The sequence below is a fragment of the Acinetobacter sp. SwsAc6 genome (assembly GCF_013391565.1).
GTDB lineage: Bacteria > Pseudomonadota > Gammaproteobacteria > Pseudomonadales > Moraxellaceae > Acinetobacter > Acinetobacter cumulans.
Window position 1 is genome coordinate 1 of sequence record NZ_JACAXE010000013.1, and the last position, 57671, is coordinate 57671.

The following is a 57671-nucleotide window of genomic DNA, read 5'->3' on the forward strand; positions in this document are numbered from 1 at the left end:
AGGCTGTTTTGGAAGCAGGAATATCAACACAAAAGCATTGAATAATTTTTTTAATCTTGTAGTGACTTAATTTACTGTTTTCTATCATGATTCTAGACTAACATAATCATTTTGCTAGTCTAGAGCCTTGATGTTTATAACATCATTTGAGGAGCAGAATATCACTTATAGGAGTTGTTCAAATTTACGGATCCATCTCTCTCTCGTACACTTAGAAGATAAGCATCTGGATTCGTTTTTAATTCTTTATCTAACATTATTAGCTTATTCAACATATCTTGGTTTGTCGTCTTGGGAATGATCCAACCGCCAAAACTAATATTGTTTAATTTGATGTTAGGTAGTGGATCTTGTCTATTTTGTTCCAGTAACCAAAGATAGTTTTCACTACAAACAAATAAGACTTTTAATTCCTGATCAATGCGCCGTAAATCACAATATCTGAATAGGTTTACGTTACCTGGTGCTTCAGCATTGATAATTGGTTTTTTTCTTGTTTTTTCACCATGTAACTTAAAGTATTTAACACAACTTTCAATGTCACTTTTTAAATTGATTGGTGCAGTTTCTATTGGTGCCTCTGATAATTGTTCTTCAGCATATTCAAAATAGATCCAACATACATCTTGGTCTTTTAGCTTTTCAAAAAGCCAATCTGGAACGTCATGCAATTTTTGTTTTAGTACAAATGGTTTTCCTACATTCGTAATCTTGACGCTTCTTTTCTTGTACGTGTCCAGCTCCCCTATCTTCTTCACGCCACTTTTATATAAATAACGGTTTTTGAGAACTACTTTACTCTTTTTTACCTCTTTTTCAGGTTTAGGATCAGTACTGGATTTTTCAGGCTCAACATTCAAACAAAAGTAATCTATTCCTTTGGTAAACAATTGAAACTTCCCCTCCTTTTCAATTAAGGCAAAATTCCCTCTGATTTCAGCACCTACTATATCTTTAGATATTAGAAATCGATCATCAACGGTTTGTTCATTTAAGAGCAGTAAAGCCGATTTAAAATCTACTTTGTGTTCTGGTATTACAACATAACCGTGGTCAAACAACTTTTTGCTCACTCGGATAACTGTGTAAATATCCATAACCAGCTCCTTATATTATTTCCTGTAATTTTGGTTGATGTATTCTTGGATCGCTACAATTCTTTTTTCTGAAGTAGGATGCGTTGATAAGAAATCAATTTTAGTGCCCTGTTTTTCTTGGGCTACTACTTTATTCCAAAAGCTGACTGCGCCCTGTGGGTTGTAACCAGCACGAACCATAATATCAACACCTAGAAGATCCGCTTCACTTTCAAGTTTGCGCGAACCAGGTAAGTTAACCCCATAATCGCCTAGTAAACTTGTGCCAGATACAACCATGTCACCAAGACCAGCCGAACTAGCTGCAAGCACACCTAAACCAGTTAAAAGCTTTTTACTTACCTTTTCACGCCCATGATCACGTAAAGCATGTGCAATTTCGTGGCCGATCAGTGCAGCCAATTCATCATCAGTTGCATTAATTTTTGTGATAGAACCAGTCAACACACCGATCTTGCCTCCAGATAGACAAAACGCGTTGATTTCATTATCTCGGATTGTATTAACTTCCCAATTCCAATTTGCTGCGTCAGCTCGATAATGTGGAACTTGTGCGATAAGACGTTTTGCTACTCTATTTACTTGAGCGTTATTCACAATCAATCCACGCTGTTTAGCAGTCGTGATGATGTTGTTGTAAGACTGAGTACTTTGCTGAAGATATTCTTTTTCAGAATACAACATGATTTGTTTGCGTTTAGAACCCATTCCATCAATAGTACTAGATACGCAACCAGTTAAAAGAGATCCGGCAACAGCCAAAACACACAAAGATTTCATCTTAAAATCAAACATTTTGTTTTCCTTTATGTTTAAAAACATTTAACAAGTTAAAACTGCGCTTATTAAGCTTGTTTTTATCTTCCAAATCAGTAATACATTTAAACTCTTTTAAGATGTTTTTGTAATGCTCTTTTTGTTCATTTTCTGACTTATTAAAACCTTTCAAAGCTAACTGTTCAATAGTTTTAGGGCTGAATAATTTCAGAAGAACTATATTTAATATTAAAGTACCAGCCAGTAAGCCCAACGCATAAAGCTGAACAACTGAAGTACTGTATTTAGGTTCCATCGGACCAAGTGAACCAAAGCATATAAAGCTAAATACAGATAAAGTAACTGCAGCTATAAAACTAGATACCGTAACTCTAATCTTGAACTTATATCGTGCAATTAAAGCGACAATTAAAAAACCAAAAAGTATGGTACCAATTGCCGTAGCCATTATGACTAAAAAGAGCCCAGGGTTTGTGTTTGATGGATCTAACATTTCCATAGAATATCCTTAAATAAAACCCTTGCTTTCTAATAGGGTGAAACGATCTTTAAACAGTACAAAGAATGTTTTTTTAACGCTTTCGTACTGGTGTTTGATAATGTCTAAAGCACTATCATATGCACCTAGTTTCACGTAATTAACAAAATTGGCATGATCAAAACCTTTAAGTTTGTGACGTTTAATAAAGCCCTTAAAGTCTTGCTCTTTTTCTTTAAATTGATTCTCAAATTCAAAGAAAAGTTTGCCTAATTTCATGCTGTATAGTTTTAAATTGACAATAAATTCGACTAAAGGTGTTTCATTTCCTCTAATCGTAACCAGCATGTCTTTATCTTTTGTGATTTCGAGCGATGGTAAAAAATTAGAAAAATTAACCAGTAGATCACTTAATAAAACTTGTTTATTAAAGTATGTGACCAAAACAGGTGCGCTATCTGGCACATACGCTTTGATACGTTCAAATTTACTTAAAGCTTCTGGAGAAGCATGACCACTAAGGGCTAATTTCACTAACATATAATTCACTCGACATCTAATTCATTTTTTAAAACCAATTTGTATTTTGGATGAACCCCAAGTCTAAGTTGAAGTAATGTCCACGCTTGCTTTGTTATTAACTTTTCGCCACTTTCAAACTTTGACCACTGTATATTGTTGTACAATCCTGTGTGACTAGACATTTTGGTTTTACTTAAACCACTCCAGACTCTTAGTTGTTTTCCTAAGACTGGTATTGGAACCAGCATTAAACCATTGTCCTCTTGTTCCTTTAAAATCTTTAAAGCTGCCTTTTTACCTACTAATTGACCGCCATCTTCACAAATATAAGTAATACGAGCTGTATATTGTTCAGAGTTTAAGCACTCTTCTAACAATGCTAGAACTTCATCCTGAGGATTCGTTAAACCCCCTCCAACCGTATCGCCTGTATCAGTTTTAATCACGAGTTATACCTTTTAAGATAGATATTCTTATAGTATATACGAAAAACATTTAAAAGATTTTTTTAAAAAAACAAAATGTTCATTTTTTGTATTTTAGCTAAAACCACTTATAATATGATTATTGGTATTAACCAAAGTTTAAAACATATTGAAAGGTGTTTAAAATGACTAACTCTAAAACTAACGCTAAAACCAAAGAGAACCGCTTAAACCAAAATGGCAGTTTAAGCAAAACCGACCAACGCAAGCTTAAACCTATTTCTTTTTGCTTATTAGATACAGAACAAGTGACAATGCTGGAGAAAATTGAAAAGTTTCAATATGGCAATTTCTTTAAAAACATTATAGCTTCTATGACTGATGAAGAAGTTGAACAGATCGCGAATAGCAACAAGAAAAGCGATCCAATCATTCCTCAAAAATTACTAGATCTAAACATCACAAAAGGTTTCTTATCTTGTCGTTCAATTGCAAAGGTGCTTTTTAAACACAATAAAGTTGAATCTATGCTGCATGAGCTACGTAACTTTATCTCTGACGAATTCATTTTAAAGTTAGCTGAAGACCGCAACTTAACACTATCTATAAGCGACTCAGAAGTCGATTCTAATACCTCTTCAGGTATGTTTGATGATCGCTATGCGATGGCTGATACTGGCTATAAGAGCCGTACAACACCTGTTTTCAATCAGCAAAATATTGAATCTATAAAATCCATTGTTCGTGAACATGAGAAGCTTCCAAAACATGTCGAATTAGACAATGATTTCATTGAACAGTTTATGAATGACAATCCTGAAGTATTCGCAAAATTATAAAAACACAAACAAAAAAAACCATCTAATTTTTAGATGGTTTTTTTATGTCTTAATTATTTCTAGAATCAGCTATAAAGCTTCGCTGGCTCGTCTGCAACTGGTATCACTGGCTGTACTTCTTGCATAAGAATTTTAGTCACTTCATCCAGTGGTGCAATGTTGGAAGGTAAAAAATCTATTGCTTCAGGAAATTGTGATTTAAGGTAAGCATCTATGGCTTTGTGAATAGCTCGGTACCATTCTCGCGATTCGCTCTCTAAATTAAACATGCTTGAAATTGAAGCTTCTAGATCCGCAATATATTTACTTGGTAGTAAAGCTTTACGCTCCATATAAGCTTGATGTGCCATAGCAAGCCAGATAAAGCGATTTAATTCCTTACTACTTCCCTCTACGCTATTATCTTTAAAGTTCAACGTTCTAAATTTGCAAATGTGAAAATGTTGCTCACTAAAATATTTAAAGAAATCTTCATACTCAATTACAGAAATGGATTTTTGTAGCACCAATGGTATATCTAATGCGAGATCCACTTCGACTTTACGTGTACCAATGCCATTTTTAATAACAAATTTCATATTCACCTCAAAATAAATTAAATTGTTTAAAGGTGTCTTTATCATTAAAAGTAACCAGGTGATGCGATTCAATTAACGATTTAAGGTCCTTAGCCTGAGCAACTGGCTGTATTTCAATGCTGGCGATTTGTGCAGCTTCATGAATTAACCCTATGATTTGAGCACGGCTTTCTAAATATGCAGATAGATCGCGAGTTTCTTTGAATGAAGAAATGACAAAGTTAATATTCTTTTCTAAATTCTCACTCAAACTGCTTAGTGTTTGGTTAATTGGTGCATACTTTTCTATATGCTCTAAGACTGTTGCATGATCTAGAAAAAAACTAACTTCCAGCAATAATGAATTGTAAAAATCAATAAAGTTCGTTTCTTTTTCAAAGATGAAAATTTCTTGGCCATCTTCGTCATTAGGTATCTCAATTGAACCTTTTGAGATCTCAAAACTTTCATCCCCCAACAATGTATGCAGAATTCGGCCTAAGTGTTCTGCATGTGGTTTGCTGTTAGTAAAGTTGATTTTCAAGTTTTCATTTGAATCAGCAATACGGACTAAAATATAGTTTGTTGTGTGAAATAATTCATCTGCATTGTCAGTAAAATTTAACATTGAAATCTGATTATCTGTTCCAGCATCAGAATCAAGTTGCTTATCCAAAAATTCATGGTTATCAATAAAAAGCTTAGCTACACCGTTTGTAATAATGCTTTCGTATTCACCAAAGTTTTGTGCAAGGTATTCGCTCATTAAATTTGGCAGAACTTCTAATAAACTTTTTTTAAGATCCGATAATTCAATAGCAGAATTGAATAACGAATCTGGCACAAGGTTCTCTACCTCTTCATCAAGTGCTTCATCGTTTGGTGACAACCCTTTTTGCTGTGCAATTGCATTACGGAAGGAAGCCATAATTGAGATTGTCAAAATTGAAAGTGTTACCGTTTTAACCCATTCACTTTTCACATCGTTAGGCACGTAAAAAGCGCAATTACTAACCCACTGGTGGTTATGATTAAGAATCCGCTTTAAAGGGGTTTTAGTGGCTGGAAAAATTTCAAAGACAGTATTTAAGATTGGGTTTTTACCCAATTTGATGCTTTTATTATTACCGTAAAAATAGATGCTGCGAATATCAGACATAATATACTTTCTTAAACTTAACGTTGGTTACATATTATCACTGATTTAGTTTTAAAAAATATTTTTTAAAACTATTAATTTTATTTTTTTGTGTTTTAATTCTGCCCTTGTTCACTGCTTTTAAAACCCAAAAAAACAGGTAACTTTTGCTTAGGCTACGGTGGGAACTTGGTATTACAGTGTTATTTGGTAGCTAAAAAATTAAACATTGATAAACTATTGATAGTAAAAGAGATAAGGAATAGATAGATTTCTTTGCGTGTAGGGATATACTTTTCATCAAACATTTTGTTTATCGCATACAGAAGTGAAGAAAAACATAAAATGAATATGATGATTTGCAATATATATGATGGAGTATTGAGGGTTTCTGGTAGATATTTAATCTTGTATATCGTTGTATTTAAAAACATTTCAAACACAAAGAATACAACTACAAAGATGTAGCAAATATTGAAAATGGCAACTAAGTTGTATGCCGATTTGAGTACCAGGCCTGTCATCGATTGTTCACTTGAATCAATCTCACCCGTTTTTGGAATTTTAAAAAGCACAACGCATTCCAGTTTTAAGAGTGTATCTATTATACTTTTAGAATACCTTTTATCAACTATAAAACTTTGTTATTAAAATAAAAAAATGGCCTTTTAAGACCATTTTAAAACACCCTACCCTCCTTTTAAGACTAGCCGTTGTGCTTATCTTTAGAATCACGGTAAGTAGAGATATGGTAGAAGAAAAAGCACGATAAAAGTGAGAAAAGCACCACCCCGAACGTGTTCCAAAATCTGCTATTTGATAGTTCAGAAATACGTTTATTGATTTCTGAGATAACACATGGATTCGCTTTTGCAACTTCAACATTTACATTGCAGACTTCAGCATATTGGAATAGGAATGTTTTATGGCCAATATCATACATTTCTTGGATCTGGTTAATATTGGTCGTATTCAGAAGAACCATAACAAGAGAGATCAGTGCTACAAATATAGAGATAACAAGAAAGCACTTCACAATGATTTCACGAGCCACATCATCAACACCACTTAAATATCTTTCGAGCAATATATTTAGCTTAGTTCGACCATCAAGGATAATGTTATAGTCATGTTTTACTTCATTATTTCCTGTATGGTTTTGATTTGTTGGTTCAACAGGAATGTCAGATAATTCGGCTGGTAAAGTGACTGCAATTACATCTTTTTGTTCTTCAGGTGCTAAACTTTTATTGCTGCTGTTTGATACAAAATCTTTTAATAAGGGTACTGGCTCACTTTTAAGGTGTTCTGTTTTTACAACCTCGTGAGCCGACTCATTTGCATCGAATAAGATCTTGTCTGTTCTTTCTGGATGCTTGAGATGTATATATTGATAAATAAAATAATTGATCTTTTGCTGTAAGACCGGGCTTTTATCAACTTCACTTTCCACATCTGCACCAAAAGTCTCAGTTATAGATGATTTTAATTCTTGTACTTCGGATTGATTCAGCAATTGATATAGTTCATATATTGTTTTAGAACTGATCATGATAAAACCCACATTAATATTCATTAAACTGTTAGTAGTATATAGAATGTGGTTTTAAAATAAATAGGTATGTTTTAAGAATAAAAAAAACCGCCTTTTAAGGACGGTTTTAAAAGGGGGTTTAATTAGTATAAACAGTTGCCGTTTGCACCAATAGAGCGTCCATTCTGGCTTAAATACCGTTGTACGGTGTTAGCAACATCTCTTGGGAGTTGATTATTCACTTTTTGTATAACATCGACTTTGTATTTATTCTGACAACTCACAATACCAGCCAACATGTTATTGATCAGTGATGTATTGTCTTTACCATCCAATTTACGTGTTTCTTCGTTTATCACTATGAATTGAACAATATTTAGATAGTTATTCGTGAGGTTGTCACCACTTTTTGATGACTTGTTTAGATTCTCAATGGTCGAATTCAAGTTATTCATTCGTGCTTCAAGGCCAGAATCACCAGTGACATTTGCATTATTGTTTTGGTAACGCGTAGCTGTGGTGTTCCGATTAGAATTATATTGTCTTTGCTGTATCGGCTGTTGCTGAACCTGAACTGGTGCTTGCTGTTGAATTTGACCAGGTGCTTGCTGTTGTTGAGCTGGCACTTGCTGAGTTGAATCTTCATTTGAAGTTGCTTTTTTATACCAATCACTAAAATCGGCATTTGCACTACTACTCAATATAGTAGCCGTAAAAATTGCACATAAATAAAGTTTATTATTCATTGTCTGAACTCTCTTTACCGTTGTAGTTCGCTGGACTAATAGCTTTTAAACTGAACTCATTTGCAAGTTTCCACAACCGCATAAATGTCTTTTGCTTTTCTTGTACCCAATAGTCCTTATCTTTTTTTAGAAGATTCTTTAATACATCTGAGTTCAAGTGGAAATTATCATCAAAAAAATGTTCAAACAGGAGTTCTGTTAAATAGTTTTGAGTTAACGTTTTTTTATTTTCATTACCCGTACCAAAGAATATTTGGCAAAGCTTTGTGCTTTCACACACGAGATCTATGTATTTTTTCTCGTCTGCATTTCGCTGGTGGCGCAAATGAGGATGTGTAATAAAAATAGAATTACGTATGAAAGCATAATCAATAATTACAGTAGCTTCCGTTTTCTTTGAAATGTACTCAGCGTTTGTAAGAATTTCACAAGTGGTAACATCAACTTTGTCGCGAATATTAATGAATTCGCTTGAGAAAGTAGATGCACTTTTGTTTTCGATCTCAACTTTCTTATCACGATTTCTCAGATAAAGTAAATTATCTGCTTGCTTCATATCGTTTAGGAATCTTTCAAAGAAGTGATTACTTTTATATAGATCTTCTAGAGCTCGCGTAACATAAGACGCAACCAAATTAAGATTTTTAGCTAAATATGATGGTCCATTCTTAGTTGTATAAGCAGCTAAACGATCCTTAACAAGTTCTATTACTTTTTCAGGTTCACCATTATTCAATCGAATTGCTGAAGTGAAGAGCGCATTACTGATTTTAAGCTCATTGCCCTGTTCATCCTGAACCTTTGCACACATTTCATTTAATGTATTAAGCGCTTTACGATAGTTGGACTTCAACTGAATCTGAAAACGATAATTGCAAAAATTGTCACGATCTGGTGTACGCTTATTGCATGGTTCATACTTAACAGAAATAAATAATTCAATAGATGGATTGTTATTCAGTCTTTCTAATGAAACAAGAAGTCGTTTACGGTAAAAATCACTTGCTTTGTATTTAAATTCTACTGAAAACTCGGTTAATGCTTTGAAGTCAATGTAAGGAATAACCACTTCGCCACGAAACTCATTGATCTTCATCAAGTTATACATATAAAGATCAAAACGGTCCTTAAATCCAAGAACCGTTAAAGTGTCGAGAACTGTGTAGCGCCCCTTTTTATCAAAATCTAATTCAGATAGATTGGCAATCAACGTTTCTTCAAGCTGATAGCAAATAAACGCATTGTTATCTAATTCAAAATAGCCCGTACTGGCAAACATTCTTTTATGAGTTACGCTGTCTACGTCATTTCTTGAAAATGGTTCGCTGTCCATTTGGCGTAAAGAGCTCATTGGTAGCATCACTTTACCAACACTATTTAGCGTATTCCATGCCAAAGATTTGATACGGCCATTGCTAAGGTAATTAGCTTTATTTTTGAATAAAAGAATTTGACGGATGTATTCAAAATTCAGAACAAAGTTGTTCGCTAGTTGTAATGCTTCAATTTGGGATAATTCAGGTTTTTCAGCGATAACGCGCTGCAGCTGATGTGCATACTTATTTTTGGCATTCACCAACATTAAGTAAAAAATGAATTGATCAACAACTGGAATATCTAGATAACATTCGACTATGAAATTACTGATTTTGTTGCCGTAACCCAAGAGATCCATGGTTTTTGTTTCGGCATTAATAATTGAGTCTTTGATTGACTGCGATAGTCCAAAAATTTCATCTTCTGAAATTCCTTTACTTATGCAGACTTGTGAAGAATCTTGCATAACTGCTCCACTTTAGACAACGTACAACGTACATTGCCTGAGATTGAATTAAAAAATAAAAATAAAAATATATTTGCAACCCAACTAACGTTGTAGTCTTTTCGCTTTAAAGCTGTGTATATACTAACTAAATTTTAGACAATAAAAAAGCCTCGTCAGAGGCTTAATTACGCAATTAACATTATTTGTTGACCGATCTGCGGTAACTCTAGTTTAGAAGTAGTGAACCTGTATGGTAGCTTCTCATATATGCTTTTAAAACTAAGAGAATTTCTAAAAAAATCAAAGCTTTTAGTGAGTTTAAAAGTAATATCGCCACTTGATAAGATTTGAATTTCGTCAATCATAGGTGCTGCAGCTTGCTTCGCATCTGTATCAATCATAAATGATAAATCACAAGCTTCACGCATGATCTGGTTGATAGTTTTCTTATTAAAATCTAGACCTGTAACGTGGTTAACTTTTTCAGCTGATACAACGTATCTACCGTCTTCTGCAGAATAAAATGCATTTAAATTATCAACTAGAATAAGCAATTCGGCAGATAAAACACCTTTTAGCAAAATATCAGACGAGCCAGAGCTAAACACATTGAAGTCAATGAGTATTTTTTGATGTCTAAGACTAAATGATTGATATTGCATATCTCGAATTCCCATAGGCATTCTGAGTAGACATTATAGCATCAATTCGTTAATTAGACTACGATTAAAAGCATTTTTAACAGTAATTTCTTAATAAATAAGACTATGAAAAACAGTGCCTTATATGAGTAATATTCACAATTACAATGTAAGTTAACCAATGTAATACTTGATCAAATAAATATGTGCTCAAGATAGGCACCCAGCGAAACTTTTTTATAAATGGTTTGTAAACTTTCTTCCGTCCTAATGACGTAAGTTATTGTTTTATAGTGGTGCCAAAATACGAGCGAAACTTTTTTATAAATGGGTTGTAAACTTTCTTCCGTCCTAATGATGTAAGTTGTTGATTTATAGTGCTGGCAAATTTCGAGCGAAACTTTTTTATAAATGGGTTGTAAACTTTCTTCCGTCCTAATGATGTAAGTTGTTGATTTATAGTGCTGGCAAATTTCGAGCGAAAGTTTTTTATAAATGGGTTGTAAACTTTCTTCCGTCCTAATGATGTAAGTTGTTGATTTATATTGCTGGCAAATTTCGAGCGAAAGTTTTTTATAAGTGGGTGTAAACTTTCTTCCGTCCTAATGATGTAAGTTGTTGATTTATAGTGGTGCCAAAATACGAGCGAAAGTTTTTTATAAATGGGTTGTAAACTTTCTTCCGTCCTAATAGCGTAAGTTATTGATTTTACTTTTTTGTCCAGATCCAATAGCTCAACTATCATAGATAGTATGTTTAGTATGTTTTAAGGTTAGGTTATAACTTTTTGGCTGTACCTAACTTCCAGCGAAAGTTTTTTATAAATGGGTTGTAAACTTTCTTCCGTCCTAATGACGTAAGTTATTGATTTATAGTTGTGTCAAAATACGAGCGAAAGTTTTTTATAAGTGGATGTAAACTTTCTTCCGTCCTAATGGCGTAACTCATTGATTTTCTGTTATAGTCTGAACTCAGCGAAAGTTTTTTATAAATGGGTTGTAAACTTTCTTCCGTCCTAATGGCGTAAGTTATTGATTTGTCGTAAAACAAGCTAAATAGCGATCGTTGGGTCATATATAAGGGCTATTCCTCATAAAATCTGAAAGTCTTTATTATCAAGGCTCTCAGGAAATTGGAGAAGTTATCCGCAACGTTTTGAATTTAATTTGCGCTCAAATGAATTTAATTTGCGCTGGAAGTATTTTTTATTCTATTTAATTTTATTATAAACAGCGACTTACAACACTTGCTAGTTTGCAAATTTCCAATATTGCAAAAAGCTAAAAAATGAACAATATTTTACTCATATTTTTAAATTCATTCTAATATACAAGAACTTAATTTGTGGATAGAATTTAATAGGAAAGTGGATAAAAACATCAAAAACCAGCTAAAAACGCCTTATTTTCTAAAAATTCAAATTCAATTTGCGCTCAAATGAATTTGATTTTCGCTCGTACCATTTGTGTTTTTCCGTACTAATCCTGTAATATCATGAAAAATAAGCATAAAAAATGTCCCTAATTAACTTCCCTTAATTAGAAAGATAATAAACAAAAAATTTCTTTTTAAAAATTTACTCTTAAACTTTTTAATATATTTTTTAATTTTTTATTTGCCTCCTTAGTATATACCAATGAGGTTTTGTAGTATTTTATAAATAGCTTGAGTCAATGACCAGCAATCAAAAATATAAAGCGTGGAATTTAAGAAATGAGTAAAAGTGATAATACGATTAAACGTATCGTCATGACTGTAGATCAATTTTACAAACATGATGAACAAGACGAGCTGTATGCATACGGCTTTGATATGTCTACCAATGAACCAGTTCGCATACGAATGAGTTCATCTGAAGAATTCACGAAGATCATTAATAAACTCAACAAGCATCATACTGAGAATGTTTCAGTAGATGAAGTCCACGCAAAATTTGATTCTGGACGTAACCAACGTACTTCATTAGACACACATAATCGCGGTGCTAACCGTGGTCGAATTATCTGTTTTGACAAATGTGTTGACTCACCCTACGAATCTCTTGACGGTTATAAAACTTATGTTGCTCAGTGGTGCAACGTAATGAGTAACAACCCGAATTCACAATTAATCAAAGCAGTCACTTCTATCAATGTGCATCAACAAAAAAACGGCGATTTCTTTGTTAAAGCTCAAATCATTGAAGATGCAGCACATATGCAAGTGCCCAATGTAAAAATTAATTCTCCAGCACTTCATAACGCTATTATTAAAAATAATTTACAGCTTCTTGTTAAATCTTTATCGAATAGTACTGACAACCAACCTGAGCGCATTCCATTTTCAAAAATTGTTGTGCGCTATGAGTCTGGTTCTGTATTAACTACAATCCCATTGATTCCAACCTATGACAGTGCTGATCGTGAAAGTGTTAAGCAATTCGCTAAGCCAGATCCGTTGATGCAACGTGGCGGTATTGATAAAACTAAAAAGTCTTATCGGGTTGCTAAAGATCCGATTGAAAGTATCAAAGATATTTTGAACGGCAATGACTTTCACACCGCAACTTTTGATCCAAATTTTGTACCATCCAACCAGCATGAAAAAGACCAGTTCGATAAACAGGCTCAGAACGTTTATGTTATGGACCAGGCCCGTATTGCCCTGTTTGCATTACTTGGCGATCGACAAATTAAAGTGTTCTACAATGAAGATGTAGACAAAGAAAAAAATCAAAATTTAAAACGTCTTTACGCTGGCTTGGTGAGTCAAAAATTACTGCCTGAGGTTTATCATGGCCAACAACTACAACTAGGTGCGCTTTACAAAGACACGTTCTTAAAGAAATTTTTCAACAATAAAACGCCTCACGCTGGTTTTCGCAAGGTAGATCCAGAAATAGATTTACGTACTGGTGAGGGTGTTCGTGGTGTTGGTGCACCTCCCCTAGTGAATCAATTTACCGATGACTACGGCAATCCAAAACCGCACGACTTAAATCCTCAATTTTTAAGTCAAGTTGATCGTCAGACCATGAATAAATTGACGCATGCAAAACAGCAATTTGCTGAAGCGTTTATTGTTATTCAACCACACCAACGGAACTCGAATAATTGTTTTGTCTCGTTTATCGAGCCTGTTGAACTTACTCAAACCCGTATGAATGCGTTGAACTTTTCAGAAATTACGGTAGAGCATGTACAGCAACATAAAGCTTCAATCGATAGTCCGTTATCTAAGAACTTCAACCACGATCTTTTACCTGATCCACAAGAGTTAATGATGAAAGTCAGACAGCCAGAAATGGATGTTAAGAAAAGCCAAGAAAAGGCTGCGACTTCTGATGTCTATAACGACATGACTTTTTAATCAAATTTAATAATTCTTCTTCAGGTTCGCTATGACTACTCATGATTTAAACGAAAAAATTAAATGGATCGACTTATCACAAGCTGGTGTATATCTCGATGTACGGCGTGTTGGCCAGACGGATAGCCAATTACTCTTATTGGACGTTCAAAAAAAACTATCTAAAGAAAATTTGAATAACATTGGTTTTACACCGATGAAGTTTGAGGCTTATCCTCACTTTGACGGTCACTTGTATCAATACAATTTGAATGAAACGATCAAACCAAGACTGTTTCATGAAGTTTTGGGTATTCCAAAAGAATTTATCCGTAGTGTGCTTGCGACTCGCCAAGAATTGCATGATTTGTTCAATGCCCAAGCAAAAACATTGGTGCCACAACGATTGAACGTTGCGTTGAATAGTGCAACTCCACTCGGTTATAACTCTGATGGCAACAAAATCTATGCTTCAGCTCATAACCGTTTTTACGTGAATGCCCAAGGTACGCAAATACCTGAAGGTCCTAATGATCAGCCGTCTAGTCTGTACTTACGTGCGACCAAGCAAAAAGATTTAAAAGAATGCTTAAGAGGCTATATCTATCAATTAGAACATGAAACAAAGAGCCATAATCACCAGGACTTTTTAAAGTTTTTAGCTCTAATCACGCAAGCCAAAAATGCTGACGTTGATGTATCCAAGGTAACAGATAAACAGATCCATACTGCAGAAGAAGCGCTTGAAACAGTGATGGTCGAAAAGTTAGGTGAGCTTGATTTTACTGAGAGCTCATTTAAAACGAGTTTAGCGTTATACAATCGCATGCCGACTAAGACCATGCGAAACAATACGATTCGTATGTTACAGCAATATTCGACTCCAATCCCGATGTCACTTGTGGCTCAGCGCTTATTGATTGAGGGTGATAACCGAACAAAACAAAACTTTTCCGTGCTCGAGCCAACTGTGGGTAATGGATCTTTAATCGGTTTATTAACCCAAGAGCGTAATGCTTCTGTCTATGCGGTTGAGTTAGATCCCAAACGTGCTGAACGTACAAAAGCACTGACTCAAAATTATGAATGCACGGTTGTTACTGCAGATGCTACACAAATTGATTTTGAGCAAACGTTTAAGCAAAAAGTTGACTATGTGATTGCCAACCCTCCTTTTGGTGCTATGGATAAACTAGAACGTGTTGCACCAATTTTGGTTCAACAGCGTAACGGCGTAGATCCAAACCCATTATTGGTAGATCCATCAGAAAACGTCTGGTTCAGTACGGATAAATTGGACCATGCCATTCTGGTTAAATCACTAAACGCACGAAACGATCAAGGGCGTTCAGTTTTCATTATTGGCTCAGATAAACAGATTTCAGATGGTACGGTTGAGCGTAAATCAAAGAATTTACTTAATTATCTCTATAAGCATTATGAAGTTGAGGCGGTTGTAGAAATCCACGGCAATGCATATGCACGAAACGGCGCTAATCAAAATGTTCGTATGTTAGTGGTAGGCAATCGTAAAAACGAACAAGCGTTACTACAAACTTACCAATCTTCTGTGGTACCAGATAAGTTGAAAGTCATTACGGACTATGACGAACTTTGGGGATGGGCTAATAACGTAATCTATAATCGTTTGAATCCGAATAAGGATCTATACTTCAAGCCAACTACTCCGACTCCAGTTGAGCAACAAGCACAACAAGCACCAGTGGTTGAACCTGTTGTTGAGGTTAAGCCTGTTGAAAAAGAAAATGACGATTTGTTTGCCAGTCTAGGTGATGAACAGCCTGTTTCGCCACTTGAAGATATTGCATCAAGTGTAACGCCTACGTCTGCAGTCACTATGTTTGATGAAGTCGTGGTCGCTAAAGAAGAAGAGATTAAGCAAGAGGAAGCTGTCAAACCAAAACCGATGTTTGGTCGTAAACCTAAATCAAAACCGAATAAAGTTTCTTTTGACTTCGGAACCGTTGAAGTTAGTACGCAAACAACCAGTTCAGATGATGATGTACCTACACCAACTGAAGCTACACCAACGTTTGAAAATGAAAATGACAATGATTTCGTGCCTGAGGTAAAGAATCCGCACGAGAACCAAAATCTGGATGAAGACCTTGACGATGACGTTAATCTTCAAGTAGGTGATACCACGGCGACCAATGAGGGTGAAACACCTGAACAAACACCAGCTGAAGAACCAGCGGTAGAGCAAGTAAAACAGGAACCGGGTTTAACTGCTGAAGAGATTGCTAAGTTAAATTCTGAATTAGCGATCGGTACTGAGCAAAAAGAAGAACCGACTGTTGAATCTGACCAATCAAATTTACAGCCGATTGTTCCTGTTCCTAATGCTGAAAACACAACAGAACCAACTCCGGAAAATATATACCAAGTTAAGTATATACCGATGTCTATGGCATCTGAGCCAATTGCTTTAGTGGCTAAAAACCAGATTAAAGCGATTAATCAGGCAAATGCTCAATTGACTACACACATCCAAAATGTATTAGGTTTTGGGGGTATCAATTTCCAAGCTGAAGTCGATAATGGTAACTACCCTACTCTTGTTGATGCCTATGTCGCTAAGAAATTGCAATATGACAATTTTGATGCACTAAAGTCCGCTTTTGCATGTGAACAGGTCGATGCGGTTGCCCATATCATTTTACGTTTTGACCAAAACTTACCTGTGCTTATTGGCGACCAGACGGGTTTAGGTAAAGGTCGTATTGCAGCTGCGTGTTTACGATATAGTGCGTTAAGAGGAAAGCCCCCTGTTTTCCTTACAGATACAACGCAACTCTTGAACGACATTTGGCGTGATATTGTTGCTACAGACAGTGACAAGTTCTTTAAAGATCCGTTTATCTTTAACTCGGATGCTGTGATTAACCGCTTTGGTACTGAAGAGGTTTTATTCACTGGCCAAGATCTACCTAAGGAAATTGAAGATATTCCAGCGCAACATGACTTGGTATTGGCAACGTATAGCCAATTTAACCGACCAAACCGGAAACGTGCGTTATTGACTCGTTTTATTAATCAAGACACTGTTTTGGTGATGGATGAAACGCACCGTGCAGCATCCTTGAAATCAGCTACAAGTCAATTTTTCTTAGATGTTATTGATCAGACCAATCTAATTAATTTCCAGTCTGCATCGGCAATTAAGAAACCTGAAAATCTTGAATTCTTCCATAAATTGTTCCCTCGATCCGTATCTCGTAATGACTTACAAAAGGTTATCGATAATGCAGATGGTCCAATTTTGGAGTTTATTTCTGAAGGTTTGGTAGACAGCTCTGCCATGATTCGTAGAGAGCAAGATCTCTCGCACATTACCATTCAAACCTTTGTGCCAACTGAAGAGGAAATTAAGAAATTTCACAATTACTCAGATGTTCTTTCTGACATCTTGACGGACATGGTGAAATTTTCTAAAGATATTCGCCTCGATGCGCTAGAAAACATTGCCAATGATGATGATGCTGTTGCCAATTTAGACTTTCATCAGGATTCAGACGATCCGAAAAACCGTTTAAGTTTGAGTGTGATGAACTTTGGATCTCGAATGTACCAGATCCAAAAGCAATTCCTATTGGCATTGAAAACTGACTCTACAAGTGATGCTGTGATTCAGGCATTACATGAGGGTAGAAAGCCCGTGATTGGTTTGGAAAATACGGGTGAGAGTCTATTCAACATTTTGATGCAAAGTCGCATGGAAGCGATTTTAAAAGCAGATACGGCGCAAGACGTTACCGCTGATTCGCCTGAAAAAGAAAAAGCGTTTAATAACTTCAAGTCGGTATCGTCAGAAATTGAATTTCTTGAAAATGAGCTTCAAAAACTCATGATCAAAGAAAACCGTGACGCTGGCGATGAAAAAGCAGCGAAAAATATTCAAAAGGAATTGACTAAGCTTGAATATAAGCGCGGTAGCTATCTGCAAAGTCAAATTTCTGTTTTAGATGAACTCCCACAATTCCGTGACTTGCTTGAAGTGATGTTAGATCGCATCGATGTGGTGAAAGCTGAAGATAACTACGGTAACTCGTTCGTTAAGAAGCTCAGTACGGAAGTGACATTTAATGAAAACGGCGATCCAGTGGTAAGTCCGTATAAAATCATTTTGGATCGTATCAAAGAAAAGATTCAAAAGTTCCCTGACCTACCTTTGATGCCTTTGGACGTACTACGTAACAAGGTGACAAAAGCTGGCTTCAAGATTGATGAAATCTCTGGCCGTCAGATCCACTTAACGGAAACAAGAGACGGCAAATGGAAGGTTAATAAACAAGAGAACAATACGACACAAGGTAAGATTTTGGTTCAATCAAAATTCCAATCTGGTGAAATCGATGTTGTTATTGTGACTCGCTCTGGTTGTACGGGTATTTCTCTACATGCAGCCAAAAACCCTGATCCTACAATTCCATCGGATCACTTGCGCCAACGTGAGTTGTTTTTCTTGCAAAAACCTGAGAACTCTACCGATACGATTCAGATGATCGGTCGTGTGGGTCGCCGTGGTGAAGAATCACATCCGATTATGACGACAGTAGATTCGGGTATTCCAGCAGAAACACGTATGCACTTAATGATGATGCGTAAACTGTCTACCCTATCAGCGAACGTCTCTGCCAACTCAGAAACCAAGTTTAACGAAAACGATTATCCTGACATGCTCAACTACATTGGCAACCGGGTAGCGTTGGACTATTTAAAAAATAACGTAAACTTGGCGAACACACTTGATATTGATATTTCGGATGATGAAAAAGGACCATCATATCGCACGGCGCAAAACTATCATGTGAACCAGTTGCTATCTAAACTGATTTTGATGCCGATTAGTCAGCAAGAACAGGTTTATCAAGACTTGGTTGTTGACTATAACGATAAGATCCGTGAATTAGACTTGTTGGGTCGTAACCCTCTCAAGACCAACTTTTTAGACTGGAAAGCTAAAAAAGTCCGTGAGTTTGAAGTGAAGGACAACTTCTTTACCGTGACTTCAGAAACAGAAGCAGCCAAGATCAATACCTTTGATCTACCTGTGCGTTTTGAAGGTCTGCAATACATTGAACATGTTGAGCCATTACGTGCTGACAATCTAAAACTCATGTTCAAAGAAAGTGATGATTATCTGGTGCGTCAATTTAAACGTATCAATGAAAACATCAATGAAACGGTACACGGACTACTACACTATGCCTATAACTTTGAGGCATTGATGTACCAAAAATATGAAGGCTTTGCTAAGCAAAAGTTATTTTTCAAAAATGGGCAAATGCGTGGTGAAGTGATTCGTGATTATCGACACGAAGTATTTGATCATTTCGGTGTTGTTGAAGCCAATGTAAAACACATTGATGATATTCAATTTCGTAAACCTGATGATCACTCTGCAGATGCTTTTGAAAAAGTAGCTGAAGCGGTTTATCTTGCCAATGATCCTATTTTGACCTCTAACTTTGATCGCATGTATCGAATTGTTCAGGATCTAAAATTCTTGGCTCGTTCTATGGAAAGGAACGAAAAAGAAGGTCATTCAGCGCATGGGTTATTGTTCCTTATCTCAAAACCTAGTCTTTTTGATGATGAAGTGACGCCAGATCACAAAACAGGTGCTTTGCTACGTCTAGACCTACCGCCGTTACGTGTAGGTGCAATCACACCGAATGCGGTTAAGCTTGATTTGGTTTACCCTGGTGATAAGAAGTCGTTTAAAGTTCCACTGATCAATTACACCATGCAAAATGCCAAGCAAGACTTGGATTGGGTAGCTCCAGTGAGTGAAAAAGGACGTATTATCCTAAAACGCTTCAATCCTGAATTTTATTCTTATGCTGATGTGAATAGACGTCATGTTGAGGATCGTCAACCCTTGGTGAACTTATTTACTGAACAAAACAATTATTCCCGTTATACGCGTACCTATTTTGAGAAAGCGCCGTCTGGTGATGTCACACGACAAGCGATTACCTTAACGGGCAATATGTTCAAGGCACATAAGATTGTCAGCTCACTAGATCTACGACATTCAACCGTTATATTTACCGATGCTGATGGTATGCGTAACCGTGCGTTATTATTGCCATCAAATACACCAACTGACTTGTTTGAAAGCTCTCTTGAAAACCAAGTGACGTTTAAGCAAGTTAAAGAGATTGCGAACTTCTTTAATCAATTGCCTGTAAACATTGATTTCAACCGCAATAACTATGTGGGTACTAAGGTTAATTTCCCGTACAAGAAAGCAAGTATTGAGTTCTACTACAACGGGTCAGACTGCTTTAATGTGACGGTGAAATCTGTTGCAAAACAGTTCAATCGCTTTATGTCGAATACCAACGTATTCCATGATCCTAAAGGCGGTAAAACAGATGAATCGTTGAACATCCACTTTACTGAGCCAGGCCGTAATGAGTTTAGATTTGCGCTTGATCTCAAGGATGTTGAACGCTTTGTTGACGAGCTGGACAGTACAACCAAAATTGAAGCTGCCTTTTTGGATTTAAAATCTAAGCTTCCTGATGGTAATGATTACTTTTTAAATGAAATTAACCGTATGCTTAATCCTCCAGAAGAGCCAGCTTATAAGGCTGAGTTACCTAAGGGTAAAACCTTAGATAACGATCAAGAAATCCAGCAATTATCTTTCTAAAACCCTCCCTTAAAAGGTATATACCAGACCATACGTGAATAACAATTACGTGTGGTCTAGTTCGTATATACCATGTATCATATCCGTGACGATCACATTGACGTTTTAAAAAACAAATACAGGTATTTTATGTGCAACTCTAATCCCTTAGAGGAATCTTCTAATAACTCAGATTTAGTGGATTTTGACAGTGAATTAGACATCACAACTGGTTTTAATTCTGACTTTAAAGAAGACTTTATTTGGAATGTTGATACAGATTCTAAAAAGGACTCTTAAAACCAGGAAGGCCACCTGTCATAAGGATCAAATATGGACCAAAGCCCTAAACAAGATAATTTTGACGAGCAAACACTTGATCAACTGCAAGACGGCCAATCATTAACTTTCAATGAGGGCCTGGAACAGTGGGATGATTTAAGTTTGGACGGCGTGGAATTTCAATCCATCCAGCCTACGCCACAACAAAACAATGTTGCACAAGATCAATCGCAACAATACCAGTCTGAACCATATCCCAATGATCCCCTATCTGAACCTCCATTAATGGAAGAACCGCCAGTCATGCAAGATGATGGGTATCAAAATAATCAGTATGATCAGTATGATCAGTATGAACAATATGATCAGCCTATGGGCGGTAACTCTGTACCTCCTGGGCACCCAGATTATGATTACGCTCCCCCTCTTGAAGATACTCGGTTGAACGATGATGAACCGATGTTTTTTGACGAAGGTGATTATGAGCGTAGTAGTTACCCGAATTACGAGAATGAACGGTCCATCATTCCTGAAAACACGTTTGATCTTTCCGCTGTCACTGTCAATGATTTAGCTGAACTTGATCCTGTTCTGATTGGTAAAGTATTTGATGCACTTGAGCAAAGAGAGCCAGCCAGTCAATTAGAATTCTTTGCAGACATCGGGCTTGATCTGCAGAATGATGATGATCTTAAGTTTATTGCGGCTCTGAATAAAATCCAGACTAAAAACGCACTGGACCAAGGATTAGGCAATATTGCTGAAAATAACAGTTCATTGCCAGTTGAAGACCGTGTTTATACAACTGCAGACTCTAAATTATACCTATCAGACAATGATCCTGATTTCCTCCTTTCCAAAGAAGAGAATCCATTTGAAGCCGTTCAAGTGGCTGAAAAAACCCTCTTTAACTTTGAGACAAAATCTTTTATCACTCAGCCCTACTATGGTTTAAGCCTGAAGGGTGCAACTAAAGAAAATGCCCTCAACTTCCTGAGTAATCGTCAATTCGCGATTGAAGGCCTGATTAACCAAAACCAAGTCGTGCGTGAAGCAAAACAGCAGATCTACAACGAAGTTACGGGTGCACCGAATACCTATTTTTCAGGTGAATTAACCGATAAAAACCAAATTAACGCATTGATGCGCCAAGTGCGTGACTTTTGCTTAATTCGTGGGATTGAAGCTGAAGAACTTGGCTTAGTGCCAAAATCTATCGTCATGGATCAATGGCGTGTGAATAGCGACCATACAGCTGCTCGACTTGAACAACTTGAGATTCACTATCTTGAATTCAATACGGACACGTTAACCAAGGAAGTAATTCAGTTATTAGAAACCCGTGAACATAGCGACCAGTTACAAGCTGCTCTACTTTTGAAAGAACATAAAGAAAATCAGAAGACTAAAGAGACAGTAAAGGAAGATGTTGAATCAGCTGATCCGAATGCACCAAAAGGTACACCAAAGAGCACATTAAACATTGCTGGTGGTCCACAAGACAAAGCAAGTTTGGCTGCAAGTAGCGTTGCCTCTAAAAGCTTTAAGGATATGCGAAATGAGGAAGGTAACGAACGTCCTCCTTTAGCGCGTGAAAATAGCCACGGCCATCCACGAACGGTCGCTGATGAACTCGCTGCGCTCAGTGCAAAAATGATTGCAGTCATGATTGAACTGGTTAAGAAAACAATCAAGTTGATCATTGCAGCGATTATGGCCATGTTCAACAAGAACAAAAGCCTTGATAACCTGAAAAACATTTGGGATAAACCAATCAATCCTGATGTTACCGTTAAAAGTAACCATCCAGACGCACAACAACCCGAACAGCTTGCCAATACAGCCGATAAATCAAAATTGACTGAACTTGGTAAGAATGCCGATATTTTAAAACCGATCTCTAAAGAGCAAATGTTGCCTCTTTTAAACGATCCATATACCACTCAACTGAATAAAGACCGTGACGGCGTTACCTTAGAAGAATTCGATCTAAATGTCGGTAAAGTCTATGCCATTGACGGTGAACAATACATCGTGATTGATGTAGTCGGTAAGGATTCTGTCGAAGGTGTTGAATCCTCTACCCCATTTATCAAACTGGTTAAAGAAGCAGATTTACCGCCTCAAGTGGAAGGTAGCGATGCACCTACCCCGATTACGCCGTTCTATTTAGAAGCGATTGAAGACAAAGTAACGTTTCTCTCAATTGAAGAACTGCATGAAGGCATTAAGTCTGAAAAGATCCATGAGTTTGAAGGTCGCTTTTTTGAACCCATTTGTTCTCAGTACTTAGAACAAGCACGTATGTTCCTTGGTGCCGAATATCCATTAGGGCAAGATCCAGAACAAATGACTGAAGAAGCCAAAGCTTCATACAAAGATCAGTTTATTCAACGTGCCTATCAATCAGGTCAAATAATTTCGGATCAAGTAAAGAAAGTCAAATCTAAACTTTCAAACCTTTTGGGTAAGTTTAAAGGCAATACTGCAGAACAGTCGGCAACTCAATCAGCACCGCAAAGCCAAGACCAAAACAATGACGGTAAACCAATGAACCCTTATGACAGTATTTATGTTGATCATGATTCTGACTTAGAAGCATTCTTTAAAGACCGTCACAACAATGTTTCTTATGCTGAAATTGAACAGTTTGTCGGTATGGTTTATGAAGATGAAACAACCCAAACCAATATGGTTGTTTTGGATATAGCTTCCGATAATCTGGATAAACGTGCGATCGTTGTGCCTCTTTCGGTGATTGAAGATCTCGAAAATATCACTGAACAAGATGTGCTTTATCTTAAAGACATCGTGAATGAATCCTCTACCGTTCCACTGTATGAGCTGGAGTCTGTCGAGCCGATAGACGAGTTAAATGCGCTTGGTAAATTTTCAAGTGAATATTTAGACAAGCTCAAAGCCGATACCATCAACAATACTGCAGAACAGACTAATACTTATGCCAGATCTGCCGAACGTGAACTTGAACTTTCAAAAATGATTTTGGAAGGCAAGCTCAGTGTTGTAGGTGCCATGGTGAAAACGGATTACGGTCAATTCGTGGTACTGACTTCAGATTCGGAAGGTCATAAATCAATTGCACCCGAATACAACGCCGTGGCCATTACTAACCTTGATCGTCAAATTACCACGGAAGATATTATTAATGCCGGTATTACAACGATACCGCGTAAAGATATTTTAGAGTGGAATACTGTCACGGCGCTCAATGAAGAATCTGCCAATCAGGTGACTTATTTAGATCCTGAAGTTTACCAGGCAGTAAGTAATGCAATTCATCAAAATCGCGAAAAAGAATTGATTCAAACTTTGAGTACGTTACAACCCTCTGCAGCACTCAATAGCATCGGTTCAAAAATCATTACGCAAGATGGCAATACATATATTGGTCTATGCGCCAAAGATGATGGCAAATCAGGCGAGTACTACGCCGTAAAAGCTCCAGATAATCAACTCTCCCCGATTGGCGCAAGCTATATCAATGATGTTGGTGTTGAAGTCATTAGCCGTAGTCAAATTGCTGAATTTCAGAATGCGGAAAATAATCAGCAACAACTAATCAGCCATGATGTGTTTGTTACATTGCTAAATGCAGTCAATAACAGCAATGAACAAGAAGTACTTCACCTCTTCTCTAACTTGGACCAGGTGAAACAACAAATTAAAGATTCGTTATTCAGCGAAAAGGAAAGTGAAAAAGTGATTGAACAAAATCAATTTATTGAACAACTGAAAAACAATAACCTTGTGAAAGCCGATCACATTAACGCGCTTAATCAAATTGCTGATCAGATTCAAAATACGCAACTGAAAAATGTTGTTAAAGGTATGGCCTCAACCGTTGTTGCGCCTGAAAACTCTCAAAACGAGATGTATGTTCAAAGCTTTCTACATCTCAACCAACGCCTAGACACGTTACAACAAGATTTAAAGCTTCAAGCAGCATCAAATCTTATGAATGCTGAATATAAGCAACTTTTTGAATGTATGGATGATCATCTAGTACTACCTACTGCGTATGGTGATGCCAAGTTTGTAAACCTTAATAGTGTTGAGCCTCGTATTGTTGAATTTAGAAACTCGGCTGAAACAGGTCAAATCTTTGACAGCTTCAACGCCGTGATTGCCGAAACAGGAAACGTGGAAATTGCGCTTCAGCACTTAAAGCAAGAGATCTTAACCGATCACTATATCGCTGCGATTCATGAGGATGTGAAGTTACACCGTCTAGAACAGCAAGACATGGAAAAAATCAAAGAAGTGAATCAGATCCTTGAAGCTGATTTTGATAAAACTGGCCTACGCTTAGAAGCGCTCCAAGATGGTTTGAATCTCAATACTAAAAACTACTTAGACCAAGTAAAGCTTGAGAAAAATACGACATCTCAATTTTTGAGTGACCTTGATAAGCATATAGATTTAGAAGTCGCACGTAGAAACGATCATGACAATGATCAAACATTGGGGCGTTAATCATGGATCTCTATAAAAACGTAACTGGCGACATCGATGCGATGATTACTTTTGATAAAATCTTAGGTGGTTTTGGTCAAAATACAGTGAATACCACGCGTGAGCGTGTTCAAATCAACTCTAAGCATGAAAAGGTAGAGCGTGAGATTGAAGGTGCCAGTCCGTACCTTAAAAGCGATTATGAGCTATTTGTCGAGCATCACAATATGTTGATGCAAGAGTATCGGGCAACTCAGCTACATTTACGCAATATCTTAGAAAAGAAAAATGAGGTTAAAAGCATTCAAAAGCTTGCGGATCTCTGCGAACGGCACCAGTGCTCCAACATCGCTCAATTATTCGTTGAAAAAAATGAAGATGAATATGTATTGCAATGCTTTCAAGACTTTCAGCAAGACTTAGAAAACAATAATGCTCTCCGAAAAGACTTTAATCACTTTTCAGACTCGTTTGAAGCCTACCGATACAATATGGAGATCTGTAATAAGCTTTCTGGTATCGATCAGCCGTTTACCCTTGAACGTCCGAATGACAGACAGTTGAATTTCGTTATCCATAGTCATGAAAACATCAATAAAACATTGTTGGACTATCAGGCGAAGATCATTGAGCAACAAACAACTGTAGACCAGCTCAAGCAAGATGCTTCCTATACTGCCTTATTTCCGATCGCAACCAATGATAAGAACATGTTCTCAATTGCAGCGACCGAAGTTTATGTAGAACAGTCACCAAAATATCAAGACTATCTTAAGGTCATTAAAAATGAGCTTAAGAACATAAACGAAACGGGTAAAAATACGTTTAGTCAGCATTACAAAGATACTATTACGCAAAGCAATCTTGAAAACGTTAAAACTAAAGAAAGCGCTTCAACTTATAGCAATGGGTTTTAATTAATTTTAAATAAAAACATTTAGGGTGTTTTAAGATAGAATCTAAATACCCTTTAATGGAGTTAAACATGATTCAAACTAAAATCACTGAACCGACAAGAACGCCGTTTAATCCTCATGGTTTTGCAGATGCAACGCCTTTACATGCGTTTTACTTGGAATTATTAGAAAAGGGATTAATCCATAAAGCTCTTGAAGAAGGTAATTTGGAATTTGAAAACCAAAACTTGTTCATGACGATCGATTGGGAATCAATAGACGTTCAAATGGATGCTTATACGTTTGATGTGAAATTAGATATTGTATGTGGCGTCATACTTGATGAACAAAAAGTCACGAATAGCATTCAAGTGTTTATTAATGAGCAAACTTTGTTTATAGCTTCAGCTAAAACCTTTAACCCTAAATCTGGTCTAACGCAAAGTCTTAACTTTGATATTCCTTTACGTGTTTTAAGTCAAATGGGCTATTACGCCCTACCTCTCAAAGAGGACTAAATCGTGGGAATGAGCATAGAAAGCCAAAACATAGCATTGTCTCAAGAGCCTACAACCTTTGTACCAGAAGCTTTTGTACACTCTATTAACTACTTTTGTCAGACCTTAGAGAACACTTTTCATTTTGATAAGCGTTCACTCAATTTCTTTGAACCAGGTACACCAAAAGAATACGGCTTGTATCTTACTGAACAGCATTGCCTTGTTTTTTTGAATGCTTGCAGTAGTGGCTATCTTGGCGAAACACGCAAAGTTACCAGCTTCACCGCTTTTGTGCTTTTAAATCAAAAAAATAATGAATCTGAAATGCTCGACATCACGTTAAACGATCCAAAACGTGTAGAGGAACATTTCAAAACTGCGTCTAAAGATCAGATCAATATTTACTTAAAGAACGTGCATGAATTAAGTAATTTTCTGAAAAATAAGTACTCGGATTCAGGTTTTTTAAAAGATATTGTGACTGAGGAAGGTTTTTCTAAAACCCTAAAGCCATCGGTTTTACAGGAATGCTTAAAAGAGGAAGTAGAGCTAATTAATACTTTAATGTGTTTGGTTAGTACTCAGTTTATATATATTACGACAGCTATTATTTTTAAGCGTCCTATTTTAAAAGAATTCATAAAACTATGTTTAACCAATGAGAAGTATATACTACAATATGGTGAAGAATGGTATTATGATTCTATATATAAGTTCGCTAAAAGGATATATGAGTTAAAACACCTTATAGCTACCTTATATTTAAGTAGTGAAGCTGTAGTAAAAGATGTTGTAGTGCTTTGCGAACTTGCTTCTAAAAAACATTAATCATAACTCTTTTAAAGGGCTAGATATGCGTAACAATCACAAGAAAGCTAAAAGGCTACAACAAGTTCGGGGCAAGACTTTAAGGACTAACCCTAATCTACAAAATGTTAAGCCAGCTTTTAAAACTAAAAGTGCTTTAAGCATTTTTGTTGCTACCGTTATTGGGTGTTCAAGTGCTATTGCAGTTCAACAAAGTTCCGTTGCTTCTGTTACCAGTAATACTCAAAACATGGGTAACTTAAACATCGCAACATCATCGACCATTGCAAGTAGCTCTGGTGGTGATACGCCTTTGTCGAATTCAAATAGCGGATATTATTCGTCTACCAGTTCTAATTCGTCATTCAACTCTACTGCTGCTGAAAACAACTTCATGGCGGTTAAAAAAGGTGAACAAGCAGCTGCTCAAAACATTCAAACCAATATTGAATCATGTGCAACTGATGGGATCGGTAAAGTCGTTAAAGACAACTTAGATCTACAAATGACGGTTTGGGGTCGTCCAATCGATATTAACAAAATGTTCAGTCCAGCTAGTCAAGGTGGCTGTTTTGCTGACATCGGTAAAATCATTGACCTTTCTGTGACTATTCCATCACTTGATACAATCATCAATGCAGCGCAACAAATGGTTGTCGATTACGCGACTAAAAAAGCGTGTGACGCAATGAAAACTGCAAGTACTGAACTTGTTGGCCCATTGAATGATGTTATAGGTGAAATCAACAAAGCTGGTCAATATACTGATGTATCGGGTGCGCTTGGTACTGCTGTGAATGGTCAACTTGGTAAACTTGATCCTGGTCTAGTTATGCCTAGCGGTGCTTTTGAGGGTGGAAATACTTATACAATCAATGGTAGTAGCTCGACTGGTACAGTTTCTAATTCAACTGATCAAAATGCCAGTACTAGAACAACGTCTAACGCAAAAACTTCAAGTTCAGAATCTACTTCTGTCACCCAATCAATTAAAGACTTTTTCTCTTAAGTTGGGGGTGGTATGAAAAATAGAAATAATCTGCGTAAAAGAAGAATTACTGTTAATCAGTTTTCACCTGTTAAAGCAATTGCGGTGGGTACTTTAACGGTTGGTCTATTATCCGTACCACTTTTTACCAATGCTTTTAGTCTTGGCACTATCCTTTCTGAGCTTGCAATACAAGCTCAGCAATTGATGGTACGTTCTGCTGTGCGTGTATCTACTCAACAAACAGCGGTCAGTGCAAATCAAATTGTTGATAACCAAACGCGTGATTCAGAAATGATCGTTGCTGGTATTCAAAGTGTCGATAAAAATATTGAGATCAAAAAAGCGATTTTAAATTCTGGTACGAATGCTGCCCTCCCTGATTCAGCTTTTTGTACGGCTCTTGAAGAACGTGAACAAACCGATCTAAATAGAAACTTAAAAGACTTTAACGTTTCTAAATACATGCAAGACGTTTCAGGGAGACTTTTCTCAAATTCAACAGATGAAGCAACCTCACCATATGCGTTTCACTTGGCGACCTCGTGTGGCGTAGAAGAAGCGAAAATGGGTATCTGTAATTTGATTCCAAATGGTCTGCAGTATGGCGACATTGATACTGCTTTTGTTTTTTCTCGTTCTCGACTTTCTGAACAGCAAGCGACTGTTGCATTGAACTACTCGTCAATTGCATCTAACAACGTTGTTCCAGTCGGATTGATGGAATGCTCTTCATCAACTTGCGTTGATTTTCAAAATAAATACATGGCTGGAAGTACTCTTTCATCACTGGCTAACTATTCGGTGGCTAATAATGTGATGCAACGCACTACACCAAACTCCAATGCTACAGCCAAATTCTTTGAGTAATGACTATGAGAAAGCGTAAAAATACTTTAAGACAGCCTAAAGGAAAATCAAAGTTTGTACCTGTCATTTTAGGTGCAACTTTGGTGATTAGTAGCCCTGTTTTTGCTGAATGGGCTACGGTTGGTTTGGGTACGATTATGGGCGAGATGTCTACTCAGATTCCTAAGCATGCAAGCGACCAAGCAAAGGATATTCAAAAAGTATCTCAAAGTACCCGTAGAAAGTTAGATGATTCGACTGAAAACATCGTTGCAGCGCTTAAAGTTGCGGTGAAGCAAAAGGCGCAAGCTGCTAACCAAATTACCGATGCATCAACTAAAAACACCCAAACTATTGCCTCTGGTATTCAAGCGCTTTTACAGTCAGATACCATGAAAAAAGCACAATTTGCTTATGGTGCCAATACTGGTCAAGGCTTTAAGTCTTGTGAGGTTTTGGCTGAAAATACAAATATGTCGAGTGCATCTGGTCAAGTGATTGATCAAGCAGCTGATATGGCGACTCAAACCTCTCAAGTCGGCGGTAAATTAGTTGGCTCTCAACAGGAAGTGATTAATCAACGCCTAAACGTGCATAAAGCTGAATTCTGTACGGTTGCTGAAGCACAAGCTGGTCAATGTACGTTGTCTAAATTACCGGGTGGCGATACCAATGCTTCCCTACTGTTTAAGTCTGTTGCACCTGGCTCAAAAGAAGCTCTTGCAAGACATTACGTGCGTGAAAACATTTTAGGTACACCAGATAAATCATTGTCTAATGCAACGGCACGTACTCCAGCTGGTCAAGATTATTTGCAAGCAACCAACCAAAAAACAGCTTTACTTGCTATGCCAGCGTATAGCTTGGCGGTTATTGACGCGCAAAATACAAAATCATTCAAAGATATTGACGGCAAAATGGTGTCTGCCAACGATTTGATCGACCAAACAATCGCACGTTACTACGGCGGTCCTGAAGCTAAAAAATGGCAAATGGCGATGGCGATGCAAGATCCACGCGGTCTACTTAAAGAAGCCAATATCATTAACGGCGTTTCTGTTTATTTAGATCTTCAAACTTACAAGCAAAGTTTGCGTGAAGAAGGGTTATTGTCTGCATTACTTTTAGCGAAATCTCAGCCGATAAAAGATGATGTGAAAACGAAATACGGCCAGTCAGTGAAAGTTAAGCTTTCACAAACTATGCCTCAATTTTAAGGAGACTAAATAATGCGTACTCCGAAAAGAACATCACGTAAAGTTATGAAAGCGCCACAAGCGCACGGCTCTCGTTCAAAAATTACTGCACTCGGTTTCACCCTCGCCATCATTAGTGGTTCTGCATCTGCTTATTACTGTGCTTCCGTGGGCAACCCGATGGCAGTAAATACCTTGAAGTTGCTTCTTCAACAGGCTGATGCGGTGGAAAGCGCTGCGTTACATGCGTTGGACTCAAACTTATCTTTGGGTATTAAAAAGCAACAAGATGATGTGACGGCAGCGATTAAGATCCTGACGAAACAAGAGGCTGTATCTGCTCAAGGTATTTCAGATAACGCACATAAAAACGCACAAAGTCTTGTAACGGCGTACCAAGCTGTTAAACAAAGTGAGCAAATGAAAAAAGCTCAATTTGAGTTTGGTGCACATGGCCAAGCATTTAAAGCGTGTGAAGTTTTAAGCGATCGTGAACAAGCTCAACAAGACAATAAATCTGCTGATAGTTCAATTTTAAATAAAGTTGGCTCTGAAGTGGTTGCTGCGCCTGGTGTCTACATGAACCCTCACAAAGCACAAGAAGCTATGTTACAAGCTCATAATGAGTTTTGTACCACTTCTCAGGCTGCGTCTGGACTATGTGGTGCTGCTGGTGAAAATGCTGGTCTAAGTTTACAAGCTTCAACTTTATTCACGACTGCAGCGCCAGACACGGCGATGGCTCGTGCTCAAAATGCATTGATCAACAACATGGTTGGTCTACCTGATGCCCCAATTGACGGAAAAATTGCGAAAACATCTGCTGGTCAAGATTATGTGATGGCTAAACTGGCGAAAGATGCTTTAACTTCTCCAGCAATTACCTCTTTGAAAGCAATTCAAGCGCAATACTCCCCTGTTGCTGGTGGTGGTACCAATAGTCATGATTCAAGTACCAAACTTGCACCGATGCAACACTTGGAAAAAAGTGTCTCTCGTTATTTAGGTTCTGGGCAAGATTACAAAGACTTTGCTAAATCACAAGCGATTAAAGATGAACGTGGTTTGATGGTCGATGGTTTAATTCAAAGTACTGAACGCTTGAACTTGCAATATCAACAATACAAGTCAAATGAACGTAAAGAAGCGGTATTGGCTGCGCTAGTTTCTGCTGAAAGCAAATTATCTGACGGCTCAATTGAAGTGACAGATCGTTCTAAGTCTACGGGTAACATTCGTAGGATTGCACTTTCACAAGCAATGGCAAGTAAATAGCCTGATTTTTTCATTATCAGACTGATAATGAAAAAAACTTAAAAAAAAGGGATGGTTTTAAGCCATCCCTTTTTTTGTTTAAAACCCTTTTAGATAGTTTCTTTATATAAATTCTCTTATAATCTTTAGTATATACCGTTCAAAAGTAACCGATGGTGCTTTGATATTTTAATTAAAAGATGCTTATACATATTGCCGTGGAGTTTATATGTCAACTAAAAAGAAATGGTTGGATCTGAGTAGCTTTGGCGCTCAACTTGTAGTAACCCCTAAAACAGATTTAAGAAACCAAGCAGCCATTCTTAAGATTAAAGATGTTGAGCTTTTAGAGAAAAAGTTGAACACATCCTTAAACAGCTTCTTAACAGGTTTAAAACAGACTGGAAAGTTTGTTTATATCACCAATGAGCAAAATAATGACCTTAGTTTTATGTATAAGAGTTCGCAAGATAGTCTCTCTCTTGCTGACATAAAATCTATTTTTCCTTACGACTCTAAAAATGACCTCATTGAAATGGATGTGTCAGATATATATCTGCAAAACCCAATGAGTAGTGCTGAAAAAAACCAGTGGCAATCCCTATTTGAACTCAATAATCAAAAGTCCGTTGTGCTTTACCAAGCAAAACAGCAAAAACCGTTTGCCCCAAATACAACCATTATGGGTGCGGTTAAACAATTCAATAAAGCAGATTTAGGCTGGAATAAGCTACCGACATTACTGCAGTCCGTAGATCCATTGCCGTTGGCTGATTTAGACAATTACGGGTACCAAGCAGATAAAACACTGACTCGTTATTATGTTGATAAAGAAGCAGCGCTAAATGCTGGACTCATAGAAGATACGATAGAGCCTATTGAACTAAGCAAACAGCTAGTGATTTCGGTTAATTCAGGCGGTGAAGTACTTGCCCTAAAAGATATTACGCAAATTCCTGAGCTGACCAATTATAAAATATCTTCACATCCAGCATGGCCAGCGTATAACAGCTTACCGAAGCAATTTATTGATATTCGAGAGCTGAATAAGGGGCTGAATACGAGCATTGATCCAATTGTGAATGCGCTTAGATCGGATGATCATGCCGTTAATCACCAAGGATTGATCAAGCTTCAAACCTTAGTCACGAAAATCAATGACTGTTTGTATTCATACGAAGAAAACAGCATCCCGTCAGCATTGGCACCATTTGGTATAGAAACAACTGCGTTACAGCTGGTGGACAATGATTGGAAAGTTTGGGAATACAACAACCAAACTTTAGATGTAGAAGAATTCGACCTTGCCGATAAGATTAAGGACCTGATCCAAAGCGTTCAAAATAATATTAATAATTTAAGAACATTTGATCCCTACTCAATTGGTGATAGCAGTTTTGATCGTGAATTAATTTATGAAAGTTTGGATGACATCGGTACAAGTTTAGAAAGCTTGGATCTCAATCAAATTAAGCAAACCATACCGCCTGAACCTAAGGTTCCAGTAAAACGTTTGTTCAATCGAATTGATCACTTTTTTAGACACACCAAGTTTAAGCCGAACATTCCAGAACCAGTCATTAAGGACTCTTTGACTAAACTCGCTTTAATGCGAAAAATTAAGCAAGAATACCTACAAAAAATTGCAAAGCTCAAAGAAGAACGTCAAGCGATTGTTGAAGCGAAAGCAACACATACCATCAGTGAGCGTATTGAAAAAGCGGTTGCGATTCAAGTCGCTGTTGCTACTGAAAATGCGTATGTTTTGGATCAGCAAGCCTATGACGATCAAGCTTATGAAATGGAATTGGCATTAAGTCAGTTAAACATTGCTTCTACGCGTCTGAACAATCTTTATGATAGTTTTTTTGATTCAGTGATAGACCGTGAAGAATACGGCACGGATCTGGATAACTTCCTACAAAGCGTTGTCACCGATGATGAATTGCAAGATGAAATGCAACGTCTATTGGATGAGGCGAACGAGTTTGAAGCTACTCACACCTCAAATGACATTGACATTTATCATTTCAACGTTGATCTAGGTGAAGAACCTAACGGGCTTTGGAATGAAGCTGTTAACCAGTTTGATGTGGTTCATTATTATGATGAACAAGATCAAGAGTTATCTGCAGTCGAAAAGTTTGAATATTCTATTTTGGGATATTCACCATCTCAAGAATCTGCAATGCCAGATTTTAACGATATGGTGTTCTCGAATGCTGTATCAGTGCTGGATAACAGTATTGAGGACATGATTGCGACCAGTGCTGAAAATGTAGGTAAAAACTACTTTTCATTTCATCAGCAAATGCCTCGTATTCTTCAACAACTGCATAGTATTAATAGCCAATTTACGGCGCTTGGTGATGGTGATGCCCATAGCATTGCATCACAATATTTATCGGATGAAAGCTTAGAGCGATTCTATAACCTGTTAGAACAGGACGGTAACTACAAGGGTTTTAATAAGCGTATCGATGTGGCTCATGTGCTTTCTGAGCTGAGTAGCAATATTGGCAACAATCCTGACTCCCCTATCCTTAACCGATTACCTGATATTAGGTCGCAACTCAATCATGCGATAAATGAGGAATTACGTGTACGCACGAATCCTGGTAATGCACTGGCCAACGCGATTGTTTTTGCTGCGACCAATGAAGTTTTGTCTTTAAAAGAAACACTCGAAAAAGATGAAATCTATGTGGTAGACAGCTTTCAAAACTATCTGCCTAAGGTGATACATAAAGACCACTTCAACTCAAATACACAAGAACAGCTTTTTGCCTTAAATAAAAAGGTCGCGGTAAGTATGGCGTATAAGCGCTATCTACAAGACTTTTATCAAAATGCCGTGGGTGAAGAGTCTAAATCTGAAGCGGTTACTGCCATTATTAATAATGAGCACAAGCATATTTTGATGGCACTAGGTTATCTAACACCGACCTACAATGAAGTCACGGCGCCAAAAGACTCGAAAATTGAAAATGTCGTCACGTTGACTGAAGAAGCGGTAAAAACCTACCTAGCTGAAGGTAACGCTTTGATGGTTGAGCCTGAAGTTAGCGCACGTTCTTTGGCGGTGTATAGCAGTACGATAGCATCTGATCAGAACTTCATTCGCTTACTGCCGATGGATCTAGGTCAAAAGGTTAGTTCATTACAAAAGCAAAAAACCATTATGATTAATGGTGCTTCTTCGTTTGAACATATCCTGAGCTCTAATCCGATCAGCAAAAACAAGCTGACCTATGATGACCTTAAGAATGTAATTCTTAATCGTATTTTGACCAAGGAAGCGGTACCGAAATATGAAAAAGGCTTAAAGCTTGATATTGAAGTTAAGAATGTCTATGAGCATGCATCAAGTTTCTTGCCACTTGAAAAGACCGATGTTAACAGTGAAAATGACTTTGGCAATCTCTTTAAACATGGGCTTGTGCTTGAAGCATTACAATCGACTCCAGACTCACTCAAGAATGGATTTAACCTCAACCGTGATTTAATCAATTCTGCCCTACTGCAGTCATTTGAAAATCGTTCTATTGAAGAATGGACGGCACTAAAAAATAAATCTCTCGAGACAAAAACGGGATCTCTTTTAAGCATTATCACCAATCCAGAACGTATCAAAGAGTTTGAGTTTCCTGAGATAAATTTTTATCTCACGGTTTCACCAGCTGATGAACAAAAGCACGGTGCGATTAACTTATATTTCAGCGGTGAACAGATTCCGTCTACCGATCGCTTAATCGTTAAATCAAGTCTGAATGACTTAGCTGCAGACGATAAGGCGCTGTTTAAAGCTTTGACGCTTAGCAATGATTCAGTTTTAAGTACGCAAGAGCAAATGCAGTACTTGATCGACTCATTAGAAAAACGCTATCAGATCTTCCAGTCGATCGAAAACCTACACCTTAAAGAAAAGGTATTGTTTAACCCTGAGTTGGACGATTACAAGGCATTAACTTTGCGTGATGCCGATAATCAATACATCGATCCAACGGCGAAACAAGATCTAATCGATTTTGTGAAAAGCAATGATGTGATGACCAATGTTGATTTGATGAACGTCTTTACCGACTACATCCATCAAAAAGAAATGGATCAAGCGTTTGAAAACGGCTCCAAAATTATTGTGGCCAATGACGGTGCTGATTTAGTGATTTCTGTCATAGATAAAGACACACCAGTTTTACAGCATGATCAATTACGGGTTTTTGATAATGTTGAGCAGTTTGCTAAATTCAACGAGCGTGGTGGATTGTTTAAAGACTTCCAGTTAAACGGGATAAAAGCGCATCTTGTGGACCAAGTATTAAATGATCTTGGGTTACGTGAAAACATACTGCAGACAATCAAGGTGCCATTATCACCCGGTTTTGAAAATATTGATGTTAAAGGCCTTAATGAGATTGTGGCTGTTAATATTTCAACATTGGTCAATAAAATTGATTTTACCTTTGGTGAAAAGCTACTTGAATCTAAAGACCGGTTCGATCTCGCGATTAAAGTTGCCGATGATCAATCTCCGTTAAAACTGGCCATTGTGAATAATGCCGAACATCAGCAATTTGTTGATCAAGGCTATAAAATTCTTCCTACGCCAAAGCACCCGAACTCTAAGAACTTCTTAATTACTGATTTTGCAAAATCATTCAAAAAAGCAGAATTATTTAAGTCTCGCGATCAAGTATATAAACCTGAACATATGGTTCAAAGCGCACCTGTTGTAGAAGTTGCCCAAGAACCATTGGTTGAAGAACCGATCGTAACTGAACCTGAAGTTCAAAAGCCTACTGAACCAGAAGTACAGGAAGCAACGGTAGAAGTTGTAGAGCCGACTGAGCCAGTTGCTCCAGAGCAAACATCACTGTTTGAGTCTGAGGGTAAGCCTGAAGCTGAAGCACCAAAAGAGCCAAAAACAACCAAACCGAAAGCCACTGAGTCACGTTCTGAAGTTGGACTTATTGAAGATACGGGTATGAAAATGCCTGGTGCGAAAAAGGATCTGTATGGTCCACGTTTATCGCTCAGTCAGATTCAAGATATGTCGCTTTTGCAAGTCAAAAACCTAATTACGCGTGACAAAATTTGGAAAAAGGAATCGGTTTTACAAGCAAAAGAAGCTGGTCGAGATATTTACATTCACTTGCTGACTGACGCTGTACGTAAGATGACGAATGATCAGCCACGTTATCCGCTTGAAAATGCCACTGAAGAACAGTTTAAAAAAGTAGGTGCTGGATACTATGACGCTGTTTTAAGTATGCGTGATGCATTAATGGAAGCAAAAACAGTTCGTGAATTTATTCCTAATGCATGTGATTTATACGTTCGTTTGAATGAAGACAAAGATCTGTTCACGGCGTTTAAATCATTAGATCGGTCATTATTTTCATTGGTAGAAAGCTATGCTGAATATGCTGCCACTGACATGATTATTAGTTCTGAATTGGCGAAAACCGATAGTAGTGAAGCACGTAAAACGCTCACTGAAGCACTTCATCATTTAAGGAAAGAGTTACCGCCAGTTAAAGGCACCTACTCTATCTATAAAAAAATACGTAGTGCGATTGATGCCAAACCGTTCCAAGACAAAGTAAAAGCGACTGTTACTTTTAGAAGTGGCAACATTATAGATTCGAGTACGCTATTTAGCAGATCTGATGCTGGTCTATCTGAACAGGTCATGGATCTGTTAACTGCTAAAAAAACCAAAGACGCAACTGCAGAGAATGATGATACTCAAGAAGTCTCGTTATCTGAAAAGAATGTATCGCACATTGTAGATGACACGGCGAGTACCTTAGATGCCCTATTCAAAGAGTATGCTAAGCCTCGTACTATGCGTAAGGCATTCAAGCTCAGTGATGTGGTTGTGACGGAAAACATTGCTTCACGTAATGGCCAAGATGTTACTGCACATACCTTGCAAGCGACCTTTGGATTTAAAGCCGTAGAGTTTGGCGAGTACTTGAACCAGAGCGATCGTCAAATCGCGTTAAATAACGCATATGACGGTTGTTTCGCTCTTGCTAAGGCACTTGATATAGATCCGAAATTTGTTGGCTTTAACGGTATGTTGGGTGTTGCTTTTGGTTCGCGTGGACGTTCCGCTGCGATGGCACATTATGAGCCATCTAACCGTGTGATTAACTTAACCAAGAATTCAGGTTTTGGCTCGTTTGGTCATGAATTTTTCCATGCCTATGACCATCTCATTTTTAGTGCGATGACACGCAATCAACCAAAAATGATGATGGAAAACGTACAGCCTTATCTAACTCGTTTTGCAGAATTGAATAACATTAAGTCTGAGAAGTATGCCAACATTAACCAAGATTTGTTGCAAGCTGCAGCCAAAGTAAATCAAGCGATGTATTACTTGCCAATGAAAAAGGATGACTCGATAGAAGTACTTCGCACGAATCTTGAGAATCAAGTCAAGTTTTATGAAACCAGCATCAAAACGATTTTGGATAAAACATTGGTAGATCAACCTGACATTGTTGATTTGTTTACGCCAGATAGAGACAGCATAAAAGAGAAAATTAATACGTTTATTGCGGAACGTGGCAAGTTGCATACTGAACTATCTTCATTGATTAACTTCGCTAATCGTCATGAAGATCCTGAACTTTTCCAAAAGGACGCCATACAACATAGACGTTATATGCACGTTGCCCAAGGCTTGCATAAGTTCTTGTCTGAAAATGAGTATCCAATCCCACGGACTGAGCTCAACAAATATATCTCGCAATCTCGTTCTGAAATTGATCATGATCGTGTCTTTGCAGCGCAAGTACTTGGTGCAGCGAACAGTACAGTCTTTAGATCAGTTGTATTCCGTGATTATCGACAAATGTTGCGTAGTCAGTTTGCGATATGTGCACTCGACTTCATCAAAGAAAACAGCCCTAAACCATTGTCAGATGAACACTTAAAGTTAATTTCTTTAAGCTTACAGACGAACGATCGCTTAACATCAACTAATCAATCTCAGCTAAAAACTGATTTCTACAAAAATGCGATGGTATTAGAGGGCTTAACAAGTGCTAAGAAGCCGTATTGGACGACCGCACATGAAATGTTTGCCCGTAGTGGTGAGCAGTACTTACAAGTGACCTTAGCAGAAATGAACTTGCGTAATGATTGGCTTGTTTACCCATGTCCTGAAGGTGGTTCATCTTCTGTAACTCAACCGCATGGTATAGAAAAAGATGCAATCATGAAGGAGATTCGCGAATTTACGGTGAAAGGCCTGGACTATATTCAGGAAAATATTGCTGAACTGCGTTTTGCTGATCATCAGCAGTATGTCAGAAATGCAATGCACTTCTTCCAACCGGGTACAGATCAACATGAGAACCTAGTTAAATGGAATGAAGTCATTAATGAGATGTCACAAGCTGAATACGATGAATATTGGACTAAGCTCATGACCAACATTGAAGTACAAGCAGATCCAGAATTAAGCAAACAAAAGAATAGCGATCCTGAATTGGCACTATAAGCAATTTTGAGATCTTGGATGCTATCCCCTGTGGGTGGCATCTTTTTTTTATTTAAATCTTATAAATGGAATCAGGGGGCACTATGGCAATAGCAATTCCAAAGCAATTTGCTGGTTTTGGTCTAGCAGTTGCAATTATATCTGTGGCTAATCATTTCGGATTGGTCGATCTCTTTGCTCAAAGTGCTACACGGGCAATATCGAAACAAGCTCAATCAGTAGAGTCAGCCAATCCAGGCCAACCGAATGAACCTGAAAACGGTCTACAAATGGCAAAAGACTATGCTGAACATCAAAAAATGGTAGCCAATAGTGCAGCCATGCCATTTAAAAAAGAAGTGATTAATGTTTCCAGTATGGAAAACACACAACATTTTGGTCCTGTTTCAATGGAATCTCAAAATGTTGATACTGTGTTTATCATTCGAGATAAGGCCACTAAAAGGTTACGAGCCGTTGTTCAGGTACCCAAAAAGCAAACTGTCAATATATCTCTTCCAATTGGTCAATACACCATTCAATATGCCCAAAACAATTATATTAAGGATGCTCCATGGCAAGGATTAAATAAGTTTTGGGGATACGGCACTACCTTTTTAGAAAGTAACCTTGAGCATAATGTTACCTTGGTCCAATATCCGAATAATAGTGGCTACTTTATTCGTGGTACTGGAATTATTGTAGGTGTAGAAGATGGCACCCAACCAGACGAACTCGCTAAAAACGAATTTGTTAAAATGTAACCATCAGCTTTAAGCAAGATGTCACCTATACGGTGGCATTTTTATTTATAAAAAAAGAAAGAATAGTGCACGGTTTTAGATGGTTTTATTAAAAATGATAGGTATTTAAACAGTGCTATTTACTCGGTATATACTATTTTAAAGAATAACGCCTAAACCCTCCCTCAAAGTTAATTTTTTAGTTTAATATAAGCACATATAAGTACTCGTAAGAGTCGTTTTAAAGTCTTGGATCATGCTATGTGACCAAGTAGGAGACTATAAAGTGAATGAAGTTAAATGGCCTAATTTAACTGGTCTTGGTGCGCGTCTTGTAGTATCGCCAGCCAACAATTTTCGCCCAAAAACGGCGATGCTTGTTGTTAATGAATTTGAGCAATTCAAAAAATCTATTGAACAAAACAGTTCTAAGCAATTTGAACAAGTGTTAATGGATGCCCATTTTTATGAAGTGCAAAATGATGATGGTATTCATGCGTACTACTATAAGAACCCGGCAAAGTCTGGTATCGATCTAAACGATCTTCAGAAGGTCTTTCCAGCGTTTACCAACGATATGAAAGTACCGACTAAGCAAGAAGATATTTATCTCACCAATCTACCGTTTAAGAAGAACATTCCGAACTGGAAAAGTTACTTCGCATCAGCGACCGAACGCCTTTCTGCTTTCCCTGAAGTGTATGTCAGTAAGCTAAACAATGGATCTAATATCCTTGATACGCTGAAAACCAGTCTTCAGGAATCGAACAAATCCTACTTGGCTCAATTTCAGTCTTCAAAAATTCCTTTTAATCGTCTTCAAGATTATGGCTATGAAAATATCTTCTCTAAAGTCTATCTAGATGAAGAATCGGCGATGGCCAGTGGCGAAAATCTAGATAATCTAGCCAAAATTAAGTTGTCTCCATTTGCAGTACCCGTCAATTACGAAAAAGATGGTTCGTTACTGATTATTGATGACTTGCGCCATATTCCTGAAATCTTTGCTCATGATCCGTATGAAGCATTGGGGTTAAATGACAATATTAACCTGGTGCATTTTGCTCATGAATACGAGTCCACTTTTAATCAGCTGATTGAGCATGGCCGTGGCAACAGAATGTTTAACATGAGCTTTAAAGATGTTGATGCTTATGTACAAAAATTAGCTTCTGATCTTGTTGTGATAGACCGTGTGTTTAATCAACAGCAATTGCCGTATCCAAAGCTATTAGAATCAGCAAAACAAGGTATTCCAGCTTTTTATAAAGATGAACATGGCACATGGATGGCGTCTAAACAAGGTATTGAAACACGCCTTGTAGATAAGATGGTGTATGACGCTGCCATGCTTCGCCATGATGTCTTACAACAAATGGTACGCCAGATGCCAACAGGTAAAGTTTTCTTTGCCGATCTGAGCCAAGAGTTCTCTGAATTCTCTGTAAACATCGTTCCTAAGTTTAATGCGCTCTATGATCACCAATCTGCTGAAATCAAACAGCGTAAACTAGAAGAACAACTCAATGAATCAAATGTTAACGAGATCTTGAATGATCTTGATGTTAATTTTGAGGCAACTGAGAAGGCATCTATTACTGAGTCTGATCTACTCAACATTGCAAATGACCTCCCTACTCCAGAAATTGATGATGTTGCCGTACTTAAAGAGCTCTTAAAGTTTCCTGAAGAATTATTGGATGCAAGAGGCAATGACAAGGTGCGTGATTTCGCGCCGTCTATGCTTGAAATTAGACAGATCTTGGATGTCTATGTCATTCCTAAGGCTACTGAACAAGCTCAACAAATTGAGAAGCAATATAGTGATTATCTAAATCAGAAATATGCTGAAATTCAAGATGTCGTGCGCTCAGCTACACAAACAAAAAGCTTTAGCGTAGATGATATTCAAGCGATCTCTGACGAAATCGACACACACAATGTTGAGATCTCAAAACAGTACAATGAAGTTAAAAAAGTCTTATGGCAAAGTGAAACTTTGGTATCTGGCATTACGTCTGCAACAAATACCTTTTTGTTTAATAAAAACAGCTTCTACTACGCTAAAGATGAAAACGGCAAATTTGTAGGTTTTGAATCTGAAGTAGAAAGCAATCAACACAAAGCGGATCTGTTCAAATTACTGTCTAAGCAATTCGACAATCAATTGGTTTCAATTAAAACGCCTGAGCTTCAGGAATTTGTGAATAATGAAACTGCAGTTGATATGTTGATGTCACGCACGAACAATTATGTTGAGCAAAATATCAATGATTTTGTTGCTGGTGATTTTTCTGCGCCGTTAGAGCTAGAGCAAGATGCACAGCGTTTAGAGTTAAGCGATCTGTGCACGGCTGATCTTGCTAATAACGATAAATTAGCTTCAGCGTATTTTGAAGAGTTTACTCGGCTTCTTGATGAATCAAACTTTGATGAAGCATTTTTAAAACAATCTCTATCACAAACTAAAAGTGCGTCATTCTTAAAGAACGGTGTAAATGAGATTTTATTCCGTAATTTATTGGTGCCAAATGCAAGTGAAAACTTCAATCGTAAGACTAAATCTGATTCTGTTCCTGAGGATATTCTTGCTAAAACTTCATCACATACAGATGGGTTTAGTCTGGACCGTCAGTTCAATCGCTTTGTTGAAGTTCAAAGCTTCCAAAAGGCATTAACAGCCAAATATCCGCAACAAGACTGGTCATTTATCACAAAGGATGACCGTGGCGAAAACATCAAGTCGATTGCTGAAGATATGCAGTCTGACATGGAAGAAGACCGTAAAGATGCAAAGGATCTGTTGTCGAGTATCGAACGTCAGTTTTATTCTAAAAATTCGACCTTATTTGTCTCGAACATGGATCTCGCTGCAGATGAAATCTATGTTCAGATTAAACCAACGGGTGACATTGACGATTTAAAAGTTAAAACCGTTAAATCAAATGAATTTGATGAAAACAAACATTTTTCATTGTCTACCGATGGCTACAAAGCAACAAATCAAGCGTATGCGAACATTGCCAAGTATTTTGTTGAAAAAACCCTATATCTAGAAGATGGCGATTATGACAAGGCACAAAAACTAGCTGCCTTAGTGATTGCTGGTGAAGATAAAGAGCTCAAACAAGAAACTAAGAAAGTCTTTGGTGTAGAGCTGACTGCAGATGACTTGAAGCAAGTCCAAAGCATGCAGTTAGAAGATGGTAAGCTCCAGTTAAACAAAACTGCCCTACCGAACCACAACTACAACAACATTCAGCTATTCAACTATCTGAACCTGATTGATATTAATCAGCGTACAGTTTTTGGCAAATTTGATGTTGAAGTACAAAAAGAATTTGAGGTGATTAAGGATCTTCTCAAACCTAATGTAGCTTTTCAGAATAACGTTAAATATTTTTCTCTAACAGCTGAAGAAGAGAACGTACAGTTCAATAGTGAATCTGAATACTTTAACACTCAGCTAGAAAATGCTGTAAAGCACTATGAAGATCACCACGGCGCAATCAAGATCCCTGATCATGATTTGTTTATAACTGTGTTTCAAAAGAATGATCTTCAGTATATACGCCTCTACAATCATAAAGACAAAAATGCGCCGTTTATTGGGCATTCAGTTTCCCTAGATGCCAATATACATAAGGCTACTGGCTTTAATGATAGAGATGCGGTTAAAACGTCTGCGAATGCTTTGTTTAAGTTATCGACTTCACGCAACAGCATGACGTTTATGCCTCCAGCTAAGTTCACTTTTGAAAAATATTACGAGTCAGATCTCAACTTCTTCAAAGCTAAAGATAGTCAGCAAACTTTAATCAATAAAGTGTTTACGTCTTTACCAAACAAGATGTTCCAGTACATTTCTGATCATCCATCTAATTTCAACTCTAAATTAGATTTCATCAGCAATCTTAATTCTGCAACATACGAAAAGTTTGAGGATCTTAGCTACGATAAAAAACCGAATGAAGTCACTGAGCTTCTGAGCAACATCTCTCCAGCGTACACCTATGTTATCGCTCATGTAGATGGCCAGACAGCAATCATGCCTAAAAACTTAACCAAAGTTTTTGATGTTCAGGCATTTGAAGAAGTTCATCCGTTTGATTTGGTGAACTCTAAACTTCAGAAAAGTGATCTTAAAGAACTTTTTAGCAATGGTATCAATGGTGAACCTGATCCGTTCATTAATAAGCTCAAATTTAGTGTTGTATTAAACCGTGTAGGTAATCCAGAACTTGAGGATATTCAGCCTAGATTTATGTTAGAGCAGATCGCCGTGAATGAGGCGTTTGCAGAAAAATATAAAACCTTAACCGCTTTAAATGAAGTCAATGCCGTCATGCTTGAGCATGTCAAAGCATTACAAGATACGATTAAACAGGCTTATGCTGAGCATTTTGTAGGTTCCAACCCTAAAGTTCACCAATACAAGTTGCTAAACAAATCATCTCAACAAGATGAAACACCGCAATTGTTTATGGTTGATACGGACTATGAGCCTCAATTAACTGCCGTGCTTCTTCGTATACCGTCTCATGACTATCAGTATCAATTGATTACTGGTTTTGATGATGTAGACCAGTTTAGTCACGAAATCTTAAATGCTATCGAATCTAAGGTTAATTTCGGTACCACTTTAGAGCAATTAGCACTATCTAACTTGCCTGAAATTCAGATTAAACACAAAACTGACTTTGAGAATAAACAGTTAGCAAGTTTGCATTTCCAAACTTTGATTACGAATACGCTTGGTGCTCTATACGATCAAACCGCACACATAAAGCCGTATATCAAAACTGAAAATCACAAATTGTTTTTGGCCATCAAGCCATCGACCGACAATGAATATGCATCGGTTAAACTTTTTGGTGATAAGTCCGATATTCACGGTGATTACAAGTCTCTGTGCGTTTTTCCTGTTAAAAGTATGCGCTCAGTTGAAGATGTCTTACAACTTCAAAACCGTGTGTTTACTGACTTCACGTTTATCGATCAATTGGTACCAAAAGACAAATATGTGCCTGTTGATGTAAAGGTAGAGCCAAGTGACTCCCCTGCTATGTACTTAGGTGATGTAGGTGCCAAGTTTGGCGGTGCACATAAAGATCGCTACGGTGAATACATTTCATTGGAATATATTTCAGCGACATCAGCCGATCAAACAGCTACGGACTATCGAAAAGCAAAAATCGTTGCAAATAAAGAATTCCAAGCTTGGTACACCAATACGCCACTCGGTATTGATGACAAAATATTCGTAAAGGCAATGTATGACTACTGCCCAACTAAACCGTTATTCTCTAAAAATGCGTTGATGCTTGATAGCCAACGAGCGACAGAATTACGTGCGTATGTGGCTGTTGTTTCTAACATCAGAAATTTGATGGTAGATACTCAAGAAGAGTTGATTCATGCGGTAAGAAACAATAAAAGCTTATCTGCTGAAAGTCTTGGTATGACTGATCGCCAACGTAAAGACTATATCGGGCTTTATAGTAAAGGTACCAAGAACAACTACAAAAACTACTTCGAATTGCTTAGCAATTTGAATGAGTACTACATTATGCCAGAACATACAGGCGGTATCAGTGTTCAGCTTGAGAAAATCATCGAAAAAACGATTGATAAAGAACTCAGTGAGATTCTATCAACAGGTAAGATCTTTGATTTTTACGGTAAGTCGAAAGTCACTAAAGATGTGAGCGATGCGATCAGCAACATGCAACGTACTGGCTTATATTCAACTGTGCTTGAACCATACGTTCTGAAAAGTGCGATTGAAAGTGGTTTAGTTAAAGCTGAATCTGCACCTATTTATGTTAAAGATCCTGTTGCACCAGTTATAGAAGCAACGACTGAAGCTGTGAATACACCTAAAGCACCACGTTTGCCGTCATTTACCAGTGAAGTGAAAAAACTTGAAAATGGCTTTGTGACTGAAAAAGTCCAATCAAGTATTTACGGATTGTTAAATTACTCTCGTACTGGTCCTGATCATCGCCAAGGTGCCGATGTGGATTCATTCAAGCTTAAAGATGACTTTTCTATCCGTGGTGTTGAAGTAGGCAATAAAGTTAGTCCTGTGGCTCAACAGTTGGTTAATGCCGTGTATGACTCATTGGCTGACTTAAAACAACTCATGGGCTTTAAATCAAACAATGGTTTATTGAACTTGGGTGTTGCTTTGGCTTCACGCGGAATTAAAGGATCTGCAGCGCATTTTGAACTGTCTAAGAACGTGGTTAACTTAACTCGTGATAGCGGATCTGGAAGTTTGGCTCATGAGTATGGCCATGCGCTAGATGCACACTTGGGAATGTTGGAAAAAGCGGAAGTATATAAAAATCACGCTCAAATGAATCGTTCTGTACTTCAGGACTATTATGAAGACATCCCTAATTTTGAGATACCAGGTGCACGACACTTCTTATCAAATATGTTGGATGCTGGATACTCCCCTGTTACTGAGTCCGGTCGTGCTTTTGAAAAGGTACATCGTGCGATGATGAATGAGCCAGTTCAGCCAATGAAAAATTACGGTCAAGTACTTCATGAGAATGCTGAGACTGCAATCAAGGCGTACCACACTGTTGCTGATTCAATGCATGATGAAGTGATTAAGAATAAAGAGAATTATCCTAATTCTACGCGCAAAACCTTAAACAGCTTCTTTGACTGGCACCAAAAGCACTATGAAGATCTCATTCGCCGTCAGTTTGAGAAAATTGAAGAGTACTTGAAGAAGTATGAGCGTGAATATAAAGCTGATACAAACCTATCTTTCTTCAGTACAGTTCAAGACAAGGTGGATGTCATTGTCTCTAAAATTAACACTGACATTAATGCTATAAGCTTTAAGTCGTTTGAGCGCTATCAGCAAAAACTTAATGATATGCGCCAGCCAGAACATCATTTACCTACAACCGGTTTGGAAGAAAAAATTACAGGTGTTGCGAACGCAGCGAATGTGGATTTAAAAACACTATCGCAAAACCTATCTGAATACTTGATAGAGTCATCTAAATACAAGTTCTATAACCTGGTAGAGAAGTACATGCCTGAGGGAGTTAAAAATCCTCATACTCAAATGCAAAACTTCTTTGATAAGTCGCAAGACGTTGAAGTTAACGTAGGTGATATTCGTTTTAGTGACAATCTATCGCGTTATAAAAAGGACTGTTTAAATATCGACAGTGCTGAAAATCGTGCAACGCCGTATTACGCGACCAGTACCGAAATGTTTGCTCGTTATTTTGAGACTTATTTGTACTCTAAAGTTTCAAATGAAAATGAAATGAAAAACTCATTTTTAATTGACGGCTACCCTACCGTACAACCTAAAGGTTTAGAGTTTGAGATCTGCAGAAACTTGACTGAACAATTAGTCGAAACTTGTGTGAATGAAATATTTGATCAAGATCTGCAAAACGAAAATACCCAAAAAATTATTGCTGAAGTTTCGATTGAAAAAGAAAATGAAGCTGACCAATTAAGACTTGAGATGTGAGATAACTAAATGCAATACGAAAATATTCATGAAGCAAAAACGCCACTTAAAAGCATGATTACTCGTAGTCATGCCTATATTCGCCTGTTGGTAGAAAAAAGTATGGCTGATGGTATTAAGTTTAAATATCACAACGGTAGACGTTTAACTCAAATTGATGATCCTGAGCGTGTTGTTTCTCAAATCTTCCCTTATTTTTTCCGTTTAGTTTTCTTGGAAATATCAACTTATTACGGTCAAACATTTGATGGTCTTAAGTTTCATTCTAAGAAACGTGCAACAGGAACATTGCAATTAGAGGTCAGTATTCTTGAAGACAAAATACCGAACCAATTAGAGTTTTTCACCTTTATTAGTTACGTTTTTAACTATGGGTTTTTAAAAAATCAATTCCATGAAGACTTAACCCTTTTAACCAAAGCAACAAAGTTTGCCAGTTAAAAGTTAGATCCATTTTAAATCTTAGATTTAGGTATATACTAAAAATAATTTTTAAATATTTAAACTTTCAATGTGGCTTTATAATCAAATAAAGCCATATTGATTTAGAAACAAGTTAGATATTTCTGAATTAAAAGTGTGGCGAAAGTATCAGTTTTATAAGTCAAACAGTCTGCAGTCTTTTAAGTAACTGTTGTAACGAAATAGTCATAACTGAGTCGCTGTACATTTGATGTGTATGCCCTTTTATTAATCCCATTGGAGATGATCGAATGCAAAAACCATTGCATGAAAATCTTGAAAACTTTCTGCCTTACTTGAAAAGTGAACTCGCTGCCAAAGGTATTTTAAGTGCGTCACTCAAAACCATCTTTTTGAACTACATTGATCAGATCACAAAAGAGAATAGATTCGTCAGCCATACCAATACGACCGATCGACAAATTGTATATATAGAACGTGGCGATGATGCATTGATGTTGCGCTTTAAATATTTTGTTGAAAATAATGAGTACTTAGAAGTTGAGTTAATCATCACGGATACTCATGTAAAGTTGGTTTATGCTGAATCACCAGAATTACACTTGCTTTATGATGATGAAACACCAATTTGCTTAGATGCTGGCCAGTTAATCAAGTGTACCAATGACTATGGAACATCACTTGCTACTTTAATTAGCGCCCTATTCCAATGTTTACTCAGTGATGATCCACAAAAAAATATCCAAGACGTACTTAATCAAACTAATCTTTTTGACAAAGTTTCAGATGAAAATGCCGAATTAAACAAGGGTTCACATGATTTCGATAACCGACAAAATCAAGCAAATATCTGGGTTTTCTGATTCAGATTCAGAAGTTGTTAAGGATAGTGTTTTATCCTTATCTACTGCTTTGTGGATCATGAATATACTCATGTCTACAAATTTTGTTATTGGTTTAACCAAGAGAGATCAGAAGCTTTTTGATAATGCCAAAGAAACACTGATTACTGAAATGAAGCGGTTAAATTACAATCTTAGCGATTATAAAGTACTCCCTGTTTCAAAAAAGAATGAACCGCTTTTGCTTCAAATTAAACTTGAACAAAAATCAGATCGGATCATAGATTTAGTCAATGCCAATTTAAAGGATTTATCCAAAGACGAGTCCATGGTTATTGAAGTTCTTTATGCAAATTTAATGAATAGTAATAGTGGTGTTTGCATCACTATAAGCGATATTCATGATAAAACAGCGCTTCAAGTCAGTGAGATTCTTACTGACATTTCAAAAGAATTAAAGGTATCTACTTTATCCGATGTTCTTGATATTTATGCACGACCAATTGAACATAATAATGCCAAGGTGAGCTTTACCCTGGTGAACCCATGGGCATTATCAACCGATAGAAAAAAGACTCTTTGCATTGCTGCACCCATATTCAATGAATACAACAGTCCATTTAAATTAATTGCACTTCTTCAAAATATCATTTATCTAATTAATCAGAAGTGTACTAAAGAGACGGACCTTCTATTCGATTCCATTAACCTACCAAAATTTCAAAATAGACTTTTTGGCCAAAGCTTTTTTTATATTAATTAGGACTAACCATGAAAAACCAAACACGCCCATTTACTGTAGTGTTGTTGGCTCCTATTGCAGAACAACCTATTCATGCTTTAGTTGCGCCATCAGGTGATTCAATTCTGTTATCACAAGATACGAAAGTCTCTACTCTCGCAAATTGTCCAGATATGATCGAATCTGAGTTCGGTACATATGATGAATTTCTTATCGAACATCGCGATCAATTTATGCTGTTTAACCAAGTCGCATCTGATTTAGATCCTGATCTAATTTTTCCTAAAGTGCATTCAGACCTACTTGAAGATAGCTTATGTATTATTCGTTCTATTTTCGCTTTTGAACGTTTCAAATTAGAAGAAGAACAAAAGAATGCTACTCGTAAAGAGCCTAAAGAAATTAATCAAGAATATTTAATGAAACGTGCGATAGACCAGGCAATGACTTTAGAGCAAGATGTTTCTGACCTTTCATCAAATGTAGAGCGCTTACAAAGCCCCATGTCTTAAACTCCATTAAATATATTTAAAATTAACTTTAAACCCTCTCTTAAAACTTATATGCTTATTAGTAATAGTTTAAGGGTGTGGTTTAAAGTATTTTTAGATGGATACAAATTTAGTTTTTTTCGATGACTTTAACGCTACTTCTAACACCTCTTCTGGTGAAAATCACCGTTCTTTAAATAACGTACTATTCTTCTTTCTCAACTATCATAAAGGTACGTTTTTAGCTGATACGATATTTTTTGATACCCACTATCAAACAATTGACAACCGTAATATTGTCGGGGTTTTGCCTGTTCTTTTTAGTATCTGCCAGATTGACCGTTCAGAAGGTCACACCGGGCAAATAGTCGATATTCAACAGGATCTAAATAACGTAGATGAAGATGATTATGAACCTGTAATTGATATAGATGATACGCAAACATTTAACTTGTTCTACCACTTCCTTAAACCATCCAATGATGCACCTGTAAAACCACACCTTAATAAACTAAAAGTATTACCAGACAACTTAATCGATTCGATTAAACACCATGAGCTTTTAAATTACATTCTTGCTCTCATTGAGAATAAGATCTGGACCGATTCTGATGTATTTAAGTATGAGTACAAAAATAGGTTTTTGTTTTGCGTTTTTATCTATTTGTCCAAGACCGTAGATCTAAGTTTTAATAGCTCTCACGCTTCTTTCACGAGCTGGCTTGAACTGCGTAACCTATCTTGGTTTGGTGCTAATGAAGTTGATACCAGTAACTTTGCAACATTAGAGCTTTATATACATGCCCTATCCTACACGCTTAAACTGGCAAACCATATTGTAAAAGCAATCATCAATAATAATGTGACGCCGTTTAAAGTTGCACCGCAAGAAGAATTGTTTTACTTTTTTGCTGAACGTACAGACGCACGTTCTCCTAATGAAGAGACTACACCGCCGTATACGCCAGCGGAAGATGATGAAACTTTTTCCACTGAACTTTCTAGTGCTCCAGTACCAGCACCGTCAAATAAGGAAACACCAAAAGTAACCGATGCTTATTTATTGGTTGGTGCGGATCTTGAGGATTCTGAGTCCACAACATCAGAAAAGAATGTGATTACTCAAGACTTCAACTACCAAGCACGTTTAAATGAATTATATGAGCTGTCAAAATTCATCAAAGATGAAATTATAGATGCTCCAATCATTTCTATTAATCAAGCGTGGAATATAGTGCAAGATAAATGGAAGTTTTATCTCGATACTTTTTCAAGTAGCTACTTCAATATGAATGATTTTGAGAAGACGGCTATTCTTAAACAATTGAAATCACTCAAAGCCAGTATTTTTATGAACTGGTTTGATATTAAGTCGGGTGCTGGCCAGCAAGTATTTATTGATCTAGTGTCATACGACACGTTTAAGATTGAGTTTCTTTCTTCTGAAGCTAAGATGATCCAAACTTACATGAAGAACCGTATTAAAAATCAGATGTATTTTGAAACTACGGCGCCACAACCAAAGTTTTTGAGAAATCTAAACAACTTATTTAATGAACGTGTCGATACGCAAAAAATTAAAGACATAGAAAACACTGAACTTTTGTTGAAGGTGAATGGCATTCTTGACGGTGTTACCAAAGATCTCATTGACAATATCAATCTGCATTTATCAAATGACATTTATCTTGTGAACTACTTTTCTAATGTAGATAAGGAACTGGAACCGCCCAAATATCACTTATTAGATATTTTGCTTCGTACTTCAGTGCTTAACCTTATCTATGTTTGTCCTACAGCATCACTCAATGCAACCAAGGATCTTCTAAATGCAATCACTGATCCTGAAATTGAGGTTTCAGCTTTTGACACATTCGACCGCAAACAATATCAAAATCAAATTGTAAAAGAACTCGCATGTTCATTCCGTCAGCGCATAGATCCATCTGAACTTTTGAAGCTAGATATTACGTAGATATAAAAAATGCCCATCATTCGGGCATTTTCTTTTTAATGGTTAGGCTTACCAAGGTCTAGGCTCTGGTGGGCGTGATGTGTATTCATTATCCATATTGTTTTCAGATTCATTGTCTTGGTCCAATTCTGGATCTGTTTGTTTGTAGCGGTTTTGGTAATCTTGCTGCTCAATTAAATCTTCTAGAGCCATTTCTTTAAAGTGACCAACAAGTAATGAACGTGTTTCTTCTTGGTATTCTGGTTCTTGCGCTAATTGACGTCCAATTTCATTCGGTAGTTTATTGTCGTAGATATATTTTAGGTTGGTTCGTTGTGTTTGTAGTGTAGGTTGTGGGTTAAACTCGTCAGTAAGGGAAACTACTTTAGCTTCACTAAAACTAGTGCCACAATTAAAAACGGCTCTGGTCGCGTCTTGAAGTATATCTTCTTCGTTCTGTATGTTTTCCATTTGGCTTAAACCCTTTATTAAAGTCAGAATCTTAAAATTAAGAGATGTATTAAGATACCCAATTATACTTCAATAAATTTTCAATTTGTACCTTTAACGCTTCTTGCTCTAATCTGTCTAAACCTATTGTTGCGATGTTCTCTAAAAACTTGTCTTTATACTCGTTGTAACTTTCTATATCGTCTTTTTTAATGGTTTTGTCTAGATTTAACGTAAGCATGAGGTTTAATACTTTTAATATTTTTAGGTTCTTCCGTTTTTTGAGAACTTCAATAGGATCTAATTCAAAAGTATTTATTTTATCTAGTTTTTCTTTATAAGTTATTGCCATTAAAGGATTTATGCTTTGGTTGAGTATGTAGGATAACTCTAAAACAGTTATATCTTTCCCCATATCTTTAGATACAGATTTCTTAATTTCCGACAGTAAAATTAAGTGAGATGTAAACTTTGCTTTATCCATAATAGTCTCTTGTATTTAAACTAAATCTTTAAAACAATTAGCAAGTCATGTTTAAACTTTCTGTATATACCAATAACAGTTTTGTGGTACATTATTGCTAATTTAAAAACCATTGTTATTTGTAATAAAATGGTTTTAATGATTCTTTGGTTAAAAGGTATTAAGCCTTTTAGTTAAACGTCTAACTTGTAATTTATAACACTTTGCTTTTAGTCGTCTTAAGTAAGCGATGTATAAGAAGCATTAAGAAAAACGGTGAGTTAGCTATGAGTTTATTTTGTCAATCGACAAATCCGAATTGTGATGGCGACCAAGCCGTTACTCTTCTCTCATCTATCTTTGGACACGACTTCATCAATGCGTTTATCAATGCGTCTGGACCAGCCTCGACAGTACCATCATCAGGTTTACTCACTAATATATTATTAGGCGGTGTAGCTAGTGTGGCAATGTCGTTGGTTTTGGTTTTTGCGATCGGTATTGGTTTAACAGCACTTTTGAAAAGCGCCCAGGACGGTGAAGCTTTCGGGAAAGATTCAAAAGTCACTACGATGTTTTCCCGAATATTATATTCGATTATTTTACTTTTACCTACGGCGTCCGGCTACTGTTTCATTCAAGTAGTCGTGCTAGGTATGGTGCTATGGTCAAATAATGTATCCAATACAATTAATAATAGAACGTTAGGCGAATCCTTAATGGCTTCGGCTAGTTTGTCAGATACGCACGATCATCAGCGTGACATCTTTGGATTTAGGAAAAATGCGCCTGTTATGCTTCGCCAGTTGCATTGTATTAACGTTCTAAACCAAGAGTTTTATACTCTACCGCCAGCATTCGGGCGCTATTTTAGTGATGGTGCTTATGGGGCGAATGCTAATCCTGGTGTTAGCATGACTGCAGTAGAGAAAAAGCAAAACTACATTGATAAAACCGCTAAAACTGCAAGTAACTGGACATCTGTTACTTATAACTTCGCTTACGCTGACAGCCGTTTAGAAGTTGGGGGCAAAAAAGAGCCGATCTGTGGCGGTGCTTCAATGAACGTTGTTAATCCAGCTGCGGTTAATGCTGAGTTAATGGACATTCCTGTTTATAAACTTCGCCAATCAGATCAAAACAAGATCAACGTTGCTTTGGCAAATGTTCAAGCTAAGTTACAACAAGAAAAGAACAATCTATATCGTCAATTCTTTATCGATTTAGAAAAGTGGTATATCGCATATCAAGTAAGCCCTAATGCCACTGAACAGGAAGGAACATTCCCGATTAGTAAAGCTGCTATGGATGCTTTCAATGCGCTAGTTGATAATTATGTGAATAAGAGTCATACCGTAACGAATAATGTTCTGACTTCTGAAAATGGCTATACTGCGGTTCAAACTGTTGTTAATACGCTAAATCAGCGCGGTTGGATGATGACGCCTGAAGCTCGTATTAAAGTAGGTCAATATCGCGCTATTGTTGAGAAGTATATTACTGAACCTTTGTGGACGTTCAGCCCTCCTACACTGAATTCAGCAATCATGAGCAACTCAAAAGGTGAAGCAATTTATAACACCGTTTATGTTGCAATGGATAATGCTGTTGGTAGCATTACATCCAACAATAATTGGGTGGCAAACGGCGATATTGCCGACTCTACCAACTTAATATCAATGTCTACCGATGGTGGTGACTCAAACAAAGTATCCAACATCGATCAAAAGTTTTCGGCATATGGTTCTGCTTGGGCAACAAACATTACTAAATCATTGGTAATGGGTGTATTGGTCGGTGAAAAAGGCGATGCGGAATTATTAAATAATAATTCGTCAAGCTCAAATATCAGCCCTACTACATTGCACCGCAATACGAATGTTATCCGTAATATTCAAGATACTGGTGAAGCAATCTTAGTCTATAAAGCTGTGGCTCAAGGTACTGTTGTCGGCATGAAATTAGTCGTGCTTACTGCTCGTTCTGGTTCTGCTCTTGTTCAATGGGTACCAGGGCTTAAGGGCGTAACTGAAGAAGGCACCAACGCTTTAGAATATGCCGTTGAAAATATCTTTGCTCCTATCCTTGGTCAGCTAGTAACGTATTTGACGATTCTTGGTGTGTGGATGGCGGTTGTTATTCCATATATGCCAATGATCTTCTTTGGTCTAGCTTGTGTAGGTTGGATCATCCATATCCTATACGCTGTGTGTGGTTTGCCTTTATGGGCGCTAATGCACATGATCCCTGAGCGTACTTTTGTCGGTAGCCAAACACAAGGTTATGTCACGGTATTAACGTTGTTCATGCGACCAATATTTATCATTGTTGGTTTCTGGATGGCTGAAATTATTATCGGGCCAGCTCTTGTTACGCTTACTGATATGTTCTTTAGCTACCAAGGTGCAATGAGCATCGCTTATTCATCTAATACGTTTACAGTTATCTTTACTGAGCTGATTACGTTTATCTGGAAGTTCTTCTTATATCTATTCTTGATGACTTCAGCGATCTACCTGATTTACGGGTTGGTATTTAGTGTTGCTGACCAAGTACAACAATGGATTGGTTCTGGATTGAATGGCGGTCAGTGGGGTGAAACAAACTCAAAAGAAGCTATTCAAAAGTTTGGTGGCGCTGCAAGTACGTTGTCTGGTCCATCTCCAGCATCTCGCCGTCCTTTACCGCCTGGTAGACGTCCTGATGGTGGTAAGGGTGGTCCAAATAATCCGAAAGGTGGTGGTGGTGGCAATGGTGGTACAGGTGGTAATACATTAGGCGGTACTGGTAGTACGACTGCATATAGCCCTGTAAACATGCCAGCTAGATCCGCTTCTTTTGGCGCTGCAACTGGTGGTACAGGTGGTATTACTCCAAGTGGTGTCACTGGTGGTACGGGTGGTAGAACTGGTCTTGGTGCTAAACCAACATCACCTACCCCAAGCCAAGGTCAATCTACATTCGGTATGGGTGCTACAAGTGTAAGTGGTACAAATAATACGCCTACTACTGGTGGTGGTCTATATGGTGCAAATGCTTACGGAAAAACAGCTTCTACGTTTAATCGTGGTGTAGCTAAAGCATCAGCATCTAAGACTGGTTCTACTTTCGGTAGTGTGAATGTTGCAAGTGGTACTGGCTATACGTATGGTACTGGTTCGACTCCTAATGCACGTTTTGGTGCTAGTTCTAGTGCAACCAAGAAATCTAATATTTCTGGCCGTAGCACTATGACTAATCGTGTGCGTTCAGGTTTAAGTTCAACTCTGTCTAAGTTTAAAGGTAAACCTTAAAATCTAGACAATAAAAAATGGTGCTTTATAAGCACCATTTTTTTTATCAAAATATTCATAATTAAAAGTTGATTTTCTGAATGTTGTTTTTGTTTGTAGAGTTAAAAATAAATCTACGAACGCCGATATTAACAAGTTGCTGTTGATCTTTCTCTAGCTGACCAACTGCATGACTGTAAGCACGGTTCAAATTGTTATATGAACGGTTTTGCACAAGTAAGTCAAAGTTGTTGATACGCTCTTCTTCTAACTCAATTTGCTTGTTATTAAGCTCGATGTCTTTTGCTTTCATTTGGGCGCAAACATTGTTGTACTTGTTCGCCAGCTCATTGTGCTTGCTTGTAACGTCATCAATGTGTGCGTTCGCTTCAGTAACCAATTCGTTGTACTGATTTGTAATACCTTTGATTCTGTTTTCTAGCATTTCAATGTGAGCTAACAAGGCATTTTCATTCTTCATGTGTACTTTGTTTTGGATTAAAAAGTCTAATCCCATTGAAGCACGGTCAATCGCTTGGTCGAAAGTAGCGCTTAAAACGTGTGCGTGATTTAACATATTTAGATACCTCACTACTTTTATTAAATTGAAATATTAAAACCATGTAACCTTATTCTTAAACCTATCAACAAGATTAACGCTATATGTATATACTATCTTAAAACAAAACCTAAAAACTTTTTTTAAAGTATAAAATAAGTATTTAATCGTATATACTTAATCCGTCCACTTAGCTATTAGGGACATTTAATAAGAAGTTAATTTATTTTAAGAACTTCCTTTAAGCCTGGCGATTCACTTATGAAATTTAAACCCTCATTTCAATTAAAGCCCTTGAGCTGTGGCATTAAAGTCGCAATTTTAGTGACTTGTTCGGCTTTTATTTATACCGCTAACGCCGATCCTATTTCTGAAAACGTAACCGCTACAAATGCTAATACGGCAAAAGTTCCTAACAACGCTCAAAAAATGATTTTCCATAAATATTCGATCATGCCGAATGATGGGCGCCGTAGTGCTGGTCGTTTTGGTGAATTTCGTTTGCGAGGGGGCGCTGCTGGTAGTCATAACGGTATTGATATTAGTCGTGCGAATCCTAATGACCTTACACTTAAAGCAATTGGTTCAGGTTCTATTGTCTCTTATGACACACGTTCATCTGGTGCAAGCAACCAATCAACCACTAACCCACTAATTATGCAGATGGATACTGGCGATCGAATCATGTATCGCCATACTGATCCATCGTATCAAAAAAAATATAACGCTTACCCTGGTCAACGTATTCAAGCTGGTCAAAACATCGCACACATGTCAAATAAAGGCTGTGGTTCATGTGCCGTGCATTTGCACATTGAATATGGTGTAAAGGCAAAACGTGGGCTAGATGTTTGGCTGAATAAAAACTTAGATCAAGTTTTTAAAAATCCATCCATTGCACTTCAGCAACGCGTTAAAGGATCTGCGCCATATGTGGGTAGTTCTGAATATAAGTTAACAGATCCTACG

35 protein-coding genes and 1 pseudogene (1 of these 36 running past the window's edge) are annotated in these 57671 nt (G+C 37.2%); 21 read left to right on the forward strand and 15 right to left on the reverse strand.

Going from position 1 to position 57671, the window contains the following annotated elements; all coding sequences use genetic code 11:
• The 6 genes and pseudogenes from HYG93_RS10160 to HYG93_RS10185 all read right to left on the reverse strand — a co-directional run.
• Positions 1-88 (reverse strand): annotated as a pseudogene (locus tag HYG93_RS10160) (IS1595 family transposase); the annotation flags it as partial.
• Between the two features lie 73 nt (positions 89-161).
• Complete coding sequence (locus HYG93_RS10165) at positions 162-1097, reverse strand: hypothetical protein (protein ID WP_005028393.1); 936 nt, start codon at positions 1095-1097, stop codon at positions 162-164.
• Positions 1098-1112: 15 nt separating this feature from the next.
• The gene (locus tag HYG93_RS10170; protein ID WP_005005756.1) at positions 1113-1892 is read right to left on the reverse strand and encodes a M48 family metallopeptidase; all 780 of its coding nucleotides are present in this window, start codon (positions 1890-1892) and stop codon (positions 1113-1115) included.
• Positions 1885-2373, reverse strand: coding sequence for a hypothetical protein (locus HYG93_RS10175; protein WP_005005757.1), 489 nt, complete (start codon positions 2371-2373; stop codon positions 1885-1887). The genes HYG93_RS10170 and HYG93_RS10175 overlap by 8 nt, the downstream gene beginning before the upstream one ends.
• 9 nt (positions 2374-2382) lie before the next feature.
• Positions 2383-2892 (reverse strand): hypothetical protein, encoded by a 510-nt coding sequence (locus HYG93_RS10180; protein WP_005005759.1) that lies wholly within the window; start codon positions 2890-2892, stop codon positions 2383-2385.
• Between the two features lie 5 nt (positions 2893-2897).
• Complete coding sequence (locus tag HYG93_RS10185; protein ID WP_005005760.1) at positions 2898-3320, reverse strand: hypothetical protein; 423 nt, start codon at positions 3318-3320, stop codon at positions 2898-2900.
• A 164-nt stretch (positions 3321-3484) separates the two neighbouring features.
• Here HYG93_RS10185 and HYG93_RS10190 point away from each other — a divergent pair, with 164 nt between their 5' ends.
• Positions 3485-4138: a hypothetical protein gene (locus HYG93_RS10190; protein WP_005005764.1), complete on the forward strand. Its 654-nt coding sequence runs from the start codon at positions 3485-3487 to the stop codon at positions 4136-4138.
• A 65-nt stretch (positions 4139-4203) separates the two neighbouring features.
• Here the strand turns inward: HYG93_RS10190 and HYG93_RS10195 are convergent, their stop codons facing one another.
• The 6 genes from HYG93_RS10195 to HYG93_RS10220 form a co-directional block, all read right to left on the reverse strand.
• Complete coding sequence (locus tag HYG93_RS10195) at positions 4204-4716, reverse strand: hypothetical protein (protein WP_077170163.1); 513 nt, start codon at positions 4714-4716, stop codon at positions 4204-4206.
• 7 nt (positions 4717-4723) lie between these two features.
• Complete coding sequence (locus HYG93_RS10200; RefSeq protein ID WP_005005771.1) at positions 4724-5854, reverse strand: hypothetical protein; 1131 nt, start codon at positions 5852-5854, stop codon at positions 4724-4726.
• Positions 5855-6539: 685 nt separating this feature from the next.
• Positions 6540-7385: a hypothetical protein gene (locus HYG93_RS10205; RefSeq protein ID WP_024160863.1), complete on the reverse strand. Its 846-nt coding sequence runs from the start codon at positions 7383-7385 to the stop codon at positions 6540-6542.
• A 125-nt stretch (positions 7386-7510) separates the two neighbouring features.
• The gene (locus HYG93_RS10210; RefSeq protein ID WP_005005776.1) at positions 7511-8113 is read right to left on the reverse strand and encodes a hypothetical protein; all 603 of its coding nucleotides are present in this window, start codon (positions 8111-8113) and stop codon (positions 7511-7513) included.
• The gene (locus HYG93_RS10215) at positions 8106-9896 is read right to left on the reverse strand and encodes a hypothetical protein (RefSeq protein ID WP_005005779.1); all 1791 of its coding nucleotides are present in this window, start codon (positions 9894-9896) and stop codon (positions 8106-8108) included. The genes HYG93_RS10210 and HYG93_RS10215 overlap by 8 nt, the downstream gene beginning before the upstream one ends.
• 167 nt (positions 9897-10063) lie before the next feature.
• Positions 10064-10540 carry a hypothetical protein gene (locus tag HYG93_RS10220; RefSeq protein WP_005005780.1) on the reverse strand — a complete coding sequence of 159 codons (477 nt, stop codon included), beginning with the start codon at positions 10538-10540 and terminating at the stop codon, positions 10064-10066.
• Between the two features lie 1692 nt (positions 10541-12232).
• Between HYG93_RS10220 and HYG93_RS10225 the strand changes: the two genes are divergently transcribed.
• The 18 genes from HYG93_RS10225 to HYG93_RS10310 all read left to right on the forward strand — a co-directional run bounded on the left by HYG93_RS10225 (position 12233) and on the right by HYG93_RS10310 (position 51979).
• Positions 12233-13867, forward strand: coding sequence for a hypothetical protein (locus tag HYG93_RS10225; protein WP_005005782.1), 1635 nt, complete (start codon positions 12233-12235; stop codon positions 13865-13867).
• A 31-nt stretch (positions 13868-13898) separates the two neighbouring features.
• Positions 13899-20531: a strawberry notch C-terminal domain-containing protein gene (locus tag HYG93_RS10230; RefSeq protein ID WP_005028698.1), complete on the forward strand. Its 6633-nt coding sequence runs from the start codon at positions 13899-13901 to the stop codon at positions 20529-20531.
• Positions 20532-20843: 312 nt separating this feature from the next.
• On the forward strand, positions 20844-25286 hold the full coding sequence (locus HYG93_RS10235) for a hypothetical protein (protein ID WP_005028696.1): 4443 nt from the start codon (positions 20844-20846) through the stop codon (positions 25284-25286).
• Between the two features lie 2 nt (positions 25287-25288).
• Positions 25289-26182 (forward strand): hypothetical protein, encoded by an 894-nt coding sequence (locus HYG93_RS10240; RefSeq protein WP_005028694.1) that lies wholly within the window; start codon positions 25289-25291, stop codon positions 26180-26182.
• A gap of 68 nt (positions 26183-26250) precedes the next feature.
• A complete protein-coding gene (locus tag HYG93_RS10245; protein ID WP_005028693.1) occupies positions 26251-26679 on the forward strand; it encodes a hypothetical protein in 429 nt (142 codons plus the stop codon).
• Positions 26680-26688: 9 nt separating this feature from the next.
• The gene (locus HYG93_RS10250) at positions 26689-27489 is read left to right on the forward strand and encodes a hypothetical protein (protein ID WP_024160804.1); all 801 of its coding nucleotides are present in this window, start codon (positions 26689-26691) and stop codon (positions 27487-27489) included.
• A 25-nt stretch (positions 27490-27514) separates the two neighbouring features.
• Positions 27515-28477: a hypothetical protein gene (locus HYG93_RS10255; RefSeq protein WP_178962458.1), complete on the forward strand. Its 963-nt coding sequence runs from the start codon at positions 27515-27517 to the stop codon at positions 28475-28477.
• Between the two features lie 12 nt (positions 28478-28489).
• On the forward strand, positions 28490-29326 hold the full coding sequence (locus HYG93_RS10260; protein ID WP_178962459.1) for a hypothetical protein: 837 nt from the start codon (positions 28490-28492) through the stop codon (positions 29324-29326).
• A gap of 5 nt (positions 29327-29331) precedes the next feature.
• Positions 29332-30522, forward strand: a complete 1191-nt coding sequence (locus tag HYG93_RS10265) for a hypothetical protein (RefSeq protein WP_178962460.1) — start codon at positions 29332-29334, stop codon at positions 30520-30522.
• Between the two features lie 12 nt (positions 30523-30534).
• Entirely contained in the window at positions 30535-31776 is a 1242-nt protein-coding gene (locus HYG93_RS10270) for a hypothetical protein (protein ID WP_178962461.1), read from the forward strand.
• A 208-nt stretch (positions 31777-31984) separates the two neighbouring features.
• Positions 31985-39271: an LPD1 domain-containing protein gene (locus HYG93_RS10275; protein ID WP_178962462.1), complete on the forward strand. Its 7287-nt coding sequence runs from the start codon at positions 31985-31987 to the stop codon at positions 39269-39271.
• A gap of 83 nt (positions 39272-39354) precedes the next feature.
• On the forward strand, positions 39355-40014 hold the full coding sequence (locus tag HYG93_RS10280) for a hypothetical protein (RefSeq protein ID WP_005028677.1): 660 nt from the start codon (positions 39355-39357) through the stop codon (positions 40012-40014).
• Between the two features lie 265 nt (positions 40015-40279).
• Complete coding sequence (locus HYG93_RS10285) at positions 40280-47506, forward strand: LPD1 domain-containing protein (protein ID WP_228260094.1); 7227 nt, start codon at positions 40280-40282, stop codon at positions 47504-47506.
• Between the two features lie 9 nt (positions 47507-47515).
• Entirely contained in the window at positions 47516-47947 is a 432-nt protein-coding gene (locus tag HYG93_RS10290) for a hypothetical protein (protein WP_005005806.1), read from the forward strand.
• 272 nt (positions 47948-48219) lie between these two features.
• Positions 48220-48792 (forward strand): hypothetical protein, encoded by a 573-nt coding sequence (locus HYG93_RS10295; RefSeq protein WP_005028673.1) that lies wholly within the window; start codon positions 48220-48222, stop codon positions 48790-48792.
• Complete coding sequence (locus tag HYG93_RS10300) at positions 48746-49534, forward strand: hypothetical protein (protein WP_005028672.1); 789 nt, start codon at positions 48746-48748, stop codon at positions 49532-49534. Before HYG93_RS10295 ends, HYG93_RS10300 begins: the two co-directional genes overlap by 47 nt.
• Positions 49535-49542: 8 nt before the next feature.
• On the forward strand, positions 49543-50025 hold the full coding sequence (locus tag HYG93_RS10305) for a hypothetical protein (RefSeq protein ID WP_005028671.1): 483 nt from the start codon (positions 49543-49545) through the stop codon (positions 50023-50025).
• Between the two features lie 97 nt (positions 50026-50122).
• Positions 50123-51979: a hypothetical protein gene (locus HYG93_RS10310; protein ID WP_005028670.1), complete on the forward strand. Its 1857-nt coding sequence runs from the start codon at positions 50123-50125 to the stop codon at positions 51977-51979.
• A gap of 48 nt (positions 51980-52027) precedes the next feature.
• Here HYG93_RS10310 and HYG93_RS10315 read toward each other — a convergent pair whose 3' ends face one another.
• Both HYG93_RS10315 and HYG93_RS10320 read right to left on the reverse strand, forming a co-directional pair.
• On the reverse strand, positions 52028-52429 hold the full coding sequence (locus HYG93_RS10315; RefSeq protein WP_005028669.1) for a hypothetical protein: 402 nt from the start codon (positions 52427-52429) through the stop codon (positions 52028-52030).
• A gap of 49 nt (positions 52430-52478) precedes the next feature.
• Positions 52479-52892 carry a hypothetical protein gene (locus HYG93_RS10320; protein ID WP_005028668.1) on the reverse strand — a complete coding sequence of 138 codons (414 nt, stop codon included), beginning with the start codon at positions 52890-52892 and terminating at the stop codon, positions 52479-52481.
• A gap of 266 nt (positions 52893-53158) precedes the next feature.
• Here HYG93_RS10320 and HYG93_RS10325 point away from each other — a divergent pair, with 266 nt between their 5' ends.
• Entirely contained in the window at positions 53159-56164 is a 3006-nt protein-coding gene (locus HYG93_RS10325; RefSeq protein ID WP_005028667.1) for a DotA/TraY family protein, read from the forward strand.
• A gap of 61 nt (positions 56165-56225) precedes the next feature.
• On the opposite strand, the gene HYG93_RS10330 is transcribed toward HYG93_RS10325, so the two are convergent.
• A complete protein-coding gene (locus tag HYG93_RS10330) occupies positions 56226-56720 on the reverse strand; it encodes a hypothetical protein (protein ID WP_005028665.1) in 495 nt (164 codons plus the stop codon).
• 243 nt (positions 56721-56963) lie between these two features.
• Between HYG93_RS10330 and HYG93_RS10335 the strand changes: the two genes are divergently transcribed.
• Positions 56964-57671, forward strand: the 5' end (the start) of a protein-coding gene (locus HYG93_RS10335) for a peptidoglycan DD-metalloendopeptidase family protein (protein ID WP_005028664.1). The gene runs 1305 nt beyond the window's last position; 708 of the gene's 2013 nt are visible here — the first part of the coding sequence; its start codon is at positions 56964-56966; its stop codon lies beyond the right edge, outside the window.

Coding starts and splice junctions, on each gene's coding strand:
- HYG93_RS10325 (WP_005028667.1), top strand. CDS start 53,159: ATGAGTTTATTTTGTCAATCGACAAATCCGAATTGTGATGGCGACCAA.
- HYG93_RS10220 (WP_005005780.1), bottom strand. CDS start 10,540: ATGCAATATCAATCATTTAGTCTTAGACATCAAAAAATACTCATTGAC.
- HYG93_RS10315 (WP_005028669.1), bottom strand. CDS start 52,429: ATGGAAAACATACAGAACGAAGAAGATATACTTCAAGACGCGACCAGA.
- HYG93_RS10275 (WP_178962462.1), top strand. CDS start 31,985: ATGTCAACTAAAAAGAAATGGTTGGATCTGAGTAGCTTTGGCGCTCAA.
- HYG93_RS10190 (WP_005005764.1), top strand. CDS start 3,485: ATGACTAACTCTAAAACTAACGCTAAAACCAAAGAGAACCGCTTAAAC.
- HYG93_RS10255 (WP_178962458.1), top strand. CDS start 27,515: ATGCGTAACAATCACAAGAAAGCTAAAAGGCTACAACAAGTTCGGGGC.
- HYG93_RS10205 (WP_024160863.1), bottom strand. CDS start 7,385: ATGATCAGTTCTAAAACAATATATGAACTATATCAATTGCTGAATCAA.
- HYG93_RS10270 (WP_178962461.1), top strand. CDS start 30,535: ATGCGTACTCCGAAAAGAACATCACGTAAAGTTATGAAAGCGCCACAA.
- HYG93_RS10310 (WP_005028670.1), top strand. CDS start 50,123: ATGGATACAAATTTAGTTTTTTTCGATGACTTTAACGCTACTTCTAAC.
- HYG93_RS10245 (WP_005028693.1), top strand. CDS start 26,251: ATGATTCAAACTAAAATCACTGAACCGACAAGAACGCCGTTTAATCCT.
- HYG93_RS10195 (WP_077170163.1), bottom strand. CDS start 4,716: ATGAAATTTGTTATTAAAAATGGCATTGGTACACGTAAAGTCGAAGTG.
- HYG93_RS10235 (WP_005028696.1), top strand. CDS start 20,844: ATGGACCAAAGCCCTAAACAAGATAATTTTGACGAGCAAACACTTGAT.
- HYG93_RS10215 (WP_005005779.1), bottom strand. CDS start 9,896: ATGCAAGATTCTTCACAAGTCTGCATAAGTAAAGGAATTTCAGAAGAT.
- HYG93_RS10300 (WP_005028672.1), top strand. CDS start 48,746: ATGATTTCGATAACCGACAAAATCAAGCAAATATCTGGGTTTTCTGAT.
- HYG93_RS10175 (WP_005005757.1), bottom strand. CDS start 2,373: ATGGAAATGTTAGATCCATCAAACACAAACCCTGGGCTCTTTTTAGTC.
- HYG93_RS10305 (WP_005028671.1), top strand. CDS start 49,543: ATGAAAAACCAAACACGCCCATTTACTGTAGTGTTGTTGGCTCCTATT.
- HYG93_RS10200 (WP_005005771.1), bottom strand. CDS start 5,854: ATGTCTGATATTCGCAGCATCTATTTTTACGGTAATAATAAAAGCATC.
- HYG93_RS10250 (WP_024160804.1), top strand. CDS start 26,689: ATGAGCATAGAAAGCCAAAACATAGCATTGTCTCAAGAGCCTACAACC.
- HYG93_RS10180 (WP_005005759.1), bottom strand. CDS start 2,892: ATGTTAGTGAAATTAGCCCTTAGTGGTCATGCTTCTCCAGAAGCTTTA.
- HYG93_RS10330 (WP_005028665.1), bottom strand. CDS start 56,720: ATGTTAAATCACGCACACGTTTTAAGCGCTACTTTCGACCAAGCGATT.
- HYG93_RS10295 (WP_005028673.1), top strand. CDS start 48,220: ATGCAAAAACCATTGCATGAAAATCTTGAAAACTTTCTGCCTTACTTG.
- HYG93_RS10210 (WP_005005776.1), bottom strand. CDS start 8,113: ATGAATAATAAACTTTATTTATGTGCAATTTTTACGGCTACTATATTG.
- HYG93_RS10290 (WP_005005806.1), top strand. CDS start 47,516: ATGCAATACGAAAATATTCATGAAGCAAAAACGCCACTTAAAAGCATG.
- HYG93_RS10260 (WP_178962459.1), top strand. CDS start 28,490: ATGAAAAATAGAAATAATCTGCGTAAAAGAAGAATTACTGTTAATCAG.
- HYG93_RS10170 (WP_005005756.1), bottom strand. CDS start 1,892: ATGTTTGATTTTAAGATGAAATCTTTGTGTGTTTTGGCTGTTGCCGGA.
- HYG93_RS10280 (WP_005028677.1), top strand. CDS start 39,355: ATGGCAATAGCAATTCCAAAGCAATTTGCTGGTTTTGGTCTAGCAGTT.
- HYG93_RS10165 (WP_005028393.1), bottom strand. CDS start 1,097: ATGGATATTTACACAGTTATCCGAGTGAGCAAAAAGTTGTTTGACCAC.
- HYG93_RS10320 (WP_005028668.1), bottom strand. CDS start 52,892: ATGGATAAAGCAAAGTTTACATCTCACTTAATTTTACTGTCGGAAATT.
- HYG93_RS10265 (WP_178962460.1), top strand. CDS start 29,332: ATGAGAAAGCGTAAAAATACTTTAAGACAGCCTAAAGGAAAATCAAAG.
- HYG93_RS10240 (WP_005028694.1), top strand. CDS start 25,289: ATGGATCTCTATAAAAACGTAACTGGCGACATCGATGCGATGATTACT.
- HYG93_RS10230 (WP_005028698.1), top strand. CDS start 13,899: ATGACTACTCATGATTTAAACGAAAAAATTAAATGGATCGACTTATCA.
- HYG93_RS10225 (WP_005005782.1), top strand. CDS start 12,233: ATGAGTAAAAGTGATAATACGATTAAACGTATCGTCATGACTGTAGAT.